The organism is Pseudomonas sp. FP2294 (assembly GCF_030687625.1).
GTDB classification, from domain to species: Bacteria; Pseudomonadota; Gammaproteobacteria; order Pseudomonadales; family Pseudomonadaceae; genus Aquipseudomonas; species Aquipseudomonas shahriarae.
The window spans coordinates 1,657,136-1,713,655 of the sequence record NZ_CP117441.1 but is presented as its reverse complement, the minus strand read 5'-3'; the positions used below and the strand labels follow the sequence as shown (position 1 = coordinate 1,713,655).

General features: G+C 60.1%; 56 protein-coding genes (2 of these 56 only partly in view). 17 read left to right on the top strand and 39 right to left on the bottom strand.

The annotated features are described in order from the left end of the window. The 9 genes from sucD to sdhC all read right to left on the bottom strand — a co-directional run. Positions 1-652: the 5' portion of a succinate--CoA ligase subunit alpha gene (gene sucD / locus PSH73_RS07685; RefSeq protein ID WP_057438865.1), read on the bottom strand. 230 nt of this gene lie to the left of the window's left edge; 652 of the gene's 882 nt are visible here — the first part of the coding sequence; its start codon is at positions 650-652; the stop codon falls past the left edge of the window. After that, the gene (sucC, locus tag PSH73_RS07680) at positions 652-1,818 is read right to left on the bottom strand and encodes an ADP-forming succinate--CoA ligase subunit beta (RefSeq protein ID WP_003233235.1); all 1,167 of its coding nucleotides are present in this window, start codon (positions 1,816-1,818) and stop codon (positions 652-654) included. The genes sucD and sucC overlap by 1 nt, the downstream gene beginning before the upstream one ends. A gap of 202 nt (positions 1,819-2,020) precedes the next feature. Continuing rightward, positions 2,021-3,457, bottom strand: a complete 1,437-nt coding sequence (gene lpdA / locus PSH73_RS07675; RefSeq protein WP_057958985.1) for a dihydrolipoyl dehydrogenase — start codon at positions 3,455-3,457, stop codon at positions 2,021-2,023. Positions 3,458-3,558: 101 nt separating this feature from the next. Continuing rightward, positions 3,559-4,782, bottom strand: a complete 1,224-nt coding sequence (odhB, locus tag PSH73_RS07670) for a 2-oxoglutarate dehydrogenase complex dihydrolipoyllysine-residue succinyltransferase (RefSeq protein WP_057958984.1) — start codon at positions 4,780-4,782, stop codon at positions 3,559-3,561. Between the two features lie 44 nt (positions 4,783-4,826). Next, positions 4,827-7,658 (bottom strand): 2-oxoglutarate dehydrogenase E1 component, encoded by a 2,832-nt coding sequence (locus PSH73_RS07665; RefSeq protein ID WP_057958983.1) that lies wholly within the window; start codon positions 7,656-7,658, stop codon positions 4,827-4,829. A 260-nt stretch (positions 7,659-7,918) separates the two neighbouring features. Beyond that, a complete protein-coding gene (locus tag PSH73_RS07660) occupies positions 7,919-8,623 on the bottom strand; it encodes a succinate dehydrogenase iron-sulfur subunit (protein ID WP_057438860.1) in 705 nt (234 codons plus the stop codon). Between the two features lie 11 nt (positions 8,624-8,634). Continuing rightward, positions 8,635-10,407 (bottom strand): succinate dehydrogenase flavoprotein subunit, encoded by a 1,773-nt coding sequence (gene sdhA, locus PSH73_RS07655; RefSeq protein WP_029292672.1) that lies wholly within the window; start codon positions 10,405-10,407, stop codon positions 8,635-8,637. 3 nt (positions 10,408-10,410) lie between these two features. Then, positions 10,411-10,779 carry a succinate dehydrogenase, hydrophobic membrane anchor protein gene (gene sdhD, locus PSH73_RS07650; RefSeq protein WP_029292670.1) on the bottom strand — a complete coding sequence of 123 codons (369 nt, stop codon included), beginning with the start codon at positions 10,777-10,779 and terminating at the stop codon, positions 10,411-10,413. After that, positions 10,773-11,147 (bottom strand): succinate dehydrogenase, cytochrome b556 subunit, encoded by a 375-nt coding sequence (sdhC, locus tag PSH73_RS07645; protein ID WP_003172804.1) that lies wholly within the window; start codon positions 11,145-11,147, stop codon positions 10,773-10,775. Before sdhC ends, sdhD begins: the two co-directional genes overlap by 7 nt. Before the next feature lie 364 nt (positions 11,148-11,511). On the opposite strand from sdhC, the gene gltA reads away from it, so the two are divergent. Next, the gene (gene gltA / locus PSH73_RS07640; protein ID WP_003222994.1) at positions 11,512-12,801 is read left to right on the top strand and encodes a citrate synthase; all 1,290 of its coding nucleotides are present in this window, start codon (positions 11,512-11,514) and stop codon (positions 12,799-12,801) included. 510 nt (positions 12,802-13,311) lie between these two features. Here gltA and PSH73_RS07635 read toward each other — a convergent pair. From PSH73_RS07635 to PSH73_RS07625, 3 genes are all read right to left on the bottom strand, one after another. Beyond that, on the bottom strand, positions 13,312-14,970 hold the full coding sequence (locus PSH73_RS07635; protein ID WP_057958982.1) for a cation acetate symporter: 1,659 nt from the start codon (positions 14,968-14,970) through the stop codon (positions 13,312-13,314). Next, the gene (locus PSH73_RS07630) at positions 14,967-15,278 is read right to left on the bottom strand and encodes a DUF485 domain-containing protein (RefSeq protein WP_057958981.1); all 312 of its coding nucleotides are present in this window, start codon (positions 15,276-15,278) and stop codon (positions 14,967-14,969) included. Before PSH73_RS07630 ends, PSH73_RS07635 begins: the two co-directional genes overlap by 4 nt. Positions 15,279-15,542: 264 nt before the next feature. Further along, positions 15,543-16,394, bottom strand: a complete 852-nt coding sequence (locus PSH73_RS07625; RefSeq protein ID WP_057438857.1) for a glycine betaine ABC transporter substrate-binding protein — start codon at positions 16,392-16,394, stop codon at positions 15,543-15,545. 273 nt (positions 16,395-16,667) lie between these two features. Here PSH73_RS07625 and PSH73_RS07620 point away from each other — a divergent pair, with 273 nt between their 5' ends. Continuing rightward, positions 16,668-18,221 (top strand): hypothetical protein, encoded by a 1,554-nt coding sequence (locus PSH73_RS07620; RefSeq protein WP_057959006.1) that lies wholly within the window; start codon positions 16,668-16,670, stop codon positions 18,219-18,221. 299 nt (positions 18,222-18,520) lie between these two features. Continuing rightward, positions 18,521-19,696, top strand: coding sequence for an integrase core domain-containing protein (locus tag PSH73_RS07615; RefSeq protein ID WP_047229189.1), 1,176 nt, complete (start codon positions 18,521-18,523; stop codon positions 19,694-19,696). A 520-nt stretch (positions 19,697-20,216) separates the two neighbouring features. Here the strand turns inward: PSH73_RS07615 and PSH73_RS07610 are convergent. Continuing rightward, entirely contained in the window at positions 20,217-20,585 is a 369-nt protein-coding gene (locus tag PSH73_RS07610) for a hypothetical protein (protein ID WP_057958979.1), read from the bottom strand. Between the two features lie 235 nt (positions 20,586-20,820). Between PSH73_RS07610 and PSH73_RS07605 the strand changes: the two genes are divergently transcribed. From PSH73_RS07605 to PSH73_RS07595, 3 genes are all read left to right on the top strand, one after another. After that, positions 20,821-22,119 (top strand): serine/threonine protein kinase, encoded by a 1,299-nt coding sequence (locus PSH73_RS07605; RefSeq protein ID WP_057438855.1) that lies wholly within the window; start codon positions 20,821-20,823, stop codon positions 22,117-22,119. Then, positions 22,112-22,900 carry a VacJ family lipoprotein gene (locus PSH73_RS07600; protein WP_057958978.1) on the top strand — a complete coding sequence of 263 codons (789 nt, stop codon included), beginning with the start codon at positions 22,112-22,114 and terminating at the stop codon, positions 22,898-22,900. Before PSH73_RS07605 ends, PSH73_RS07600 begins: the two co-directional genes overlap by 8 nt. A 117-nt stretch (positions 22,901-23,017) precedes the next feature. Beyond that, the gene (locus PSH73_RS07595) at positions 23,018-23,560 is read left to right on the top strand and encodes a hypothetical protein (protein ID WP_305462185.1); all 543 of its coding nucleotides are present in this window, start codon (positions 23,018-23,020) and stop codon (positions 23,558-23,560) included. 3 nt (positions 23,561-23,563) lie between these two features. Here the strand turns inward: PSH73_RS07595 and PSH73_RS07590 are convergent, their stop codons facing one another. Next, entirely contained in the window at positions 23,564-24,478 is a 915-nt protein-coding gene (locus PSH73_RS07590) for a DUF808 domain-containing protein (RefSeq protein ID WP_057958976.1), read from the bottom strand. Positions 24,479-24,612: 134 nt separating this feature from the next. On the opposite strand from PSH73_RS07590, the gene PSH73_RS07585 reads away from it, so the two are divergent. Together PSH73_RS07585 and PSH73_RS07580 are read left to right on the top strand one after the other, a co-directional pair. Further along, complete coding sequence (locus PSH73_RS07585) at positions 24,613-25,218, top strand: TetR/AcrR family transcriptional regulator (RefSeq protein ID WP_057438851.1); 606 nt, start codon at positions 24,613-24,615, stop codon at positions 25,216-25,218. Between the two features lie 204 nt (positions 25,219-25,422). Then, complete coding sequence (locus tag PSH73_RS07580; RefSeq protein ID WP_305462183.1) at positions 25,423-25,881, top strand: transposase; 459 nt, start codon at positions 25,423-25,425, stop codon at positions 25,879-25,881. A gap of 136 nt (positions 25,882-26,017) precedes the next feature. On the opposite strand, the gene PSH73_RS07575 is transcribed toward PSH73_RS07580, so the two are convergent. Continuing rightward, complete coding sequence (locus PSH73_RS07575) at positions 26,018-26,458, bottom strand: heme-binding protein (RefSeq protein ID WP_057438850.1); 441 nt, start codon at positions 26,456-26,458, stop codon at positions 26,018-26,020. Between the two features lie 268 nt (positions 26,459-26,726). Here PSH73_RS07575 and gcl point away from each other — a divergent pair, with 268 nt between their 5' ends. The 9 genes from gcl (at position 26,727) to PSH73_RS07530 (ending at position 37,413) form a co-directional block, all read left to right on the top strand. Next, positions 26,727-28,502, top strand: coding sequence for a glyoxylate carboligase (gene gcl / locus PSH73_RS07570; RefSeq protein ID WP_057438849.1), 1,776 nt, complete (start codon positions 26,727-26,729; stop codon positions 28,500-28,502). Between the two features lie 10 nt (positions 28,503-28,512). Further along, positions 28,513-29,295 carry a hydroxypyruvate isomerase gene (hyi, locus tag PSH73_RS07565; RefSeq protein WP_057438848.1) on the top strand — a complete coding sequence of 261 codons (783 nt, stop codon included), beginning with the start codon at positions 28,513-28,515 and terminating at the stop codon, positions 29,293-29,295. A 57-nt stretch (positions 29,296-29,352) separates the two neighbouring features. Next, a complete protein-coding gene (locus PSH73_RS07560; protein ID WP_057958974.1) occupies positions 29,353-30,243 on the top strand; it encodes a 2-hydroxy-3-oxopropionate reductase in 891 nt (296 codons plus the stop codon). Between the two features lie 107 nt (positions 30,244-30,350). Then, positions 30,351-31,631, top strand: coding sequence for a glycerate kinase (locus PSH73_RS07555; RefSeq protein WP_198830571.1), 1,281 nt, complete (start codon positions 30,351-30,353; stop codon positions 31,629-31,631). Beyond that, positions 31,621-33,036, top strand: coding sequence for a pyruvate kinase (pyk, locus tag PSH73_RS07550; protein ID WP_057958973.1), 1,416 nt, complete (start codon positions 31,621-31,623; stop codon positions 33,034-33,036). The genes PSH73_RS07555 and pyk overlap by 11 nt, the downstream gene beginning before the upstream one ends. A 120-nt stretch (positions 33,037-33,156) precedes the next feature. After that, entirely contained in the window at positions 33,157-34,032 is an 876-nt protein-coding gene (locus tag PSH73_RS07545) for an urea transporter (protein ID WP_169990455.1), read from the top strand. Positions 34,033-34,063: 31 nt separating this feature from the next. Next, on the top strand, positions 34,064-34,888 hold the full coding sequence (locus tag PSH73_RS07540; RefSeq protein WP_057958971.1) for an ion transporter: 825 nt from the start codon (positions 34,064-34,066) through the stop codon (positions 34,886-34,888). A 93-nt stretch (positions 34,889-34,981) separates the two neighbouring features. After that, complete coding sequence (locus PSH73_RS07535) at positions 34,982-35,986, top strand: sulfate ABC transporter substrate-binding protein (protein WP_057438843.1); 1,005 nt, start codon at positions 34,982-34,984, stop codon at positions 35,984-35,986. 230 nt (positions 35,987-36,216) lie between these two features. Then, complete coding sequence (locus PSH73_RS07530; protein WP_057438842.1) at positions 36,217-37,413, top strand: MFS transporter; 1,197 nt, start codon at positions 36,217-36,219, stop codon at positions 37,411-37,413. A gap of 23 nt (positions 37,414-37,436) precedes the next feature. Here PSH73_RS07530 and PSH73_RS07525 read toward each other — a convergent pair whose 3' ends face one another. From PSH73_RS07525 to PSH73_RS07415, 24 genes are all read right to left on the bottom strand, one after another. Further along, positions 37,437-39,038, bottom strand: a complete 1,602-nt coding sequence (locus PSH73_RS07525) for a M10 family metallopeptidase C-terminal domain-containing protein (RefSeq protein ID WP_305462181.1) — start codon at positions 39,036-39,038, stop codon at positions 37,437-37,439. A gap of 271 nt (positions 39,039-39,309) precedes the next feature. Further along, positions 39,310-39,714, bottom strand: coding sequence for a type II toxin-antitoxin system HicB family antitoxin (locus PSH73_RS07520; RefSeq protein WP_057958970.1), 405 nt, complete (start codon positions 39,712-39,714; stop codon positions 39,310-39,312). Positions 39,715-39,738: 24 nt separating this feature from the next. Continuing rightward, the gene (locus PSH73_RS07515; protein WP_057438840.1) at positions 39,739-39,927 is read right to left on the bottom strand and encodes a type II toxin-antitoxin system HicA family toxin; all 189 of its coding nucleotides are present in this window, start codon (positions 39,925-39,927) and stop codon (positions 39,739-39,741) included. A 121-nt stretch (positions 39,928-40,048) separates the two neighbouring features. Continuing rightward, positions 40,049-40,798, bottom strand: a complete 750-nt coding sequence (gene phnP / locus PSH73_RS07510) for a phosphonate metabolism protein PhnP (RefSeq protein WP_057958969.1) — start codon at positions 40,796-40,798, stop codon at positions 40,049-40,051. Further along, entirely contained in the window at positions 40,789-41,355 is a 567-nt protein-coding gene (gene phnN / locus PSH73_RS07505; RefSeq protein ID WP_057444570.1) for a phosphonate metabolism protein/1,5-bisphosphokinase (PRPP-forming) PhnN, read from the bottom strand. Before phnN ends, phnP begins: the two co-directional genes overlap by 10 nt. After that, positions 41,355-42,500: an alpha-D-ribose 1-methylphosphonate 5-triphosphate diphosphatase gene (locus PSH73_RS07500; protein ID WP_057438838.1), complete on the bottom strand. Its 1,146-nt coding sequence runs from the start codon at positions 42,498-42,500 to the stop codon at positions 41,355-41,357. The genes phnN and PSH73_RS07500 overlap by 1 nt, the downstream gene beginning before the upstream one ends. Next, positions 42,490-43,212: a phosphonate C-P lyase system protein PhnL gene (phnL, locus tag PSH73_RS07495; RefSeq protein WP_305462179.1), complete on the bottom strand. Its 723-nt coding sequence runs from the start codon at positions 43,210-43,212 to the stop codon at positions 42,490-42,492. Before phnL ends, PSH73_RS07500 begins: the two co-directional genes overlap by 11 nt. Next, on the bottom strand, positions 43,209-44,018 hold the full coding sequence (phnK, locus tag PSH73_RS07490) for a phosphonate C-P lyase system protein PhnK (protein WP_305462691.1): 810 nt from the start codon (positions 44,016-44,018) through the stop codon (positions 43,209-43,211). The genes phnL and phnK overlap by 4 nt, the downstream gene beginning before the upstream one ends. Next, on the bottom strand, positions 43,979-44,821 hold the full coding sequence (locus PSH73_RS07485; RefSeq protein WP_057438836.1) for an alpha-D-ribose 1-methylphosphonate 5-phosphate C-P-lyase PhnJ: 843 nt from the start codon (positions 44,819-44,821) through the stop codon (positions 43,979-43,981). Before PSH73_RS07485 ends, phnK begins: the two co-directional genes overlap by 40 nt. Next, positions 44,814-45,890 (bottom strand): carbon-phosphorus lyase complex subunit PhnI, encoded by a 1,077-nt coding sequence (locus tag PSH73_RS07480; RefSeq protein WP_115127681.1) that lies wholly within the window; start codon positions 45,888-45,890, stop codon positions 44,814-44,816. The genes PSH73_RS07485 and PSH73_RS07480 overlap by 8 nt, the downstream gene beginning before the upstream one ends. Next, the gene (phnH, locus tag PSH73_RS07475; protein ID WP_198792850.1) at positions 45,890-46,480 is read right to left on the bottom strand and encodes a phosphonate C-P lyase system protein PhnH; all 591 of its coding nucleotides are present in this window, start codon (positions 46,478-46,480) and stop codon (positions 45,890-45,892) included. Before phnH ends, PSH73_RS07480 begins: the two co-directional genes overlap by 1 nt. Then, positions 46,480-46,917: a phosphonate C-P lyase system protein PhnG gene (phnG, locus tag PSH73_RS07470; protein ID WP_057438833.1), complete on the bottom strand. Its 438-nt coding sequence runs from the start codon at positions 46,915-46,917 to the stop codon at positions 46,480-46,482. Before phnG ends, phnH begins: the two co-directional genes overlap by 1 nt. Positions 46,918-46,928: 11 nt before the next feature. Then, positions 46,929-47,633 (bottom strand): phosphonate metabolism transcriptional regulator PhnF, encoded by a 705-nt coding sequence (gene phnF, locus PSH73_RS07465; RefSeq protein WP_057438832.1) that lies wholly within the window; start codon positions 47,631-47,633, stop codon positions 46,929-46,931. Positions 47,634-47,669: 36 nt separating this feature from the next. Continuing rightward, positions 47,670-48,452, bottom strand: a complete 783-nt coding sequence (phnE, locus tag PSH73_RS07460) for a phosphonate ABC transporter, permease protein PhnE (protein ID WP_032859104.1) — start codon at positions 48,450-48,452, stop codon at positions 47,670-47,672. 249 nt (positions 48,453-48,701) lie between these two features. Continuing rightward, entirely contained in the window at positions 48,702-49,703 is a 1,002-nt protein-coding gene (gene phnD / locus PSH73_RS07455; protein ID WP_057958965.1) for a phosphonate ABC transporter substrate-binding protein, read from the bottom strand. Positions 49,704-49,735: 32 nt separating this feature from the next. After that, positions 49,736-50,569 carry a phosphonate ABC transporter ATP-binding protein gene (phnC, locus tag PSH73_RS07450; protein ID WP_057438830.1) on the bottom strand — a complete coding sequence of 278 codons (834 nt, stop codon included), beginning with the start codon at positions 50,567-50,569 and terminating at the stop codon, positions 49,736-49,738. A gap of 435 nt (positions 50,570-51,004) precedes the next feature. Continuing rightward, on the bottom strand, positions 51,005-51,598 hold the full coding sequence (locus PSH73_RS07445) for a LysE family translocator (protein WP_057958964.1): 594 nt from the start codon (positions 51,596-51,598) through the stop codon (positions 51,005-51,007). After that, positions 51,599-51,766 (bottom strand): rubredoxin, encoded by a 168-nt coding sequence (locus PSH73_RS26965; RefSeq protein ID WP_081044206.1) that lies wholly within the window; start codon positions 51,764-51,766, stop codon positions 51,599-51,601. A gap of 25 nt (positions 51,767-51,791) precedes the next feature. Continuing rightward, complete coding sequence (locus PSH73_RS07440) at positions 51,792-52,610, bottom strand: iron-containing redox enzyme family protein (protein ID WP_198792852.1); 819 nt, start codon at positions 52,608-52,610, stop codon at positions 51,792-51,794. Positions 52,611-52,975: 365 nt separating this feature from the next. Continuing rightward, positions 52,976-53,371, bottom strand: a complete 396-nt coding sequence (locus tag PSH73_RS07435; protein WP_057958962.1) for a hypothetical protein — start codon at positions 53,369-53,371, stop codon at positions 52,976-52,978. A gap of 16 nt (positions 53,372-53,387) precedes the next feature. Then, positions 53,388-54,581 carry a c-type cytochrome biogenesis protein CcmI gene (ccmI, locus tag PSH73_RS07430; RefSeq protein ID WP_057958961.1) on the bottom strand — a complete coding sequence of 398 codons (1,194 nt, stop codon included), beginning with the start codon at positions 54,579-54,581 and terminating at the stop codon, positions 53,388-53,390. Further along, positions 54,574-55,047 (bottom strand): cytochrome c-type biogenesis protein, encoded by a 474-nt coding sequence (locus PSH73_RS07425; RefSeq protein WP_057438827.1) that lies wholly within the window; start codon positions 55,045-55,047, stop codon positions 54,574-54,576. Before PSH73_RS07425 ends, ccmI begins: the two co-directional genes overlap by 8 nt. After that, positions 55,044-55,580, bottom strand: a complete 537-nt coding sequence (locus PSH73_RS07420) for a DsbE family thiol:disulfide interchange protein (protein WP_029292599.1) — start codon at positions 55,578-55,580, stop codon at positions 55,044-55,046. Before PSH73_RS07420 ends, PSH73_RS07425 begins: the two co-directional genes overlap by 4 nt. Beyond that, positions 55,577-56,520, bottom strand: the 3' end of a protein-coding gene (locus PSH73_RS07415; protein ID WP_120732256.1) for a heme lyase CcmF/NrfE family subunit. Its footprint extends 1,045 nt past the window's final position; 944 of the gene's 1,989 nt are visible here — the last part of the coding sequence; the start codon falls outside the window, past its right edge; its stop codon occupies positions 55,577-55,579. The genes PSH73_RS07420 and PSH73_RS07415 overlap by 4 nt, the downstream gene beginning before the upstream one ends.

Sequence of the window (56,520 nt, the reverse complement as noted above, 5' to 3'; positions counted from 1 at the left end):
CTTCTTCTTCAGCCGAACCGCCGATCTCACCGATCATCACGATCGCTTCGGTCTTCGGGTCTTCCTGGAACAGTTTCAGGATGTCGATGAAGTTCGAGCCTGGGATCGGGTCACCGCCGATGCCGACGCAAGTCGACTGACCGAAACCGGCGTCAGTGGTCTGCTTCACAGCTTCGTAGGTCAGGGTGCCGGAACGGGAAACGATACCGACTTTGCCTGGCAAGTGAATGTGACCTGGCATGATGCCGATCTTGCATTCGCCTGGAGTGATCACGCCTGGGCAGTTAGGGCCGATCAGGGTAACACCCAGCTCGTCGCACTTAACTTTAGCGTCCAGCATGTCCAGGGTAGGAATGCCTTCGGTGATGCAAACGATCAGCTTGATGCCGCCGAATGCCGCTTCCAGGATGGAGTCTTTGCAGAAAGGAGCTGGAACGTAGATCACGCTGGCGGTGGCGCCAGTTTGAGCTACAGCTTCTTTCACGGTGTTGAACACTGGCAGGCCCAGGTGCTCGGTGCCGCCTTTGCCCGGAGTTACGCCACCAACCATCTTGGTGCCGTATTCGAGGGCTTGCTGGGTGTGGAAGCTACCTTGCGAACCGGTAATACCCTGGCAGATAACTTTGGTGTCTTTATTGATCAGGACGCTCATTATTTGCCCTCCGCAGCTTTGACAACTTGTTGAGCAGCGTCGGTCAGGCTGGTTGCAGCGATGATGTTCAAACCGCTTTCTGCCAGTACTTTAGCGCCCAGTTCAGCGTTGTTACCTTCAAGGCGTACAACAACCGGGATTTTCACGCCGACTTCTTTCACTGCACCGATGATGCCTTCGGCAATCATGTCGCAACGAACGATGCCGCCGAAGATGTTGACCAGTACTGCAGCGACGTTGGAGTCGGACAGGATGATCTTGAATGCTTCGGTAACGCGTTCTTTGGTAGCACCGCCGCCTACGTCGAGGAAGTTGGCTGGTTTGCCGCCATGCAGGTTGACGATGTCCATGGTACCCATGGCCAGGCCAGCACCGTTGACCATGCAACCGATGTTACCTTCCAGGGCTACGTAGTTCAGTTCGAACTTGGCAGCGTGCGCTTCGCGCGGATCGTCTTGCGACGGATCGTGGAAAGTCTTCAGCTTAGGCTGACGGTACATGGCGTTGGCGTCGATGTTGATCTTGGCGTCGAGGCAATGCAGATCGCCGTCAGCCTTGATCACCAGCGGGTTCACTTCCAGCAGGGCCAGATCGTGATCCTGGAACAGTTTGGCCAGACCTACGAAGATCTTGGCGAACTGGGCAACTTGCTTGCCTTCCAGACCCAGCTGGAAAGCCAGCTCGCGACCCTGGAATGGCTGAGCGCCAACCAGTGGATCGATAGTGGCTTTCAGAATTTTTTCTGGGGTTTCGTGAGCGATCTTCTCAATGTCCACGCCACCTTCGGTGGAGGCCATGAACACGATGCGACGGCTCGAACGGTCAACGACAGCGCCCAGGTACAGCTCTTTAGCGATATCAGTGCACGATTCAACCAGGATCTTGGTGACTGGCTGGCCATTGGCGTCAGTCTGGTAAGTCACCAGACGCTTGCCCAGCCACTGCTGTGCGAAGGCCTTGGCGTCTTCTTTGCTGCGAACCAGCTTAACGCCGCCCGCTTTACCGCGACCACCAGCGTGGACCTGGGCTTTGACAACCCATTCAGTACCGCCGATTTTGTCGCAAGCTTCTGCTGCTGCTTCCGGGGTGTCTACTGCGTAGCCCTTGGAAACTGGCAGGCCGTACTCAGCGAACAGCTGCTTACCCTGATACTCGTGAAGATTCATGCTTTTTACCGTCTTCGTTAGGTACTGCGCATTCGGCGCTGCGCTCATTATGAGTGCCGCGCCACCTGTGACTGCTGCTTGCCCAGCTCCACCGCCCTAAGGCCGGCAAAGCTGCGCAAGACTGCGTCCAGCGGATATTCCGCGGTGAGTCTTGCGCGCAAGGCTCACGACGGGCAACCGCCGTGGTTTCTTATTATCTCGCTTAGCGCTTCTTCTTGTTGGCAATGTGGATGGCATGGCCATTCACTGCCAACGCGGCTTCGTGCAGCGCTTCAGACAGGGTCGGATGGGAGAAAACCATCATGCCGATGTCTTCGGCGCTGGTGCCGAATTCCATACCGATAGCGCCCTGCTGAACCAGCTCTGCTGCGCCTGGGCCAATCACGTGGACACCCAGTACGCGGTCAGTCTTGGCATCAGCGATGACTTTGACAAAGCCGCCAGTGTCGTTCGCTGCCATGGCACGGCCAGAAGCGGCAAACGGGAAGGTGCCGACGTTAACTTCAACGCCTTCAGCTTTCAACTGCTGTTCGTTCTTACCAACCCATGCAATTTCCGGGTGGGTGTAGATGACCGAAGGGATCAGGTCGTAGTTCATCTGGGTCTTGTGACCCTTGATGCGCTCAACCACCATGATGCCTTCTTCAGAAGCCTTGTGCGCGAGCATCATGCCGCGAACCACGTCGCCGATGGCGTAGACGCCAGGTACGGTGGTAGCGCAGTGATCGTCAACATGGACAAAGCCACGCTCGTCGATGGTCACGCCGCTGTCAGCTGCCAGCAGATCAGTGGTCACTGGACGGCGACCAACGGCAACGATCAGCTTGTCGAAAGTGATGGTCTGTTCGCCATCCTTGTCGGTGTAGGTCACGACAACTTCTTCGCCGTTGACTTTCGAACCGGTCACGCGAGCGCCCAGCTTGATGTCCAGACCTTGTTTGGTCAGGGTTTTCAGCGCTTCTTTGGACACTGCGGTGTCGGCAGCCAGCAGGAACGTGTCCAGGGCTTCCAGCACGGTCACTTGCGAACCCAGACGGGACCACACCGAACCCAGTTCCAGGCCGATCACGCCAGCGCCGATCACACCCAGGCGTTTTGGTACTGCTTGGAATTCCAGGGCGCCGGTCGAATCGACGATCACGTTCTGATCAACAGGAGCAGGCGGAATGTCGATTGGACGCGAACCTGGAGCCAGGATCACGTTTTCGGCTTCGATGATTTCAGTCGAACCGTCTGGCTTGGTGATTTCAACTTTCTTGCCGGCCAGCAGTTTGCCGTGACCTTGCAGGGAAGTGACGCCATTGGCCTTGAACAGGGTAGCAACGCCAGAGGTCAGGCCTTTGACGATGTTGGCCTTGCGGCCGACCATTGCTGGCACGTCCATGGTCACGCCAGCGTGGTTGATGCCGTGGATGGCAAAACCGTCCTGGGCTTCGTGGAATTTCCAGGAGCTGTCCAGCAGCGCCTTGGAAGGAATGCAACCGACGTTCAGGCAGGTACCGCCCAGGGCCAGTTTGCCTTCCTTGTCGGTGTATTTTTCGATGCAAGCAGTCGAGAGGCCCAGTTGAGCGGCCTTGATGGCGGCCACGTAGCCGCCAGGGCCCGCACCAATCACTACAACGTCAAATTTCTGAGACATGAAAATAGATCCTCTATTTTAGCGACAAGCTTCAAGCCTCAAGTTGCGAGCCAAGCTGCTCATTCCGGCAGCTTGCAGCTCGCAACCCGAAGCTGCTTCTATCAGATATCCAGGAGCAAGCGAGCCGGGTCTTCCAGCAGATTCTTGATGGTCACCAGGAACGTCACGGCTTCTTTACCGTCGATCAGGCGGTGATCGTAGGACAGTGCCAGGTACATCATCGGACGGATCACGACCTGGCCGTTGATGGCCATCGGACGCTGGATGATGTTGTGCATGCCCAGGATCGCAGCTTGTGGCGGGTTGACGATCGGGGTCGACATCATCGAACCGAAGGTACCACCGTTGGTGATGGTGAAGGTACCGCCGGTCATCTCGTCGATGGTCAGCTTGCCGTCACGGGCTTTCTTGCCGAAGCCGGCGATGCCGCCTTCGATTTCAGCCAGGCTCATCAGCTCGGCGTTACGCAGGACCGGTACCACCAGGCCACGGTCGCTGGACACGGCAACGCCGATGTCAGCATAGCCGTGGTAGACGATGTCGCCGCCGTCGATGGAAGCGTTGACTGCCGGGAAGCGTTTCAGGGCTTCGGTGGCCGCTTTCACGAAGAACGACATGAAGCCCAGGCGCACGCCATTGTGGGACTTCTCGAACAGGTCCTTGTACTTCGAACGCAGGGCCATGACTTCAGTCATGTCGACTTCGTTGAACGTGGTCAGCATGGCCATGTTCGACTGTGCTTCAACCAGGCGCTTGGCCACGGTGGCACGTACGCGAGTCATCGGTACGCGCTTCTCGGTGCGGTCGCCAGCAGCGAATACAGGCGCAGCGGCAGCTGGAGCAGCAGCCTTGGCAGGTGCGGCAGCCGGAGCGTTTTTCTTGGCTTCGACAGCAGCAACCACATCTTCCTTGGTCACACGGCCGTCTTTGCCGGTGCCTTTGATGGAAGCCAGGTTGATGCCGTTTTCTTCAGCCAGCTGACGCGCAGCCGGTGCAGCGATTGGATCTTCACTACCCGCAGCCGGAGCGGCAGCAGCAGGTGCGGCAGCCGGAGCAGCAGCGGCGGCTGGAGCAGCGGCAGCAGCACTGCCCTCTTCGATCGAACCCAGTACCTGGTTGGACAGGACGGTAGCGCCTTCTTCGGCAACGATGGCGCCCAGGACGCCGTCGGCTTCGGCCAACACTTCCAGAACAACCTTGTCGGTCTCGATGTCGACGATCAGGTCGTCACGCTTGACGGCTTCGCCTGGTTTCTTGTGCCAGGTGGCAACGGTGCCATCGGCAACCGATTCCGGGAATGACGGGGCTTTGATTTCGATAGCCATTATCTGTGGGTCCTTAAAATTCGGTTTCAGTCAGCGCGAAGGCGTTAAACAGTGAAAGCATCTTGCAGCAGTTTTTCCTGCTGCTCGGCGTGCATCGACGCATAACCACACGCAGGTGCAGCAGAAGCATCACGGCCGGCATACTCCAGGCTCAGGGCCTTGTTGTGGTTACCGATGCTGCGACGCAGATGATGCTGGCTGCTGTACCACGCGCCCTGGTTCATCGGTTCTTCCTGACACCACACCACGTGGGTGAGGTTGGTGTAAGGCGCGATGGCCTCCATCAGGTCGTCTTCCGGGAACGGGTAAAGCTGCTCGATACGCACGATGGCGATGTCTTCGCGGCCTTCGGCACGACGTTTTTCCAGCAAGTCGTAGTAAACCTTGCCGCTGCACAGGATCAGGCGAGTGACCTTGGCTGCGTCCAGGGTGTCGATTTCCGAAATAACGGTCTGGAACGAACCGTCGGCGAGATCTTCCAGGGTCGAGATGGCCAATTTGTGACGCAACAGCGATTTCGGAGTCAGCACGACCAACGGCTTACGCAGCGGGCGGATCACCTGGCGACGCAGCAAGTGGTAGATCTGGGCCGGGGTAGTCGGCACGCACACCTGGATGTTGTGCTCAGCGCACAATTGCAGGTAACGCTCCAGACGGGCCGAGGAGTGCTCCGGACCCTGACCTTCATAACCGTGTGGCAGCAACATGGTCAGACCGCACAGACGGCCCCACTTGTGCTCGCCGCTGGTGATGAACTGGTCGATCACCACCTGGGCACCGTTGGCGAAGTCGCCGAACTGGGCTTCCCAGATCACCAGCGCGTTTGGCATGGTGGTCGAGTAACCGTATTCGAACGCCAGAACCGCTTCCTCGGACAGGAACGAATCGTACAGATCGAAACGTGGCTGGCCTTCATACAGGTTCCGCAACGGGATGTAGGTGCCCGCGTCTTTCTGGTTGTGCAATACCGCGTGACGGTGCGAGAACGTACCGCGGCCGATGTCCTGGCCAGTCATGCGGATCGGGTGACCTTCGAACGCCAGGGTCGCGTACGCCATGGTTTCAGCGTAACCCCAGTTGATCGGCAGGCCGCCGGCTTGCATCTTCTGACGGTCTTCGTAGATCTTCGCAACCTGGCGCTGTACGACGAAGCCTTCTGGAATTTCCAGCAGCTTGGCGGACAGTTCCTGCAGGGTTTTCAGATCGAACGAGGTGTCATGACGTGCAGTCCAGGCGTGGCCCAGATACGGACGCCAGTCAACGAACAGCTCTTTGTTCGGCTCTTTGACCAGGCTTTTTACTACATGCAGACCATTGTCCAGGGCGTTGCGGTATTCATCGATCTTCGCCTGAACACGCGCGTCATCCAATACACCGGCCTTGGTCAGGCTTTCGGCGTACAGCTCACGGGTGGTGCGCTGCTTGGTGATCTGCTGGTACATCAACGGTTGGGTGCCGCTAGGCTCATCCGCTTCGTTGTGACCGCGACGGCGGTAGCAAACCAGGTCGATGACCACGTCACGCTTGAACTGCATGCGGTAGTCAATGGCCAGTTGGGTCACGAACAATACGGCTTCCGGATCATCCCCATTCACATGGAGGATCGGCGCCTGGATCATCTTGGCAACGTCGGTCGCGTACTCGGTAGAGCGTGCGTCCAGCGGATTGCTGATGGTGAAACCAACCTGGTTGTTGATAACGATGTGAACCGTGCCGCCGGTCTTGAAGCCGCGAGTCTGCGACATCTGGAACGTTTCCAGGACCACGCCTTGACCGGCGAAAGCCGCGTCACCGTGGATGGAAATCGGCAGAACCTTCTCACCGGTGGAGTCGTTGCGACGATCCTGACGAGCACGCACCGAACCCTCGACCACTGGAGAAACGATTTCCAGGTGGGACGGGTTGAACGCCATGGCCAGGTGAACTTCACCGCCGGTGGTCATCACGTTGGACGAGAAGCCCTGGTGGTATTTAACGTCACCAGAACCCAGCTCGACCTTCTTCTTGCCTTCGAACTCGTCGAACAGCTCGCGCGGGTTCTTGCCGAAGGTGTTGACCAACACGTTCAGGCGACCACGGTGAGCCATGCCGATCACGATTTCCTTGGTGCCGTAGGAACCGGAACGCTGGATCATCTCGTCAAGCATCGGAATCAGGCTCTCGCCGCCTTCCAGGCCGAAACGCTTGGTGCCTGGGTATTTGGTGCCCAGGTACTTTTCAAGGCCTTCGGCAGCGGTGACGCGCTCAAGCAGGTGGCTGCGCACATCGGCGGACAGCACCGGACGGCCACGCACGCCTTCCAGGCGATGCTGGAACCAGTGGCGCTGCTCGGAATCGGTGATGTGCGTAAATTCAGCGCCGATGGTGCGGCAATATGTCTGCTGCAACGCTTCGTGAATTTCGCGTAGGCTCGCTTCCTCTTTGCCGATGAACAGGTCGCCGGCACGGAAGGTCGTATCAAGATCGGCATTGGTCAAGCCGTAGTGATTGATCGACAGGTCCGCAGGTGCAGGACGCTGCCACAGCCCCAGCGGATCAAGCTGGGCTGCCTGGTGGCCACGCATACGGTAGGCCTGGATCAGTCGCAGTACTTCAACTTGCTTCTTCTCGTGCTCACTGCTCACGCTTCCGGCGGAAACCGGCTGGGCGCGGCGCTGGTTCTTTGCCAGCAGCACAAATTGATCGCGAATTGTTGCATGCGATACATCGGTGGCAGCGTTGCCGTCTGAAGACAACGTCTGAAATTTGGTGCGCCATTCTTCTGGCACAGCGTTAGGGTCGTGCAGGTAGAGCTCATAAAGCTCTTCCACATAGGCAGCGTTACCACCTGAAAGATAGCCGCTGTTCCACATGCGCTGCATCACGCTTTCTTGCATGCTTGGTCACCCTCGATTTGGGGACACCACCGGCGAAAACACCGAGTTTGCTTGCAAAAGGCCAAGTGCAGCGACCAAAACAAGCCACTTAGGATCACGCTGATAGTTCGGGTACCAACCCGAATGCCCCTGCTTGTCTCATTTCTTCAAAATAAGAGCCGCGGCTTTGTAAGTCGCTGCTCAAGTTAAAACTACGGCGCCGGTTGAAGCCTGCGCCGTAGCATTTACGGGCACAACGGTCCTGCTTTTACTACAACGTCTTACACGCCGCTTTGCAGCAGCATGTTACGGATGTGACCAATGGCCTTAGTCGGGTTCAGGCCTTTGGGACATACGTTGACGCAGTTCATGATCCCGCGGCAGCGGAATACGCTGAACGGGTCATCCAGTGAAGCCAGACGCTCGGCCGTCTTGGTGTCACGGCTGTCTGCCAGGAAGCGATAGGCTTGCAGCAGTGCAGCTGGACCCAGGAACTTGTCCGGGTTCCACCAGAAGGACGGGCAAGAGGTCGAGCAGCAAGCGCACAGGATGCACTCGTACAGACCGTCGAGCTTTTCGCGCTCTTCCGGGGACTGCAGACGCTCGATGGCCGGAGCCGGCGTGTCGTTCTGCAGGAATGGCTTAACCTTTTCGTATTGCTTGTAGAAGATGCTCATATCGACGACCAGGTCACGGATAACCGGCAAACCTGGCAGTGGACGTACAACAAGCTTGTTCTTCTTGACCACGGCCGACAGCGGCGTGACGCAAGCCAGGCCGTTTTTGCCGTTGATGTTCATGCCGTCGGAGCCGCAGACACCTTCACGGCAAGAGCGACGATAGGAGAAACCCTCGTCCTGCTCTTTGATCAGGGCCAGCACATCCAGCACCATCAGGTCTTTACCACCGGTATCGACCTCAAATTCCTGCATGAACGGCGCAGCGTCCTGATCAGGGTTGTAGCGATAAACACTGACTTTCAACATGGCAGCCACCCTTAGTAAGTCCGAATCTTCGGTTCAAACGTCGGAACCGTCTTCGGCGAGAAGTTCACGGCACGCTTGGTTACGCGCTTGTCACCCGGGAAGTACAGGGTGTGGCACAACCAGTTTTCGTCATCGCGATCTTCAAAGTCTTCACGAGCGTGAGCACCACGGGATTCTTTACGAACCTCGGCGGCAATCGCAGTCGCTTCAGCCACTTCCAGCAGGTTTTGCAGTTCAAGGGCCTCGATACGAGCGGTGTTGAACGCCTGGCTCTTATCGTTGATCTTGACGTTGGCAATCCGCTTGCGCAGGTCTGCCAGCTGGGTAATACCCTTCTGCATGTATTCGCCAGTACGGAATACACCGAAGTAGTTCTGCATGCAGCTTTGCAGCTCGCGACGCAGGGTTGCTACGTCTTCGCCATCAGTACGCTCGTTCAGAGCATTCAGGCGTGCCAGGGCAGCCTCGATGTTGGCGTCGGTCGCGTCATCGTATTCGATGCCGTCGGTCAGGGCTTTTTCCAGGTGCAGGCCGGCAGCGCGGCCGAATACCACCAGGTCGAGCAGCGAGTTGCCGCCCAGACGGTTGGCACCGTGAACCGATACGCAAGCCACTTCGCCTACCGCGAACAGACCATGAATGATCTCGTCCACGCCTTCGGCGTTCTGGGTGATCGCCTGGCCATGAATGTTGGTCGGCACGCCGCCCATCATATAGTGGCAAGTTGGAACTACTGGTACTGGAGCAACCACCGGGTCGACGTGTGCGAAGGTCTTGGACAGTTCGCAGATACCTGGCAGGCGGCTGTGCAGCACCTCTTCGCCCAGGTGATCGAGCTTCAGCATCACGTGGTCGCCGTTCGGGCCGCAACCGTTGCCGGCGATGATTTCTTTAACCATCGAACGGGCAACCACGTCACGACCGGCAAGGTCCTTGGCGTTCGGAGCATAACGCTCCATGAAACGCTCGCCGTGCTTGTTGATCAGGTAACCGCCTTCACCACGGCAACCTTCTGTAACCAGTACACCGGCGCCGGCGATGCCGGTTGGGTGGAACTGCCACATTTCGATGTCTTGTACCGGCACGCCTGCACGCAGGGCCATGCCAACGCCGTCACCGGTGTTGATCAGGGCGTTGGTGGTCGAAGCGTAGATACGACCTGCACCGCCCGTCGCCAGCACGGTAGCCTTGGCGCGGATGTAGGTGGTTTCACCGGTTTCGATGCAGATAGCGATCACGCCGACGAATGCGCCGTCCTGGTTCTTCACCAGGTCAACCGCGTAGTACTCGTTCAGGAACGTGGTGCCGGCTTTCAGGTTGCCCTGATAAAGAGTGTGCAGCAGCGCGTGACCGGTACGGTCGGATGCCGCGCAGGTACGGGCAGCCTGGCCGCCTTTACCGTAATCCTTCGACTGGCCGCCGAATGGACGCTGGTAGATACGACCCTGTTCGGTACGGGAGAACGGCAGACCCATGTGGTCCAGCTCGAACACCGCAGCAGGGCCTTCCTGACACATGTACTCGATAGCGTCCTGGTCGCCGATATAGTCGGAACCCTTGACGGTATCGTACATGTGCCAGCGCCAGTCATCGTTCGGATCCGCAGAAGCGATGGCGCAGGTGATGCCACCCTGGGCCGATACGGTGTGGGAACGGGTCGGGAACACCTTGGTGATCACGGCAGTCTTGTGACCACCCTGGGCCAGCTGCAGTGCAGCGCGCATGCCGGCGCCGCCGCCACCAATAATGATGGCGTCAAAAGAAATCGTTGGAATGTTAGCCATGAATCAGATACCCCAGAGAATCTGCACACCCCAGACGAAGTAAGCGAACATCGCGACGCCGCATACTGCCTGGAAAAGGAAACGTACTGCAGTCGCGGACTTGCCCAGCGCCATCGGCGTCAGGTAGTCGGTCGCGATGGTCCACATGCCGACCCAGGCGTGAGCACCCAGGGCCACAAGGGCGAGCAGACTGAAGATACGCATCCCGTTGTGGGAGAACAGACCGTGCCATTGGGCGTAGCCAATGCCAGGGTTTGCAACGAGGTACCCGATCAGGAAAATGAAATAAGCCGCGAGAACGACCGCAGACACACGCTGCGCCATCCAGTCATAGAGGCCTGAACGCGATAGGTTCGTAACGCTGGTTACCATATCCAAACTCCTGCCAGAACGATCAGCACCACGGAAATGGCGATGATGATTTTCGAGCCCAGGCGGCCGCCTTCCAGCGTCTCACCGATGCCCATATCCATGATCAAGTGGCGCACACCGGCTACCAGGTGATACAGCAGAGCGGACAGGAGGCCCCATGCTACGAACTTGGCCAGCGGGCTGGTCAAGCATGCCTTCACCTCGGCGTATCCTTCCTCGGAACCCAGGGATTTGCTCAATGCATAAAGCATGATGCCCAAGCCCAGGAACAGGATGATGCCGGAAACACGGTGCAGGAACGACGTAACGCCGGTGATGGGGAGTTTGATGGTCCTTAGGTCTAGGTTTACAGGTCGTTGGCTATTCACGGCTTTTTTTCACACTGAAGAGCCCCTAACAATCAGGGCAAAGTTGTTGGGGAGTGCACTGGTCAGGTAAGCACCACCCAGGGAGTGCGACCCCCAATGAAAGCAAGCCCAAAAGCCCTTGGCGGTCGGTGGCCGAGTATAGACAGTTAGGCTACTAATGACAACGCGCACTCCTCACCCTAATAGCTGATTGCGCTGACGGGATAAAAGGCGTAAACGGCAGGCAATTTCGAGGAAAAAGTACGGTTAAAGCCTTCTGGAGCAAGACTTTAGGCAAATTGACATCTGGATTTATATCAATATAGTGGTGCGGGCCCTGCGTGGGGGGTCTGTCTGATGATTTGAAGCATAAATAGGAGGCCACATGGCTGACAAAAAAGCGCAGTTGATCATCGAGGGCGCAGCCCCCGTCGAGCTGCCCATTTTAACCGGCACCGTTGGTCCCGATGTTATCGACGTACGGGGCCTGACGGCCACGGGCCGTTTCACTTTCGACCCAGGCTTCATGTCGACCGCTTCTTGCGAGTCGAAGATTACCTATATCGACGGCGACAATGGCATTCTGCTACATCGCGGCTACCCGATCGAACAACTGGCCGAGAAATCGGACTACCTGGAAACCTGCTACCTGCTGCTAAATGGCGAATTGCCAACAGCCGAGCAAAAGGCCCAGTTTGTCAGCACCGTGAAGAACCACACCATGGTTCACGAGCAGTTGAAGACCTTCTTCAACGGCTTCCGTCGCGACGCGCACCCAATGGCCGTCATGTGCGGTGTAGTCGGCGCCCTGTCGGCCTTCTATCACGACTCCCTGGACATCAATAACCCGCAGCATCGCGAAATCTCCGCGATCCGCCTGGTTGCCAAGATGCCCACCCTGGCCGCAATGGTTTACAAGTACTCCATGGGCCAGCCCATGATGTACCCGCGCAACGACCTGACGTACGCGGAAAACTTCCTGCACATGATGTTCAACACCCCGTGCGAGATCAAACCGATCAGCCCGGTACTGGCTAAGGCCATGGACCGGATCTTCATCCTCCATGCCGACCACGAACAGAACGCCTCGACGTCCACCGTGCGCCTGGCGGGCTCCTCGGGTGCCAATCCGTTCGCCTGTATCGCCGCGGGCATCGCTGCACTGTGGGGCCCTGCCCACGGCGGTGCAAACGAAGCCGTATTGACCATGCTCGATGAAATCGGCGATGTGTCCAACATCGACAAGTTCATCGCCAAGGCCAAGGACAAGAACGATCCGTTCAAGCTGATGGGCTTCGGTCACCGGGTCTACAAGAACCGCGACCCGCGCGCCACCGTCATGAAGCAGACCTGCGACGAAGTGTTGAAGGAACTGGGCATCAACAACGATCCGCAACTCGAACTGGCCATGCGCCTGGAAGAGATCGCGCTGACCGACCCGTACTTCATCGAACGCTCGCTGTACCCGAACGTCGACTTCTACTCGGGGATCATCCTCAAGGCGATCGGCATTCCAACCAGTATGTTCACCGTGATCTTCGCCCTGGCGCGGACCGTGGGCTGGATCTCCCACTGGAAAGAAATGCTCTCCAGCCCGTACAAGATTGGCCGCCCGCGCCAGCTGTACACCGGCTACGAGTCGCGTGACATTACCAAGCTGGAAGACCGCAAGTAAGCATTCAACTGCTTAGCTGCATTGAGAACGGCCTCCCTTAGTGGAGGCCGTTTTGTTTGTGCTGCCTGACATACCGCTTTCGCGAGCAAGCCCACAGTTGACCGCATTTCAAAGGATGAACGCGGTCAACTGTGGGCTTGCTCGCGAAGGCAATAGCGCAGGCAACACAGAACCCCAGGCAAAAAAAACCGGCCTTTCGACCAGGGCATTTCTTACTGAGCTACAACCTAAGTGGTTGACCGCCCCGCTCGCCCCAGGCCAGTCTGCGAACGCACAAACTGCGGGAAGCGCTTTCACTGCCGCCACCGACTTATCGGTGATGGAGAAGAGCCAGTGATCATCCAGAACAGCGCCGGGTACTCCCATAGCTGACCGCATCGCCCGGGCGAACATCATTCAACTGTGGGAGCCAGGCTTGCCCGCGATGAGGCCGACCCAAACACTACAAATCATCCAGCCAAAAAAATGCCCCGGCCTTTCGACCGGGGCATTTCTTATTGAGCTACAACCTTAGTGGTTGACCGCCCCGCTCGCCCCCAGGCCAGTCTGCGAACGCACAAACTGCGGGAAGTACAGCGCCCGTTCTTTCACTGCCGCCGCCGACTTGTCGGTGATGGAGAAGAACCAGATACCCACGAACGCGATGATCATCGAGAACAGCGCCGGGTACTCGTACGGGAAGATCGCTTTTTCATGGTGCAGGATCGAGACCCAGATGGTCGGGCCCAGGACCATCAGGCCAACCGCACTGACCAGACCCAGCCAGCCACCAATCATCGCGCCACGGGTGGTGAGGTTTTTCCAGTACATGGAAAGCAGCAGCACCGGGAAGTTACAGCTGGCGGCAATGGAGAACGCCAGGCCGACCATGAACGCGATGTTCTGGCTTTCAAACAGGATACCCAGACCAATCGCCAGCACTGCCAGGGCGATGGTGGTGATCTTCGACACGCGAATCTCATCCTTCTCGTTGGCCTTGCCTTTCTTGATCACGCTGGCATACAGGTCATGGGACACCGCCGAAGCACCGGCCAGGGTCAAACCGGCAACCACCGCGAGGATGGTGGCAAACGCCACGGCCGAGATGAAGCCCAGGAAGATACTGCCGCCCACCGCGTTGGCCAGGTGCACCGCCGCCATGTTGTTACCACCCAACAGAGCGCCTGCTGCATCCTTGAACGCCGGGTTGGTGCTGACCAGCAGAATCGCGCCGAAGCCGATGATAAAGGTCAGGATGTAGAAGTAGCCGATAAAGCCAGTGGCATACAGCACGCTCTTGCGGGCTTCTTTAGCGTCACTCACGGTGAAGAAGCGCATCAGGATGTGTGGCAGGCCAGCTGTACCGAACATCAGGGCCAGGCCCAGGGAGAACGCCGAGATCGGGTCTTTTACCAGGCCGCCAGGGCTCATGATCGCCTCACCTTTAGGGTGAACCTTGATCGCCTCGGAGAACAGCAGGTTGAAGTCGAAGTTGACGTGCTTCATCACCATCAGTGCCATGAACGAAGCACCGGACAGCAGCAGCACTGCCTTGATGATCTGTACCCAGGTGGTCGCCAGCATGCCGCCGAACAACACATAGAGGCACATCAGGATACCCACCAGGATCACCGCAACATGGTAATCAAGGCCGAACAGCAGCTGGATCAGCTTGCCGGCGCCGACCATCTGCGCAATCAGGTAGAACGCCACCACCACCAGCGAACCACAAGCCGACAGGCTGCGGATCTGGGTTTGCCCGAGGCGATAGGACGCTACGTCGGCAAACGTGTACTTGCCCAGGTTACGCAGGCGCTCGGCGATCAGGAACAGAATGATCGGCCAGCCCACCAGGAAGCCGATCGAGTAGATCAGGCCATCGTAGCCAGAGGTGAACACCAGTGCGGAAATCCCCAGGAAGGACGCCGCCGACATGTAGTCGCCGGCAATCGCCAGACCGTTCTGGAAACCGGTGATCTTGCCGCCAGCGGCATAGTAGTCAGCCGCCGAATTGTTACGCTTGGACGCCCAGTAGGTGATGCACAATGTTGCGCCGACAAAGGCGACAAACATCAGGATCGCCGCAACGTTCAACGGTTGCTTGTGCACTTCACCGGTCAATGCGTCCGCCGCCCAAACGGCAGGAGCAAAAAGCGAAGCGCCGAATACAGCCAATAGACGACGGATCATTGCGCAGCCTCCTTGAGAATCGCATTGTTCAGGTCGTCGAATTCGCCATTGGCGCGTCGCACGTAGATGCCTGTGAGCACAAAGGCCGAGACAATCAGCCCAACCCCCATCGGGATCCCCCAGGTGATGGACGACTCAGGGCTGATCTTGGCCCCCAAGACTTGTGGCCCATAAGCAATCAACAGGATGAATCCGGAATACAGCCCGAGCATGATCGCCGAGAGAATCCAGGCGAACCTTTCCCTTTTTCTGACCAGCTCCTTGAAGCGCGGGCTGTTTTGAATCGAGAGGTAAATGCTGTCGTTCATTGTTTTTATCCTCGCAGCACAGCTTTTTATTATTGGGACATATCCACTGTATGCGGCTGCGGGAGAGGTTCCAGACGACCTTAGTCTTAGAACCAGTGTAACGAGGGTTTGGGAGGTGACAGAAACAATTGCGGGAGGGAGCTTATGGGAGAGCTGGCTTGCCCGCGATGGCGGTGAATCAGTCAGGTATCCATCAACTGATCCACCGCCATCGCGGGCAGGCCAGCTCTCACACAAGGCCCATCACCAATACTTTTCAGGGGGTCAAGGAGCGGTCCACTCAGCCACACGCTCAGGGTGCTTGGCCACCCAATCCTTGGCCGCCGCATCTGGCTTGGCACCTTCCTGGATAGCGAGCATTACTTCGCCGATTTCATCCTTGGAGGCCCACTGGAATTTCTTCAGGAATGCCGCGACTTCCGGGGCTTTCTTTTCCAGGCCCTTGCTGCCGATGCTATTGACCGTCTCGGCGGCGCCATAGATGCCTTTTGGATCGTCAAGGAAACGCAGCTTCCACTTGGCGAACATCCAGTGTGGCACCCAGCCGGTCACCGCAATGGAATCCTGCTTGTCTTCGGCACGGGTCAACTCAGCGATCATTGCCGCCCCGGAACTGGCCTGCAGCTTATAGTCCAGGCCATATTGCTTGATGGCTTCGTCAGTCTTGAGCATCACGCCTGAACCGGCATCAATGCCAACGATCTTGTTCTTGAAGGTGGTGTCGGTCTTCAAGTCCTCGATGGACTTGGCCTTGACGTACTCCGGCACGATCAAACCGATCTTCGCATCCTTGAAGTTGGGGCCGTAGTCGACCACTTTGTCCTTGTTCTTGGTCCAATACTCGCCGTGGGTGACCGGCAGCCAGGCCGAAAGCATGGCGTCAAGTTTGCCGGTGGCCACGCCCTGCCACATGATCCCGGTGGCAACCGCCTGCAGTTTCACGTCATAGCCCAGTTTTTGCTTGATCACTTCAGCCGCCACGTGGGTGGTGGCGACACTGTCCGACCAGCCGTCCACATAACCGAGGCTCAGGGTCTTGCTGTCGGCGCTGGCCAGTGTGGAACTCATCGCAACTACCAAGGTGGCAGCTGCGCCCAAGAGTCGTCGCATCTTCATAGTGCTTCCCCGAAAGTGCTGCGCCCGACGGATGCCGAGCGACGTCAACCTGTTGTCATGTGGTGCCGTTCGATCATCAACCTGCTGAACCTGTGGACCTGCTCTGACTACGACCTCAGCGGAGCAAGAAACGACATCACAACGCCAGCAGGAAAATTCCTAGGACGCAGCGTCAAAATCCCGCCCGAACTTTGCATGTCAAAATTATGCGGTCCCCCTGAAAACCGGCAAATACAGGTAAGATGCGCGGCTTTGTTCCCACACGGCCTGACCATGACCGCGACTGCCCGCTTCCCCTTCATGCCTTATGTATTTGCCTTGCTGCTCGGCCTGTTCGCGCTGGGCGGCTACTGGTATGGCCTCGGCCAGCCAGTAGTGCTGCCGGACGTCGCCAGCGCCAGCCACAAGTTGCAATGCGCGTCCTACACGCCCTTCGACAAGGACCAGTCACCGTTCGACCAGCCGTTCAAACTGCGCCCCGAGCGCATGGACGCCGACCTGGCATTGCTGGCCACGCGCTTTGAGTGCATCCGCACCTACTCCATGACCGGCCTCGAAGCCCTGCCGGACCTGGCGCGCAAACACGGCCTGAAGTTGATGATCGGTGCCTGGATCAACAGCAACCCGGTGGACAACGCCAAGGAGGTCGACCTGCTGATCGCCTCGGCCAACGCCAACCCTGACGTGGTCACGTCGGTGATCGTCGGCAACGAAGCCCTGTTGCGCAAGGAAATCACCGCCACGCAGTTGGTGAAGCTGATCGAAAAGGTGAAAAGCCAGATCCAGCAGCCGGTCACCTATGCCGATGTCTGGGAGTTCTGGCTGCAACACCCGGAAATTGCCCCGGCGGTGGATTTCCTGACCATTCACTTGTTGCCGTATTGGGAAGATGACCCGGCGGGGATCGACCAGGCCCTGCGCCATGTCGGCGATATTCGCCAGACCTTCGGCAACCGCTTCGCCCCCAAGGACGTGATGATTGGCGAAACCGGCTGGCCCAGCGAAGGCCGCCAGCGGGAAACCGCAGTGCCGAGCCGGGTCAACGAAGCCAAGTTCATTCGCGGTTTTGTCGCCATGGCCGAAGCCAATGGCTGGCATTACAACCTGATCGAAGCCTTTGACCAGCCGTGGAAACGCGCCAGCGAAGGGGCGGTCGGCGGTTACTGGGGGCTGTTTGATGCCGAACGCCAGGACAAGGGCATCCTGGCCGGCCCGGTCACCAATGTGCCGTACTGGCCGCTGTGGCTGGGCGTTGGCGGGCTGATCCTACTGGGCACCCTGGTGCTCGGCGGGCGTGTGCGCAGTACCCGCGCCGCGTTGTTGCTGCCGTTGCTGGGCGCGGTGGCGGCGGGCTCGATTGGCAGTTGGGCCGAACTGACCCGAGTGACCGCGCGCTTCACTGATGAATGGATCTGGGCTGGGCTGTTGCTGGCCCTGAACCTGTTGGTGCTGGCCCATGGGGCCCTGGCCTTGAGCGCTCGCCAGGGTTGGCGCGCACGGGCCTACGCCTGGCTGGAGCAGCGCGCTGGCTGGTTGATTGCATTCGCAGGGTTCGCCACGGCGGTAATGATGCTGGCACTGGTGTTCGACCCACGCTACCGCAGCTTCCCCACTGCCGCCCTGCTGCTGCCGGCGCTGGTCTACCTGCTGCGCCCGGTCAGGGGGCCACGCCGGGAAATAGCCCTGCTGACCTTCATCATCGGCGCCGGCATTGCACCGCAGCTGTACCGCGAAGGCTTGATGAACCAGCAGGCCCTGGGTTGGGCGCTGGTCAGTGTGTTGATGGTTGCAGCCTTGTGGCGCTGCCTGCGGGTGCGCAATCCCTGAGATCGCTATCGCACCGCTCCCACATTTTGATTTGTGAATACATTCAAATGTGGGAGCGGGTTTGCCTGCGATGAGCATCGGTATCTACACAACTCTTTAGCTTATTGGGTTTGTGTACATATCCGTTGCTGCGGTCACGGCCACTTAGGGTTCCGCCCTGACGGCGGCTCACTTTGGAGAAGCGCCAAAGTAAGCAAAACGCTCTTGCCGGTATGACTCACCCACATGGGTTACAAATCAGTTCACGCACATAGGTAACAGTTATTAACTGGCAGGGTCGATTTTGTGAGGATCTGACCATGCCCTGGGAAGAGCTGAAACCTATGGACCTCAAAGTGATGTTCATCGCCGCCTATTTGGCTGAAAGAGATACCTTTAGCCAGCTGTGCCGCGACTACCAGGTCAGTCGAAAGACTGGCTACAAATGGGTCGAACGGTACGAGGCTGAAGGACCCAGAGGGCTCGAAGAACGTAGCCGGTGCCGGCACAATCAAACCTATGTTGTGCCTCTTGCTATCAGGCAAGCAATTATCGAGCTTCGTTCTATCGGGGAGACTATTCCCGGGCCGAAGAAGATTCAGAACGACTTGCGCCAGCGTTTTCCCGGGCAGGATCCACCCTCGAAAACCACCATTTACAACATCCTCAAGGCCGCTGATCTGATTGCACCTCGACGTGTGCGTCAGCGCGTGGCTGTCTATCCAAAGCCCCTGTGCAAGGCAGAGACCCCAAATCAGCTCTTTAGCGCTGACTACAAGGGGCAGTTTCTGACAGGGGCCGGAGTGTGGTGTTATCCGCTGACGATCATGGACCATGCCAGCCGCTTTCTACTGGCCTGCCAGGGCATGCGCAATACCAACTTCAAAGAAACCCAACAAACCTTCGAGCGTGTTTTTCGCGAGTATGGCTTGCCTGAACGTATTCGGACCGACAACGGCATACCGTTTGCCAGCACGGGCCGTGCAGGGTTATCACAGCTGTCGATCTGGTGGCTGCGGTTGGGGATTATCCCTGAGCGAATTGAGCCCGGCCGCCCAGATCAGAATGGGCGCCATGAAAGGATGCACCGAACCCTGAAAAGCACTTTGCCCCAACCAGCGGCGATTGCTTGGGAAGCTCAGCAGAAACACTTTGATCGCTTTATGCAGCACTATAATCATGAGCGAGGGCACGAGGCGCTTGGCCAGAAAACACCAGCCTCATGTTATTTGCCCTCACCCCGCGCTTACCCGGAAAAGCTGCCTGAAATGGGGTATGCGAGCCACGTGGAGTGTTACCTGGCTGATAGTAATGGAATCATCAATCGAGCAGGTCTTAGGATCTACATAGGCAATCTGCTCAAGCATCAGACCATTGGAATGGAGCTAATTCGAGATGATGTCTGGGAGGTGATCTTCGGGCCTGTGATCCTAGGCCGTGTCGATGCTAGAGACGCAAAGAACGGGTATGTTTCAATCAAAGTGTCACCTATGTGAATGCACTTTTTTGTAACCTATGTGGTTGTCCCGTACATGCCCCACCACTCGGTGCCTCGCCTAGGCTCGGCATGCCCGCAGTCAGGCATTGCTCCGTGGGCCCGCCGCGATCGGCCATCCATGGCCGTGTCGCGGCTACCCCGGCATCCATGCCGGGGTGCCCACTGCGCAATACCTGCCTGCGGCCAGCGTGGTTTAACGGGGCGCCTAAGATCAAAAGCCAGATCAAAAGTAGAGCAACAACAAAGCCAGAGCGCGAAGCTGCATTCCCTGTGGGAGCTGGCTTGCCTGCGATGACGGTGTCTCAGCCAATACATTTATCGACTGATACAGCGCCATCGCAGCGATGCGGCGACCCGACAAGCCAGCTCCTACAGGGAGACCGCGCGGGCCGTCGGCTTCTCCAAAGTGACCCGCCGTAAGGGCGGAACCAATAGCCGCCGTGACCCCAGCATCGGATATGTACACAAACCCAATAAGCTAAAGAGTTGTGTAGATACCTATGCTGCGATTGGCCCTATCAGGCAGCCCGAGGCGCCCTGACCAACCGCAACCCGGCAATCACCAAGGCAAACACCGCAAAATTGGTGTTGTACAACGCCAATGCCGGAATCCCGAACGCCAGCCCCAACACCGCCAAACCCCAACCGGCACGGCCTGGCAGTACAAACGCCAGCACCGAGGTGACCAGCGCCGCCCAGCCCATGACCTTGAAGTGGATCATCAAACCCAGGTTCGCCCGTAACTGGCACTCCCAGCGGCTGGCATCGTCAACGCAGATGCCCACCCACTGCCCGTCCTCCATAAACCCATAACGGGCGCCATAACTGGCAGCCAGCCATAACGGCAAGGCCAACAGCAGCAGGATCAGCGGCAAACGACGGGACATAAGGGCACTCCGATAGACGAAAACGGCGCCCAGCTTAATCTCCCCAGGGCCATTGGCAAGGGTTGCGCACAGATAACTATTCATCAAAGCGTGCCAAAGTGTATCGTCTGCATACTATTACCTCGATTCCTATGTTTTTTCCGATATTAAGTGCCGATGGCTGGCACTTCGGCGATAACGCGGTGGTCATAGCCTGCGAACTTCATTAAGCACGTTTCCTCTTAGGGATTTAGTCATGCTCCGTTCCTTGCGCTGCGCTGCCCTGTTGGGTGGCCTTTTTTTGAGTGCGTCAGCACTGGCGGTCGACGTCGACCCGGCCAGCTATGGCTATCCTTTGACCAACCCGTTCGAAGCGACCATCGCCACAACGCCACCGGACTTGCGGCCGGATTTGCCATCCATTGATGACATCAACCAATCCGACTACAACCTGAACATGCGCCCGGAGCGTGAATTCAGCCTGCCCGACAACTTCTGGGCGGTGAAGAAGCTCACCTACCGCATTGCCAAACAGGATCGCGCCGCGCCACTGATCTTCCTGATCGCCGGCACCGGCGCGCGTTTTGACAGCTCTCTCAACGAATACCTGAAAAAGCTGTACTACAAGGCCGGCTACCATGTCGTCCAACTGTCGTCGCCCACCAGCTTCGACTTCATCAGCGCCGCCTCGCGCTTTGCCACACCCGGCATCACCCAGGAAGACGCCGAAGACATGTACCGCGTGATGCAGGCCGTGCGCGCACAAAACGCCACGCTGCCGGTCACCGACTTCTACCTCACCGGCTACAGCCTGGGGGCGCTGGACGCGGCGTTCGTCGCCAAACTGGACGAGACACGACGCAGCTTCAACTTCAAGAAAGTGCTGCTGCTGAACCCGCCGGTCAACCTCTATACCTCCATCACCAACCTCGACAAGCTGGTGCAGACCGAGGTCAAGGGCATCAACAACAGCACCACCTTCTATGAGCTGGTGTTGAACAAGCTGACCCGCTACTTCCAGCAAAAGGGCTATATCGACATGAACGATGCCCTGCTCTACGACTTCCAGAACTCCAAGGAGCACCTGACCAACGAGCAGATGGCGATGCTGATCGGCACCTCGTTCCGCTTCTCGGCGGCCGATATCGCCTTTACCTCGGACCTGATCAACCGTCGCGGCCTGATCATCCCGCCCAAATACCCAATCACCGAAAGCACCAGCCTCACGCCGTTCCTCAAGCGTGCGCTGCAGTGTGATTTCGACTGCTACCTGACCGAACAAGTGATCCCGATGTGGCGCGCCCGCTCCGACGGCGGCAGCCTGCTGCAACTGATCGACCAGGTGAGCCTGTACGCCCTCGAGGATTACCTGCGTGACAGCCCGAAAATCGCCGTGATGCACAACGCCGACGACGTGATCCTCGGCCCTGGCGACCTGGGCTTCTTGCGCAAGACCTTCGGCGATCGCTTGACCGTCTACCCGCTGGGCGGCCACTGCGGCAACCTCAATTACCGCGTCAACGCCGACGCCATGCTGGAGTTTTTCCGTGGCTAAACATCTCCTGCTTCTTGCCGCCTTACTCTGTGCAGGCGTTGCCAACGCGGACAACAGCAAGGCTCATGCACCGACCGTGATCGACCAGGATGGCTTCAAGGAGCCCTTGAGCAAGCTCAAGTTCAACCCTGGCCTGGATCAGCGCGAGTTCGAGCGCTCGACCCTCAACGCCCTCAACGTCTATGACCCGCTGGAGTCGTGGAACCGTCGGGTGTACCACTTCAACTACCGCTTCGACCAATGGGTATTCCTGCCCGTGGTCGACGGCTATCGCTACGTCACCCCCAGCTTCCTGCGCACCGGGGTGAGCAACTTTTTCAACAACCTGGGCGATGTGCCCAACCTGATGAACAGCCTGCTGCAACTCAAGGGCCACCGCTCCCTGGAAACCACCGGCCGCCTGTTGGTCAACACCACTATCGGCATCGCCGGGCTGTGGGACCCGGCTACCGCCATGGGCCTGCCGCGCCAGAGCGAAGACTTCGGCCAGACCCTGGGCTTCTACGGCGTACCGGGCGGCGCCTACCTGATCCTGCCGATCCTCGGCCCATCGAACCTGCGCGACACCGGTGGCCTGCTCGTCGACTACACCGCCGAATCGCAGATCAACTACCTCAACGTGTCCGAGGTCAGCTCCAACCACCCGGAAATCTGGGCCCTGCGCGCAGTAGACAAGCGCTACCAGACCAGCTTTCGCTACGGCCAGATGAACTCGCCGTTCGAGTATGAAAAAGTGCGGTATGTATATACCGAGTCGCGCAAGTTGCAGATTGCCGAATAACTTTACCCAGCGTGCAAAAAGGCCATCGAAACGTTCGATGGCCTTTTTTTTCGGCTGTCAGCAGCCCACCCCTCGGAACCAGTTCGTACGCCCCTGCCACTTAAAGTCCAGGCCCCCATGCTGATAAGCCCGACACAAAACAGGCTGACCGCACTCTGCCCACCTCGAACTTTCCAGTGGAACTTCAACATGACGATATCGGTTTCCCAACCCACCCTCACGGCACCCACCCTCGCCGCGCCCCCGACGGCTGAATCCCAAGCCTCAACAAAACCTCATCTGGACGCCCCCAGAGGCGCCTATGGCCGACCGCGCGGCGATAATCGCAGCGCAGGGCAAATCTTCAAAGACACCCCGATCCTCAAGGACATCCTCAAACAAGATGGTCCTTTTGCAAGCAACTTCATCAATCAGCTTAAGCAGCAAACCGGCGATTGGAGCGCAGCCAATCGCGACCCCGAATCACGTGCCAATGCCGCCTATAACCTGGCCAAAGTGGCAACCTATATTGATGGCCGCGAGGACTTGGAGCGTCAGGGCCCAGCCCAGCAAAACGATCAGCACGTACAGGGTTTTGGCCAGTTCGGCAGTGTTTCCGCAGGCTCGGAAGCGCAGCTGTTCAAGGCGTTCAGCGAAAAAGGCTACAGCGCGCTGCGGTAACGCCTAGCCCCTCAAGGCGCGCCACGCCTTGCTCGCTACAGACACCAGCGCCAGCACCACCGCCCCGGCGATGATCCCCGCGACGGCATTGAGCAGGGTCGGCACCAGCCAGGAGATGCCACCGATACTCTGGCTCACGCTTTCAATCCAGTGATGCACCGCGGGCACGCCGTGGGTGAGGATGCCGCCACCGACCATGAACATTGCCGCCGTGCCGATCACCGACAGGCCTTTCATCATGTACGGTGCGGTTCGCAGAAGTCCGTTGCCGATATCACGTACCCACTGGCCGGGCTTTTGCGACATCCACAGGCCCAGGTCATCGAGCTTGACGATACCGGCCACCAGGCCGTACACGCCGATGGTCATGACCAGGGCGATGCCCGACAGCACGATCACTTGCTGCATCAACGGCGCATCCGCCACGGTGCCCAGGGTGATCGCGATGATTTCGGCCGAGAGGATAAAGTCGGTGCGGATGGCGCCCTTGATCTTGTCCTTTTCGAAGGCCACCAGGTCCGTTGCCGGATCGGCCACGGCTGCGACCAACTGGGCATGTTCGGCCTGATCTTCGGCCTTGCTGTGGAGGAATTTATGAGCGAGCTTTTCAAAGCCCTCGAAACACAGATAGGCGCCGCCGAGCATCAACAGTGGGGTGACCGCCCAGGGCGCGAAGGCGCTGATCAACAGCGCGGTGGGCACCAGGATCAGCTTGTTGATAAACGAGCCCTTGGCAACCGCCCACACCACCGGGATTTCCCGCTCGGCGCGCACGCCGGAAACTTGCTGGGCATTGAGCGCCAAGTCATCCCCCAGCACCCCGGCGGTTTTCTTGGCGGCCATTTTTGTCATCAGGGCCACGTCGTCGAGGACGGCGGCGATGTCATCAATCAATACCAACAAGCTGCTTCCTGCCATGAATCGGACGTCCTTAATGTGGGATATTTCGCAGCATAGCGTGGTACAAAGCGTCGCGGGCAGATTCTTGAGGCCCGCGGATCGCCGGTGCTACCATGCGCAACCGCCTGTCCTGGCAAGGAATCATCTGGTCTATGAGCACCATTCGCGAGCGCAACAAAGAACTGATCCTGCGGGCAGCCAGCGAGGAGTTTGCCGACAAGGGCTTCGCCGCGACCAAAACCAGCGACATCGCCGCCAAGGCCGGGCTACCCAAACCCAACGTCTATTACTACTTCAAGTCCAAGGACAACCTCTACCGCGAGGTGCTCGAAAGCATCATCGAGCCGATCCTGGCCGCCTCCACCCCCTTCAACCCGGACGGTGACCCCAAGCAAGTGCTGAGCAGCTATATTCGCTCGAAGATCAGCATCTCCCGCGATCTGCCCTTTGCCTCGAAAGTGTTCGCCAGCGAAATCATGCACGGCGCGCCACACCTGAGCCCCGAGCAGGTGCAGCAGCTCAACGCCCAGGCCAAGCACAACATCGACTGCATCCAGAGCTGGGTCGATCGCGGCCTGATCGCCGCCATCGACCCCAACCACCTGATGTTCAGCATCTGGGCAGCGACCCAGACCTATGCCGACTTCGACTGGCAGATCTCAGCGGTGACCGGCAAGGCCAAGCTGGATGAGGCCGATTATGAAGCGGCGGCGCAGACGATTATTCGGCTGGTGTTGAAGGGGTGTGAGCCGGACTGAGGGACCGTGGTGTGGCTATCGCAGGCAAGCCAGCTCCCACAGGTCCCGTGCCAGACACAAAATGTATGAACACCAAAAGTCCACTGTGGGAGCGGGCTTGCCCGCGATAGCAATCGCTCAGACACATCCTGCCAAAAGCCTGCCCACCAAACCCAGCCTCCCGAATCTAGCCTCTCAGAACACCTTCTGGAGAGAGGCAATGGAATGCCTGACCTACCTGCATCAAACCGCCAGCGCATCGGGCGCTACAACGAACCTAATCGAATCTATCACCTCACCACCAATACACTGGATCGCACCCCGATATTCGAGGATTTCAAATTAGGTCGATTGGTGGTTCAACAATTTAGAAACGCTCAAAGCCAAGGGCTAGTGACCTCGCTGGCCTGGGTAGTCATGCCTGATCACTTCCATTGGCTGATCTCACTGGATAAGGGCTCTCTGGCCGATTTGATGCGCCAGGTGAAATCCAAAAGCACCCGGGTGGTCAATGCGGTAGCTGGTCGACAGGGACGCCTATGGCAACCCGGCTTTCATGATCATGCCGTGCGCCAGGAAGAAAACCTTGAAGGCATCGCTCGATACATCGTTGCCAACCCTCTGAGGGCCGGCCTTGTAAAGACGTGCGGCGACTATCCGCTGTGGGATGCGATCTGGTTATGAGCGCATACCGAGTCGCCAGCATCGCAGGCAAGCCAGCTCCCACAGGGATTAGCATAAGTCGGACAATGTGCGCCCGGTACACATCAGGTGTGGGAGCTGACCTGCCTGCGATGGCTATCGCCCAGTCACCTCAACATCAAGCACTCACCCCCGCATCCGCCAACAACCCCACCCCTTCAATCGCGCTGATCGCGCACTGCTCATCAATATCCGACGTATCCCCACTGATCCCGATCGCCCCCAGCACCACCCCCGCCGGGTCCCGGATCAACACGCCGCCCGGCGCCGGCACCACGCCGCCCTGCCCCAGGCTGTTCAGCGCGGCGATAAATGCCGGGCGTTGCTGGGCATCCAGGGCCAGCAGGCGCGAGCCCTTGCCCAGGGCAATCGCGCCCCAGGCCTTGCCGATAGCGATTTGCGGGCGCAGCAGGCTGGCGCCGTCTTCGCGTTGCAGGGTGATCAGGTGCCCGCCGCTGTCGAGCACCGCGATGGTCAGCGGTGCAGCGGCAATGGTGCGGCCAGCGGTGATGGCCTGGCTGACCAGGTTGACTGCGACTTTCAAGGTTAGAGCGCTCATGGGTGCCGTCCTTATCTTGTTATTGAGAAAGCCTTTGGGCTCTGAATGATCAGAAGCCGGATGCAACAAATAGAACACAATAGATTAATTTTTTGTATACAATATTTCGAAACATACGCACCATACGTCGAAATAATCCCGCTAAAAAGCCTTCCGACGAATGCACAGGCGTGAGAATAAAATGGATTGACCTGCGCCGCTCGCCGTGAATACACTTTGAAGCAACACCACTTGTATACAATTACAAAACGCAAGAGACACCAAAACCATGAGCAAAATGAGAGCAATCGAAGCCGCCGTTCTGGTGATGCGCCGTGAGGGTGTAGACACCGCCTTCGGTATCCCAGGCGCCGCGATCAACCCGTTGTATTCGGCCCTGCAAAAGGTCGGCGGCATCGATCACGTCCTCGCTCGCCACGTGGAAGGCGCTTCGCACATGGCCGAGGGGTATACCCGCACCAAGGCCGGCAATATCGGCGTGTGCATCGGCACTTCTGGCCCGGCGGGCACTGACATGGTCACCGGCCTGTACAGCGCCTCGGCCGACTCGATCCCGATCCTGTGCATCACCGGGCAAGCGCCCCGTGCCCGCATGCACAAGGAAGACTTCCAGGCCGTGGACATCACCAGCATCGTCAAGCCAGTGACCAAGTGGGCGACCACCGTGCTCGAACCTGGCCAAGTGCCGTATGCGTTCCAGAAAGCCTTCTATGAAATGCGCTCCGGGCGCCCCGGCCCGGTGCTGATCGACTTGCCGTTCGACGTGCAGATGGCCGAGATCGAGTTCGACATCGACGCCTACCAGCCACTGCCGTTGGCCAAGCCACTGGCCACACGCATCCAGGTCGAGAAAGCCCTGGCCATGCTCGACCAGGCTGAACGCCCGCTGCTGGTCAGCGGCGGCGGCGTGATCAATGCCGACGCCAGCGAGCTGTTGGTGGAATTTGCCGAACTGACCGGTATCCCAGTGATCCCGACGCTGATGGGCTGGGGCACCATCCCCGACGATCACCCGCTGATGGTGGGCATGGTCGGCCTGCAAACCTCACACCGTTATGGCAACGCTACGATGCTCAAGTCCGACGTGGTATTGGGCGTCGGCAACCGCTGGGCCAACCGTCACACCGGCTCGGTGGAGGTGTATACCGAAGGTCGCAAGTTCATTCACGTTGACATCGAGCCGACGCAAATCGGCCGTGTGTTCACCCCGGACCTGGGCATCGTGTCCGACGCCGGTGCCGCGCTGACGATGTTTATCGAAGTGGCCCGCGAGTGGAAAGCCGCCGGCAAGCTCAAGGACCGCAGCGCCTGGCTGCATGATTGCCAGCAGCGCAAAGCCACCCTGCACCGCAAGACCCACTTCGACAACGTCCCGGTCAAGCCGCAACGGGTGTACGAAGAGATGAACCAGGTGTTCGGCAAAGACACCTGCTACGTCAGCACCATCGGCCTGTCGCAGATTGCCGGTGCGCAGTTCCTGCACGTCTACAAGCCGCGCCACTGGATCAACTGCGGCCAGGCCGGCCCATTGGGCTGGACCATTCCGGCGGCACTGGGCGTGGTCAAGGCCGACCCGAGCCGCAAGGTGGTGGCGCTGTCCGGCGACTATGACTTCCAGTTCATGATCGAAGAGCTGGCCGTGGGTGCGCAGTTCAAACTGCCGTACATCCACGTGGTGGTAAACAACTCCTACCTGGGACTGATCCGCCAGGCCCAGCGCGGGTTTGAAATGGACTACTGTGTGCAGTTGTCTTTCGACAACCTCAACGCCCCGGAACTTAACGGTTATGGCGTCGACCACGTTGCCGTCGCCGAAGGCCTGGGTTGCAAGGCCCTGCGTGTGTTCGAGCCGGGCCAGATCCAGCCCGCGCTGCGCAAGGCCCAGGAAATGATCGAAGAGTTCAAGGTGCCGGTGATTGTCGAGATTATTCTGGAGCGCGTGACCAATATTTCCATGGGCACCGAGATCAACGCCGTCAACGAATTCGAAGATCTGGCACTGGTGGGCAACGACGCACCGACTGCCATTTCATTGCTCGATTAAGGAGAACCCCATGCCGCGTTTTGCCGCCAACCTGTCCATGCTGTTTACCGAACAGGACTTTCTCGCCCGCTTCAAAGCCGCCGCCGATGCCGGCTTCAGTGGGGTGGAATACCTGTTCCCCTACGAGTTCAGCTCCGCCGAAATCAAGGCACAACTCGACGCCCACGGCTTGACCCAAGTGCTGTTCAACCTGCCGGCCGGTGACTGGGCCAACGGCGAGCGCGGCCTGGCTTGCCACCCGGACCGGGTCGAAGAGTTCCGCGCCGGGGTCAACCTGGCCATCGCCTACGCCCAGGTGCTGGGCAATACCCAGATCAACTGTCTGGCGGGGATTCGCCCCGCCGGTGTGGATGACGCCACCCTGGAAAAAACCTTCGTCGCCAACCTCAAGTACGCAGCCGACAAGCTGCAGGCGGTGGGGATCAAGCTGGTGATGGAAGCGATCAACACCCGCGACATTCCAGGCTTCTACCTGAACAACACCGCGCAGGCCCTGGCGATTCGCGAACAGGTGGGCAGTGCCAACCTGTTCCTGCAGTACGACATCTATCACATGCAAATCATGGAAGGCGACCTGGCGCGCACCATGGCCACGCACCTGGATCAGATCAACCATATCCAGCTGGCGGACAACCCGGGACGCAACGAGCCGGGCACCGGGGAGATCAACTACCGGTTCCTGTTCGAACATCTGGATCGCATTGGCTATCAGGGGTGGGTCGGCTGTGAGTACAAGCCGTTGACCACTACCGAGGCTGGCCTGGGTTGGCTCAAGAGCCATAACGCCATCTGAGCAACCCCACAGGGGGCAGTGCCAGACCTGCACAACTAATAAAAAGAGGATTTCATCATGGCTAAAATCGGCTTTATCGGCACCGGCATCATGGGCCAACCCATGGCCGCGAACCTGCAGAAAGCAGGTCACCAACTGTTCCTCTCCGAGCACCACGGCAAGGCGCCCGCCGAGTTGATCGCCGCCGGTGCCGTGGCCCTGGCCAACCCGCAGCAAGTGGCCCAGGAAGCGGAATTCATCATCGTCATGGTGCCCGATACCCCCCAGGTCGATGACGTGCTGTTCCGCGCCGACGGTGTTGCCGCAGGCCTGTCGCCGAACAAAGTGGTGATCGACATGAGTTCGATCTCACCCACCGCCACCAAGGCCTTTGCCGCGAAGATCAACGCCACCGGCGCGCAGTACCTCGACGCCCCAGTGTCGGGCGGTGAAGTCGGCGCCAAGGCCGCGACCCTGAGCATCATGGTCGGCGGCGAGCCGCAAACGTTCGAACGCGCCCTGGCGCTGTTCCAGAGCATGGGCAAGAACATCACCCTGGTGGGCGGCAATGGCGATGGCCAGACCGCCAAGGTGGCAAACCAAATCATCGTGGCGCTGAACATCCAGGCGGTGGCCGAAGCGCTGCTGTTCGCCGCAAAGAACGGTGCAGATCCGGCCAAGGTGCGCGAAGCGCTGATGGGTGGCTTCGCCTCGTCGAAGATCCTCGAAGTGCATGGCGAACGGATGATCAAGGGCACCTTCGATCCGGGTTTCCGTATCAACCTGCACCAGAAGGATCTGAACCTGGCCCTGGCCGGCGCCAAGGAGCTGGGGATCAACCTGCCCAACACCGCCGGTACCCAGCAAGTGTTCAGTACCTGCACCGCGATTGGCGGCGGCAACTGGGACCATTCGGCGCTGATCAAGGGGCTGGAGCATATGGCGAATTTCTCGATTCGCGATAAGTAACCCCCCCTTTCGGAATGCAATCCCTGGTGGGAGCTGGTTTGCCTGCTCCCACATTTGGCCCTCATTCCACGCTTCAAACCCAATAACAAGAATCCGGGAGCCCGCTTATGTCGGTCGATCCGCAACACCTGCTTCGCGAGCTGTTTGCCACAGCCATCGACGCTGCCCACCCCCGGCAAGTCCTCGAACCTTATCTGCCCGCCGACCGCAGCGGCCGGGTGATCGTGATCGGCGCAGGCAAAGCCGCAGCCGCCATGGCCCTGGTCGTGGAAAACAGCTGGCAGGGCGAGGTTTCGGGCCTGGTGGTCACACGCTACGGCCACGGCGCACCCTGCCAGAAAATCGAAGTGGTCGAAGCAGCGCACCCCGTGCCGGATGCCGCCGGCCAGGCCGTGGCCAAGCGTGTGCTGGCGCTGATCAGCAACCTGGGCGAAGACGACCGGGTGATCTTCCTGCTGTCTGGCGGCGGTTCGGCCCTGTTGGCGTTGCCGGCAGCGGGTATCAGCCTGGCCGACAAACAAGCCATCAACAAAGCCCTGCTCAAATCCGGCGCGACCATCGGCGAGATGAATTGCGTGCGCAAGCACCTCTCGGCGATCAAAGGTGGGCGCCTGGCCAAGGCCGCCTGGCCGGCCACGGTCTACACCTACGCGATTTCCGATGTGCCGGGCGACCAGGCCACGGTGATCGCCTCCGGCCCGACCGTAGGCGACCCGAGCACCTCGCAACAGGCGCTGGCGATTCTCAAGCGTTACCAGATCGAAGTGCCGGCCTCGATGCGCAGCTGGTTGCAGAACCCGGAATCAGAGACGGTCAAACCCGGCGACCCGTGCCTGGCGCGCAGCCATTTCCAATTGATCGCACGGCCGCAGCAATCCCTCGAAGCGGTGGCGGTGAAAGTGCGTCAGGCCGGTTTCAGCCCGCTGATCCTCGGCGACCTGGAAGGCGAAGCGCGGGACGTGGCCAAGGTCCACGCCGGCATTGCCCGGCAGATCGTGCAGCACGGCCAGCCACTGGCGGCGCCCTGCGTGATCCTGTCCGGCGGCGAAACCACCGTGACCGTGCGCGGCAATGGCCGTGGCGGACGCAACGCCGAATTCCTGCTGAGCCTGACCGACAGCCTCAAGGGCCTGCCCGGCGTCTACGCCCTGGCCGGTGACACCGACGGCATCGACGGCTCCGAAGACAACGCCGGGGCAATCATGACCCCCACCAGCTACGCCCGCGCCGAGGCCCTGGGCCTGTCGGCCAGCGATGAGCTGGACAACAACAATGGCTACGGCTATTTCGCGGCACTCGACGCGTTGATCGTCACCGAGCCGACCCGTACCAACGTCAACGACTTCCGCGCCATTTTGATACTTGAGACTGCTGCCCATGACGCCTGACAAGAAGGTCAAAATCCTCGCCACCCTGGGGCCGGCCACCGACGGTATTGATGACATCCGCGAGCTGGTGGAAGCCGGGGTGAACATCTTTCGCCTGAACTTCAGCCATGGCGAGCACGCCGACCATGCCCAGCGCTACCAATGGATCCGCCAGGTAGAACGCCAGCTCAATTACCCCCTGGGGATCCTGATGGACCTGCAAGGGCCCAAGCTGCGGGTCGGGCGTTTCGCCGAAGGCAAGGTGCAACTGGTACGTGGCCAGGCCTTGCGCCTGGACCTCGACCCGACACCGGGCGATCAGCGCCGGGTCAACCTGCCCCACCCGGAAATCATCAAGGCCCTGGAGCCGGGCATGGACCTGTTGCTCGATGACGGCAAGTTGCGCCTGCGGGTGATTACCAAGCATGCCGACGCGATCGACACCACAGTGTTGAATGGCGGCGAACTGTCCGACCGTAAAGGGGTGAACGTCCCACAAGCCTTGTTGGAACTCAGCCCACTGACCGCCAAGGACCGCCGCGACCTGAGCTTCGGCCTGGAGCTGGGCGTGGACTGGGTGGCGCTGTCGTTTGTGCAACGCCCCGAAGATATCCGCGAAGCCCGCGAGTTGATCGGTGACAAGGCGTTCTTGATGGCGAAGATCGAAAAACCCTCGGCGGTGCGCTACCTGCAGGAAATCGCCGAGCTGAGCGATGCGATCATGGTCGCCAGAGGGGACCTGGGCGTGGAAGTGCCGGCCGAAAGCGTGCCGCAAATCCAGAAAGACATCATCAGCACCTGCCGCCAGCTGGGCAAACCGGTGGTGGTGGCCACACAGATGCTCGAGTCCATGCGCTTCTCGCCGGCCCCCACCCGCGCTGAAGTCACCGACGTGGCCAATGCCGTGGCCGAAGGCGCCGATGCGGTGATGCTGTCGGCCGAAACCGCGTCCGGCGAATACCCGTTGGAAGCGGTGCAGATGATGAGCAAGATCATCCGCCAGGTGGAGAACGGCCCGGACTACCAGACCCAACTGGATGTAAGCCGACCCAAGGCCGATGCCACGGTGTCCGACGCCATCAGCTGCGCGATCCGTCGGATCAGCAGCATCCTGCCGGTGGCGGTGCTGGTGAACTACAGCGAGTCGGGCAGCTCCAGCCTGCGTGCAGCAAGGGAGCGCCCGGCGGTGCCGATCCTCAACCTCACGCCCAACCTGTCCACTGCGCGCCGCTTGAGCGTGGCCTGGGGTGTGCATTCGGTGGTCAATGACCGCTTGAGGCAGGTGGACGAGGTGTGTTCCACCGCGCTGGAAATCGCCCAGGCCCAAGGCATGGCACAGCGTGGGGATACCTTGTTGATCACGGCGGGGGTGCCGTTTGGGCAACCGGGGTCGACCAACTCGCTGCGCATTGAGACGTTGATCTAGCGTCTGTTCGGGCCTCATCACGGGCAAGCCAGCTTCCACATTTGATTGGGTTCGCCAATCAAAATAGGGGAGCGGGCTTGCCTGCGATAAGGGCAACTCGGTCTCCCTGACTCCCTCACCATGCCCAACCCAACCTGCCCCGACTGGGCCGAAGCCCTGCTCAACGGCTTCAGCCAGATATTCCTGCAACGCCACCCGCTGTGTGGCCTGCTCTGCCTGCTGGCGATCCTCACCTGCGCCCCGGCCCTGCTCGGCGGTGCGCTGCTGGGCGGGGTCGCCGGCCTGCTCACGGCCCAGCGCCGCGACTATCCCAAGGCCGAGCGCCAGGCCGGGCTCTATAGCTACAACGGCGTGTTGCTGGGATTACTGATCAGCCAGCATTTCGCCTGGTCGGCCTTGCTGCCGCCGCTGATCCTGGCCTGCGGCGGCCTGAGTGCGATCCTGACCCGGCAATGGGTCAAGCGCACGGGCCATGGCGATGACTTGCCTGCCTATACCGTGCCCTTCGTCGGGTTAGGCTGGCTGTTGCTCGGCACGGTCGCACCTGCCGCGCTGCCTATCACTACGCCGGACACCCTGGACTGGCTAAGCGCTCCGCTGATCGGCCTGGGGCAGATCGTGCTGCTGGATCAACCACTGGCCGGCGTGCTGATCGCCCTTGGCCTGCTGCTGGCCAGCCCTCGCGCAGCGCTGTGGGCCGTGGTGGGCGCCTGCAGCGGCATGGCACTCGGCCTGCTGCTCGACGACCGCGCTGGCGCCCTGCTCGGCCTGCACAGCTATAACCCGGCGCTTGCCGCCCTGGCCCTCAGCCAGTACCGACGCCAACCCTGGCTGCCCCTGCTCGGCATCCTCCTGGCATGCCTGCTTGCCCCAGGCTTCGCCGGCCTGCACCTGGCACCGCTGACTGCGCCGTTTATCCTCGCCTGCTGGCTGGTGCGCGCCACCCTGCGTCTGCGGCACCGGTCCAACATGGACAGCCCGTTCGAATCCCCCTAGGCTTCGCAGATCTTCGATTCAGGCGGACTTCATGGACAGTAACAACGACTGGCGCCAGCGGCTCTACGTCATGGTTTTCCAGAGCGACACGGCGGCCGGGCGGCGCTTCGACGGCATCCTGTTGCTGATCATCCTCGCCAGCCTGGTGATCGTGATGCTCGACAGCATCGACGTCGTGCACCAGAACTACGCCGATGTGCTGGCCTATATCGAGTGGGGCTTCACGCTGATCTTCGCCATCGAGTACGGCCTGCGCCTGTATTGCTCGCCCAAGCCATTGCGCTATGCCTTCAGTTTCTACGGGTTGGTGGACTTACTGGCCATCGTCCCCGGCATCCTCGCCCTGTACTACAGCGACGCCCAGTACCTGCTGATTATCCGCATCATCCGCATGTTGCGGATCTTCCGGGTGCTCAAGCTCAGCCCGTACCTCAAGCAAGCCAACTACCTGATGTCGGCGCTGCGCGGCAGCAAGCAAAAGATCGTGGTGTTCCTGGTCAGCGTCTGCACCCTGGTGACGGTGTTCGGCACCCTGATGTACGTGATCGAGGGCCCGGAGCATGGCTTTACCAGCATACCCAAGGGCATCTACTGGGCCATCGTGACCCTGACCACCGTGGGCTTTGGCGACATCGTGCCCAAGACCCCGCTGGGCCAGGTGATCTCGTCGCTGGTGATGATCACCGGCTACTCGATCATCGCCGTGCCCACCGGGATCTTTACCGCCGAACTGGCCAACGCCATGCGCGGCGAGCAATTGCAACACGACTGCCCGGTGTGCAAGAAAAGCAGCCACGAACCCAACGCGGCCTTCTGTTCGCGCTGCGGCAACGGGCTCTATAAAAAAGTGGAATAAGCAAAGTTCTTTTTAATCTTTAAGCGTCTATGCCACCGCGGCTATAGTCGTGGGCTATAAGCCACCACCTTCGCGAACAACAAGGAATGAGCAGTGAAAAAACTCGTTAGCGCTTCGCTCCTGGCCGCCGGCCTTGCACTGTCCATCGGCGCCCAGGCCGCCTCGACCACCCTGCTCAACGTCTCGTATGACGTGATGCGTGACTTCTACAAGGACTACAACGCGGCGTTCCAGAAGCACTGGCAAGCCGAACACCCGAACGACAAGCTGACCTTGCAGATGTCCTTCGGCGGTTCCAGCAAACAGGCGCGCTCGGTCATCGACGGCCTGCCGGCTGACGTGATCACCATGAACATGGCCACCGACATCAACGCCCTGGCGGACAACGGCAAACTGGTGCCCGACAACTGGGTCACCCGCCTGCCGAACAACAGCGCGCCATTCACTTCCGCCACCGTATTTATCGTACGCAAGGGCAACCCCAAGGCCCTGAAAGACTGGCCGGACCTGCTCAAGGATGGCGTACAGGTGATCGTGCCCAACCCCAAGACTTCCGGTAACGGGCGCTACACCTACCTGTCGGCCTGGGGCTATGTGCTGAAGAACGGCGGCGATGAAAACAAGGCCAAGGACTTTGTCGGCAAGCTGTTCAAGCAGGCACCGGTGCTCGATACCGGTGGCCGTGCCGCGACCACCACGTTCATGACCAACCAGATCGGCGACGTGCTGGTGACCTTTGAAAACGAAGCGGAAATGATTGCCCGTGAGTTCGGCCGCGATCAGTTCGAAGTGGTTTACCCAAGCGTTTCCGCTGAAGCCGAGCCGCCGGTGTCGGTGGTCGACAAAGTGGTCGAGAAGAAAGGCACCCGTGCGGTGGCCGATGACTACCTGAAATACCTGTGGTCGGCCGAAGGCCAGGAAATTGCCGCCAACAACTACCTGCGTCCACGTGACCCAGCGGTGCTGGCCAAATACACCGACCGTTTCCCGAAAGTTGACTTCCTCTCGGTAGAGAAGACTTTTGGCGACTGGCGCACCGTGCAGAAAACCCACTTCAATGATGGCGGGGTCTTCGACCAGATCTACAACGGTCAATAACTGACAAACCTCGTTCAAAAAATGTGGGAGCGGGCTTGCCCGCGATAGCGGTGTATCAGCCAGGTATTTCTAACCTGACACGCCGCCATCGCGGGCACGCCCGCTCCCACATTAGGTTCTGCGCAAGGCATTAATGCCAGGCATGACTGAAATCATCAGTAACACTTTACCCCCTCCCTCGCCTACCCTTTAACCTTCACGCCATCCTTCCCCGTTTTAACGAGAACACCATGACCGCTACCTCACCCGCGACCGCCACCATGACCCGTGGCATGGTGCTGCTGTTTGCGTTCTGCTGCGGCGCCATCGTCGCCAACATCTACTACGCACAACCGATCATTGAGTTGATTGCCCCGGACATCGGCCTGACACCCGCCATGGCCAGCCTGATCGTGTCCCTGACCCAGATTGGCTATGCCCTGGGCCTGTTCTTCCTGGTGCCGCTGGGCGACCTGCTGGAAAACCGTCGGCTGATGATCATCACCACCGTGGTCGCCATCGCCAGCCTGTTGGGTGCAGCTTTCACCAAAGAACCGAACCTGTTCCTGTTGGTGTCGTTGCTGATTGGCTTCAGCTCGGTGTCAGTGCAGATCCTGATTCCCCTGGCCGCGCACTTGGCACCTGCCGAGTCCCGTGGCCGGGTGGTGGGTAGCATCATGGGTGGCCTGTTGCTGGGCATCCTGCTGGCACGGCCGGTGTCCAGCCTGGTGGCGGACCACTTCGGCTGGCGGGCGATGTTCATGGCCGCAGCCGCGATGATGGCCATTATCAGCGTGGTGCTGTTGTTGACCGTGCCCAAACGCCAGCCGGACCACAGTGCCAGCTATGGCCAGTTGTTGCGCTCGTTGGCCACCCTGCTGCGCGAGCAACCGTTGCTGCGCCAACGGGCGTTCTACCAGGGTTGCCTGTTCGCTGCCTTCAGCCTGTTCTGGACCGCCGTGCCCCTGGAACTCTCACGCAACCACGGCTTGAGCCAGAGCCAGATCGCCCTGTTTGCCCTGGTCGGTGCCCTCGGCGCCATCGCAGCACCGATCAGTGGGCGCCTGGCAGACGCCGGCCACACCCACCGCGCTTCGTTGCTGGCCATGTTGCTGGCGGCCCTGAGTTTTCTACCGGCGCTGGTACATCCGGCCTACAGCGTCATCGGCTTGATGGTCACGGGCGTGGTCCTGGACTTCTGCGTGCAGATGAATATGGTCCTCGGCCAGCGCACCATCTATGCCCTCGACGCCCACAGCCGCAGCCGCTTGAACGCGCTGTACATGACCAGCATCTTCATCGGTGGCGCCTTTGGCTCGGCGATTGCCAGCAGTGTGTATGAACACGGCGGCTGGCTTGGGGTGATCCTGGTGGGTAGCGCGTTCCCGTTGGTGGCCTTGCTGCGCTTCTTGAGTGTGTCCAGGGGCGCGTCGACCGTAAGAGCCTGAACCCATCAGGTGCCAACCCTCACCTACCGATGCCCTTGCCCTGCCTGGCCCTTCTCAAATAACCGAATGAGCCCCTGCAACAGCATGAGGGTACTCTGGAGCACACTCGTCAAGATCGCGAGTAGGGATTCAGCGGGAGCGGGTGCCGGCATAGGCGGTGGGGTCGGAGTCGGGGGCGGCACAGGGGTTGGCGCCGGGGTGGGTAAGGGGGCGGGCCCGGGGGTTGGCGTCGGTCCTCCCGTCACGATATCGGTGGCTTGGATTTTACCGGCAGTGGTCAACAGCAAGTCAGGTTTGCCGCTACCGTTCATATCAATCGCCAGACTGCCACGCCCCGTACGCGCGTCATAACCCAGCACGGCATTGCCTGGCTGCCCATTGAATTGACTGGAGAAGTTGAGGTGTTTGATACCGGCTTCTCTCAAGGCGCCAGAAACATCGACTTTGTCGGTGCCGCTGGTGAAATCCTCGATCAGGTCGGGGTTCTGCGGCGTGGATTCACTGGCCTTGTCGTAGACGAAGATGTCCGCCCCGCCGCCTCCGCGCAGCTTGTCTGCCCCCCTGCCCCCCTTGAGGCGATTGTCTGCATCATTGCCGGTCAGCACATCATTGCCTGCACCGCCGACGGCATTTTCCAGGGTCACGCCCTTGGCGATGGAAACATTACCTTTCATTCCCCCGACGTCCGAGAACGATTGCACATTGAGGTTGATGTTTTGGTCCTGGGAATAGCCGGAGAAATCCAGGGTGTCGTTACCGCCGCCGTCCCAGACACAAAAAACCGCTGAATCCGCAGCGCTCTTGATGCTCAGTACGTCACGCCCGGTATTGGAGTTGAACCCATAGGTCGTGTCTGTGTTGCGGGTAGTGTGGTTGGCACCATAAAGACGCTGAACCGCCGCGATGTCATACATCATGGGTGCCGAGGGCATCCGCCCCTTGAAGTCATGACCCGCGTTCTTGTGCTCTGCCCAATAACTCATGACCGTACCGGCCCGGGTGTCCTGCGCAAACTTCGCATCCCGCTCGTACGATCCGCCACCGTTGTAGTCACCGGGATGCGCCAGCCCCAGGCAATGGCCTATCTCGTGAACCATCGTAGTGTGGAAGTAACTCCCCTCCTTGGGCGCATGTGAGGCACGCCGTGTACCGATCGTGGCTTTCGCCGCGGGATTGTGCCGTGTCGGCCCCCATGCCACGCCACTTTCCATGCGATGGGAGCCGGACACCTCTATAGATCCATCCGTCTTGCGGGCGTTCTCATGAAAACTGATGTTGGCCACGTCTTGCCAAGCCTCCATGGCCCGGCGAGCACAGGTTTTCTGCTGCTCGGTGAAACCCTGGAGCTTGTAGGAAACCTGCGTCTTGCCGTCCCCGTCCCGATCGTTAAAACGCGTACCGCTGCGCGTAAGATGCCCGGCAACCTGATCAGTACTGAGGGAGCGTTTCCCACGGGCAGACATGGGTTCCCTGGACGGCCCGTGCATACCTTCAGGACAGCAGCCAGGATGAGCAGCAGTGTTGTTGATTTGACTCATGGCGATCTCCGATTCGATTAAAAACTGGGATATCAGGGTCCAACTGCGCCGCCTTTCATCGCAGAAAGCCGTCTCGGTCCCCGTCATCCGTGCCTAATCTTTCATGCAGGAAATCACCCCGCCACCGGGGCTTTGAGTCTTATTGAAACGCTTTGGCCGCTTGTTCGGTTTACTGACAAAACACATGGATCCTTACAATCCCCAAGGGTTATGCCGTCTTGAAAAAGCCCATTCAACTTGCTGATGGCCCTTGGAAAACGCAAAAAAGACACACGTTTCTTAATCCAAATCCTCGCCGTCCCACGAAATATCCGCTCTACATTTTAGCTTCGACGCCCCACCACCGAACTCACCGATTTCAAGAACGCACCAACTTCTCCAGCGCCGCATCCGCCAGGAATGACGAGCGACTTTTGACCTTGTGCTCGCGCACATAACGGTCAATACGCTGGATCACATACCCCGGCAACGTGACATTGACCTTCTCGGTCTTGCCCAGGTAAGGCGAGATATCGAGCTCGAGCATCCCCCAGCCCATCCCGGCGTACTCCTCATTGCCGTGGTGCGTCGCCACCGAGGTCGGCATGGGAATCGCGTGGCCTTCGCCAGCCAGCTCCTGCAACAGGATGTGAGCCACTTCGACGGCGGCGTTGTAAGCCTCTTCAAAACTGTCCCCGGCCGTCACCGCGCCTGGAATATCAGGGATCTGGATACCGGTGGCGGTAAAGTCATCGCCCCATTCGATACAGATTGGGTATTGCATGAATATTCTCCTGAAAAAACCGACCTAGAACGAAAACAACCCGGCACGCTGCCGGATACTTCGCACGGTGCCCAAGGGCAGATCCTTCTTGGGATGGGGCACCGGTATCGTGGACGGGTTATAGCGATGGGTGAAAATGTGATGGCTGCCCATGACCCGATCCAACACCCAGCCCGCCTCTTGCAGTTCCTTGATCAATAGCCTGCTTTGCACCACAGCCTCCTTGCTCCGGCCCGAATAAAAATAACTCCAGAGTTACCTTTACTCAAGCACAGATTTTTCAGAGCAGACTGACGGTTGTTTTGCCGGATATTGAAAAGCCCCAGGCATGGAGCTAAAGCACCCGCCCATCCCAGCCCACCGTCACATGCGGTGGCAGTTCACCGCGATGCTGCAACAGCCAGGCATCCAGGGTGTGCCCGACGTGGGTCAGCACGCCAAGCTCGGCGCCGCACGCGTCGATGCATTGCAGGGCCAGGGTCAGGTCATTGTGATTGCGCGGCGCCTGGGGTTGCGGTGGCATGGAGCAGTCGATGACCAGTACGTCCAGAGGCTCGCGCCGCAACCAGTCGAGGGTCGCCGGGGGCAGGCCCGTGGTGTCGGTCAGGTAGGCCAGGCGCCGCCCCTGCCCTTGCAGCAGGTAGCCCAAGGTCGGCTTGGAGTGCTGCAGGGGCAACGCGGTGACCGTCAGTTCGCCAAACTGGCGGGTCTCGAACTCGGCGAAGGGCTGGCTGAAATCGAGGATGCCGGGATGCTTGTAGAGGTCCGACAGGCCCTCGGGGTCTGCCGGGCCATGCACCGGGATGATCAGGCCCTGGCCCCAGCGCAGGTGCAGCAGGCCCTGGGCGTGATCGGCATGGTAGTGGGTCTGCAGAATGCCGTTGAAGCTGCGTGGCGGGAAACGCTCGGTGAGGTCCGTCAGCCCGCTGTCGATCAACCAGCGTTGCTCACCGCACTCGATCAGCGCGCTGCACTCGCGGCGGCGCAGGCGTTCATCGCTGCGCGCCAGGGTGCAGGCCGCGCATTCGCAGCCATACACCGGGACTTGGCGGGCGTCGCCGGTGCCCAGCAGGGTCAGGCGCATGCCGAGTGCCCCTCCTCCAGGCAATCGAGCAACCGGGCGACGGTATGCACCAACGGCCCGGAGTTATCCAGTAGGAACACCCCAGGCGCAGCCTGCAGGCTGTCGCTGAACTGCGCATTGCGTGCCAGGCGCGCGTCGATGTCTGCCACCGACTCACGGCCCCGCGCCAGCAAACGCTGGCGCAACACCGCCTGGTCCACCGTCAGCAGCACCACCAACAGCGTCGGATAACGTGCGCGGGTCTGCGCCAGGTGGCCACGGGAGCCATTGACCAGCACATCGTCGCCGGCCGCCAGCCAGTCGTCGATCTGCCGTGGAATGCCATAAGACAGGCCATTGGCATGCCAACTGAGGGCAAAGCCGCCCTCGGCTTGCAGCGCGGCGAATTGCGCGGGGCTCACACCCTGGGCGGCCTCGCCCACCGCTTCCGCCGAACGGGTGATGACCCGTCGCACGATGCGGCAACCGCGCTCGGCCAATGGCCCGCGCGCGGCTTCCAACAGGCTGTCCTTGCCCGAACCCGATGGCCCGATGAGATAGATCAACCTGCCCACCATCAAAACACCCTCTTGGCTTGTCGCCAGACTTGTTGGACTACCGGCAGCCCGCCCTGGGCCCTGGCTTGCACCAGGTCCGCACGCAGGCCGACGGCAATTTCCCCGCGATCCTTGATGCCCGCCGCCTGTGCAGGGGCCAGGCTGATCATCTTGATCGCCTGGGGCAGATCGCAGTCATTGTCCTGGGCCGCCAGGGCAAAGGCCGCTGGCAACAGGCTGGCCGGGTAGTAGTCACTGGAAAGTATATCCAGCAATCCTTCAGCAGCCAGGCCGGCGGCGGCCACATTACCCGAGTGGGAACCGCCGCGCACCACGTTCGGCGCGCCCATCAGCACTTTCATCCCCAGTTGCCGGCAACCGCGCGCCGCTTCCAGGGTGGTGGGGAACTCGGCGATGTTCATGCCATAGCGCGCCGACTCCTCGACATGGGCCAGGGTCGCGTCGTCATGGCTGGCCACCGACAGGCCACGCGCCAGGCAATGCTCGACGATCGCGGCGCGGTAGCGGTCGCTGTAGGCCTTGGAGTTGGCCATTTGCAACAGCACGAACGCGTCCATGGTTTCATCATTCAAATGGTATTTGCCCATGTAGTACTCGCGGTACTTGGACTCCAGCACAAACTGGCGCTGGCCCGGCGAGTGGTCCATCACCGACACCAGTTGCACCAGCGGGTTTTCCACCAGATCGCGGAACACACTCAAGGTGTCCGGGTGGCACAGCTCGCAACGCAGGTGCAGGCGGTGTTCGGCGCGGGTCAGGCCGGCTTCCTGCGTCGAGGCAATGGCATTGAGCATCGCCGGCAGCTTCTGCATGCGATTGCCCTTGGGGTTCACGTCGCCGATGGACACCGCATCGAACACCGTGGTGATACCGGCCGCGATGATCTGCGCATCATGGCTGAGCACAGCCGAGGTCGATGGCCAGTCCACGCCGGGGCGCGGGGTCATGTGTTTTTCCAGGTTGTCGGTGTGCAACTCCACCAGCCCCGGCAGCAGGAAATCACCGCCCAGGTCCTGGGCGTGGGGTAACTGGCTGCGGCCTTCGGCGAGGTCAACGATCACCCCGTCACGCAGCAGCACACTGCCGAGAAATACACGATCAGCAGTGACCAGTTGGGCATTGCTGAGGATCTGTTCAGCGGGCATCGGCGTAGTCCTCGTCGGTAATCACAGCGGGCGTCATGTCCAAATGGCGGTCAGCCACCGCCTCACGGGCGGCACGGTCATGGAAGATGCCAATCAGTGCGGCACCGCCGGCCTTGGCTTCGTTGATCAGTTCCAGGACAACCTGACGGTTGCGGTCATCCAGGGAGGCCGTCGGCTCGTCGAGCAACATCACCGGCCAGGCCACCATGAAGCCGCGCGCGATATTGACCCGCTGCTGCTCGCCCCCGGAGAAGGTGCCCGGCGCCAGTTGCCACAGGCGCCGGGGGATATTCAGGCGCGCCAGCAAATGCTCGGCACGGGCCTGGGCGTCAGCCTTCGTCCAGCCACGGGCCAGCGCGGGCTCCATCACCACATCCAGGCAGGCGACCCGTGGGATCACCCGCAAAAACTGGCTGACATAGCCCAGGGTCTGCTGGCGTACCTCGAGAACCTCCCGGGGGGCAGCGCCCACCAGCTCCAGCCACTGACCGGCATGGCGCACGCGGATGCTGCCCCCGGCCGGCAGGTAGTTGCCATACAAGGTGCGCAGCAAGGTGCTTTTACCCGCACCGGACTGGCCGTGCAGCACCAGGCATTCACCGCCCTGCACGCTGAACGCCACCCCGCGCAGCACGTTGAGCACCACGCCGTTCTGCTGGTGCAAGGTGAAGGTTTTCGAGAGGCCACGGACCTCGATCAAGGCATTCGTCATGGCTGCAATACCGAAGACACCAGCAGTTGAGAGTAAGGGTGCTGTGGATCGTCGAGGATCTGATCCGTCAGCCCGGTTTCCACCACCCGCGAGCGGCGCATCACGATCAGGCGATCGGCCAGCAGGCGCGCCACCGCCAGGTCATGGGTGACGATCACCACCGCCAGGTCCAGCTCACGTACCAGGCCGCGCAGCAGGTCGAGCAGGCGCGCCTGCACCGACACGTCCAGGCCACCGGTGGGCTCATCCATAAACACCAGGCGCGGGCTGGAAACGAGGTTGCGGGCGATTTGCAGGCGCTGCTGCATGCCGCCAGAGAAGGTGCGCGGCAGGTCGTCGATGCGCTGCGGGTCGATCTCCACCTGGCCCAGCCAGTCCAGGCCGGCGCCACGCAGTTGCTGGTAATTGCGCACGCCCTGGGCCATCAGGCGCTCGCCAATGTTGGCGCCGGCCGACACGCCCATGCGCAGGCCGTCGCGGGGGTTCTGTTCAACGAAGCCCCATTCGGTGCGCAGCAAAGTGCGGCGTTCGGCTTCGCTGGCGCTGTAGAGGTCCAGCCATTCGCCGTCCTTGCTGCGATAGCCGACGCTGCCGGCCTGGGGCGGCAAGCGCCCGCTCAGCAGCGAGAGCAAGGTGGATTTACCCGAACCGGACTCGCCGACAATCCCCAGCACCTCACCGGGGTACAGATCAAAAGTCACGTCCTGACAGCCCTTCTCCAGGCCGTACAGCAGGGACAGGTCGCGCACTTGCAATAAGGGCTGGCTCACTGGTTGTTCTCCTTGACCCGTTGGGCGCAGTACCAGGTGTCGGAACACACAAAACTCTGGGTGCCGGCGTCGTCGAGGATCAGTTCATCGAGGAACGAGTCATGGCTACCGCAGATGGCGCAGTGGTGGTCCCACGTCTGCACTTCAAAGGGGTGATCCTCGAAGTCCAGGCTGCTGACCTGGGTGTACGGCGGCACCGCGTACAGGCGCTTTTCGCGGCCGGCACCGAACAGCATCAGCGCCGGGCTCATGTCGAGTTTCGGGTTGTCGAATTTGGGGATCGGCGAAGGGTCCATCACATAGCGCTCGTCGACCATCACCGGGTAGGCATAAGCGGTGGCGATATGGCCGAAGGTGGCGATGTCTTCGTAGAGTTTTACGTGCATCACCCCATAGTCGTTGAGGGCGTGCATGGTGCGGGTCTCGGTTTCCGAGGGCTCGATAAAGCGCAGCGGCTCGGGGATCGGCACTTGGTAGACCATGATCTGCCCGGCCTGCAGCGGGGTTTCCGGGATGCGGTGGCGGGTCTGGATCACTGTGGCGTCGGGGGTGGCTTCGGTGGTGGCGATACCGGCGGTGCGCGCAAAAAAGCGCCGGATGGACACGGCGTTGGTGGTGTCGTCGGCGCCCTGGTCGATGACCTTGAGCACGTCGTCGGCACCGAGGATCGCCGCCGTCAATTGCATGCCGCCGGTGCCCCAACCATAGGGCAGCGGCATCTCGCGACCACCGAACGGCACTTGGTAACCGGGAATCGCCACGGCCTTGAGCAAGGCGCGACGGATCATGCGTTTGGTCTGTTCGTCGAGGTAGGCGAAGTTGTAGGCGGCGTCATTCATGGCGGGTGCCCTCGGCCGGTTGGCGCAGTTTGCGGATCAGTTCCAGTTCGGCCTGGAAGTCCACGTAGTGAGGCAATTTGAGGTGCGAGACAAAACCGGCGGCCTCAACGTTGTCGCAGTGGGCCAGCACGAATTCTTCGCGCTGGGCCGGCGAGACAATCTCTTCGCTGTACTCCTCGGCACGCAGCGAGCGGTCCACCAGAGCCATGCCCATGGCCTTGCGCTCGGCATGCCCGAACGCCAGGCCATAGCCGCGGGTGAACTGCGCCAACTCGGTGGCCGAGCCGACAAACTGGTTGACCATCTCGCACTCGGTGACTTCGATGCTACCCAGGCAGATGGCAAAGCCCAGTTCTTCAGGATCGACCCATACCTCGACTTCACCGATGCGAATCTCCCCGGCAAACGGGTGATTGCGCCCATAGCCACGCTGGGTCGAATAGCCCAGCGCCAACAAAAACCCTTCATCGCCGCGAGCCAGGGCCTGCAGGCGCTCGGCACGGCTGGCGGGGAACTCCAGCGGGTCGCGGGTGATGTCAGCGACGCTGGCGTGGTCGTCGGCTTCGTGCTTGATCAAGCCCTCTTTGGCCAGCAACCCCAGCACCCGTGGACACGGTTCGAGGCGCGCATCCGCCGTGGTCTGCGGGCCTGGATACTCACCTTCGGCCAGCAGCGCGAAATCCAGCAGGCGATGGGTGTAATCGAAGGTCGGGCCGAGCAACTGGCCGCCGGGCACGTCCTTGAAGGTGGCTGACAACCGTCGGCTCAACGACATCTGCGCGGTATCGATCGGCAGGCTCGGGCTGAAGCGCGGCAATGTGGTGCGGTAGGCGCGCAGCAGGAAGATCGCTTCTACCAGGTCCCCCGCCGCCTGCTTGATCGCCAATGCCGCCAGTTCTTCGTCGTACAGCGAGCCTTCACTCATCACCCGCGCCACAGCCAGGGGCAGTTGCTGGCGGATCTGCTCGACACTCAGTTCGGGAACCGCCGTATCGCCCCGGCGTTTTTTCGCCAGCAGGCGGTGGGCATTGTCGATGGCCTGTTCGCCACCCTTGACGGCTACGTACATCAGGCGTGCTCCTGTGTGATGCGGCTGCTGCGCGGCAGGCCGAGCAGGTGATGGCCGGCGCTGAACAACACGTCCAGGCCACGGGGAAAGGCCTCGCGGCGCTGGCGCTCCAACCAGAAAGCCGACGGCACCGGCACCTGCACCCGGCGCTGGGCCTGGATGCCCGGGCCGCGCCAGAGCAAGGCGCGCCCGGCCTCCAGGTCGCTAAGCTGGACCAGCAAGGTGCAGGACTGGTCGGGGTAGCGATCATTGCCGTGATCGAAGCCGCTGAGGTCGAGCAGGTCCGCCTCGCCGAGCAAGGCAAACGCGGCCTCCTCCCGACGCGCAACCAACGGGCAGCCGCAGTGGAAGGCCAGGTTGGCGCGGATCAGTGGCGTGTCGAACGCCGGTGCCAGCCATAGCGGCGTGTCGACATCCAGCAGCGCCAGGCACAAGGCATAGGTGGCGGGCGCCAGGCCATCGAGGTGCGGGGCAGCCGGCAGGTGCTGGATCAAACCCGGTTCGGCCAAGGCCTTGAGCGCCGCGCGAAAGCTGCGCTGGGCATCCAGCACCGGGTCGACAAACGCCGGCTGCAATAATTGAGCGTGCATCAGTTTTCTCCTCGCACCAGGGTGAAGAACTCGACCTTGGTCGCCGCAGTGTCGGCTTCTTTTTGCGCGCGGCGCCGGGCTTGGGCCTGGGCCAGTGCGCTGATCAAATCGCTGAGCCACGGGCTCGGTTGCGCGTTTTGCAAATGGGCATCGGCCAGGGCCGCCAGTTCGGCGTGGACCTTGTCGCGCCCGGCCAGGTAGCTGTAGCCGGTGCGGCCATCGGCCAGGCGCACCACACAGCGGGTCACCGTCATTTCACCGACGTTGAACGGCGCGCCATTGCCGCCCATGCGCCCGCGCACCAGGGTCATGCCGATTTCCGGGGCGCGGATCAGTTGGTACTCGGCGTCCTTCAATGCCGCTTCGTGGGGTTGCAGTTCATTGAGCTGGGCGCGGGCAAGTACGCCAATCCAATGCTGACGCGGGGACAGATTCATCGGGGTCTCCATCAAGTCACCACCTGGTACTGGAAGCGATCCGAACGGCTGGTGGACTGCGCCAGCTCCACCGGGCGGCCATCGCGATCGCGGGAAAGGGTGAATACCGTGAGTGCAGGCAGATGCCGGGGCATCATCAGCAGCGCGGCTTCGTCGCGGTTGGGCAAGCGCGCACCGATCAGGCTCTGGGTGCGGGTCAACGGCAGGTCGCGCTCGCGCAGGTACTGACGCAGGGAGCCGCCGTTGTAATCCGCCAGCAACGGCGCGTGGCTGGCGCAGTAGCGATGACGGATCAGGCTGACGGGCTGCTGGTCGAGCTTGCGCAGGGTTTGCAGCTCAATCATCGGCGCCATTTCGGCGATGCCCAGGTGCTGCGCTTCTTCGCGGCTGGCGTAGCAGTAGCGGCGCTTGAGCAGCAGCGCCTGCACGCCATGGCCCTGGGCCGACAGCGATTGGCTGTAGGCGGTGTCGGCGCCCATCGGGTAAATCAGCGGCCGGTCCAGCACCTGCGTGCCTTTGCCCTGCTGGCGCAGCAGACTGCCTTCGAACACCAGCTCATCAATGGCGCGGCGCAGGGTGTGGCGGTTGACGCCAAAGCGTTCGGCCAACTGCACTTCGCCCGGCAGGAACTCCCCGGCCTGGTAGCCGCTGAGTTCACGGCGCAGGATATCGGCGAGTTCGCGGTACACCGGCTCATCTTGTCTAGACAACTGCATGCTTTAAAAAAAGCGCCCGCAGGCACCCCTCCAAGGTCAGATAAACCGCTTGCGCAGGCGTTGGGACAGCACGTCGATCAGGCTCACCACCACGATGATCACCAGCAGCACCGCGCAGGTCTGTACGAACTGGAAGGCGCGGATGTTCTCCCACAGGATCACGCCGATGCCGCCAGCGCCGACCATGCCCACCACCGTCGCCGAGCGTACATTGGCCTCGAAGCGGTACAGCGCGTAGCTCACCCACAGCGGCATGACTTGCGGGATCACGCCGTAGATCACCTCTTGCAAGGCGCTGGCACCGGTGGCGCGTACACCTTCCACGGGGCCGGGATCGATGGCCTCGACGGCTTCGGCAAACAGCTTGGCGAGTACCCCGGTGGTGCTGATCCACAGGGCCAGTACCCCGGCAAACGGACCAAGGCCGACCGCCACCACGAACAACATGGCGAACACCATTTCGTTGATCGAGCGAAAGGCATCCATCACCCGGCGCAGGGGTTGGTGAATCCACCAGGGCGTAATGTTGTCGGCGCAGAGGATGCCCAGGGGCACCGAGCAGACAATCGCCAGCACCGTGCCCCAGAGGGCGATTTGCACGGTGACGATCATTTCCTTGAGGTAGGAGCGCCACTCGTGGAAGTCCGGCGGGAAGAAGTCAGCGGCGAAGGTCGCCATGTTTCCCGAATCGCGGTACAGCGCCAGCGGGTTCATTTCCGCGCCTTTCCAGGCCCAGGCCAGCAGCACCAGGAACAGGCCCCAGCCGAGGTATTGCGGCCAGGTTCTTTTACCCACGGCTTCAGCGTGCAAGGTCGTCATGGATCACTCTCGATAATTACTGGAGCGGGGGCCTATGGGGGAACCCGCTTGTGTGGGAGCTATGTGTGTGTGGGAGCGGGCTTGCTCGCGAAAGCGGTGGGTCAGTCAACATCAATGCTTGCTGGGCCGACGTCTTCGCGAGCAAGCCCGCTCCCACATTTGATCTTCGTTGCTTTGAGCATTGCGTTCGCTTAACTGACCGGCATCAGGGCAAGCCCGCTCCCACATAGGCCCAGCTCCAACAGGGGGTTAGCCGTTGGCGTCGGGTTTCTTGTCCAGCTCGCTCAGGCGCTGTTGCAGCGTGGCCAGGTCGGCGTCGATCTGCGCCAGCTTCTTGGCTTTATCCGCCTCGGCCAACTTGCTGTCGGCGCTAACGGTGGTGCGCTGCTTGAACAGCTCCAACTGGCGGATCGGCAGCAACTGGTCGTCGTTGGACGCGAGGAACTTGCCCAACTGCATGTTCTTCAACACCGCTTTCTCTGCCTCGGTGTCACCGTAGTTGGCAAAGAAATCGCGGATCTTGGTCTTCTCACTGTCAGTCAGGGCCTTGCTCCACACCATCGGGTCGGCAGGAATCAGCGGCGACTTCCAGATCACCTTGAGTTGCGCGGCCTTGTCCGGCTGGGTCACTTCCAGGCGGTCCCAGCTTTCGGTGTTGAAGGTAGCCACGTCCAACTGCCCCTTGGCCACGCTCAGTGCGTTGACTTCATGACTGGAGTTGAGGGTGCGCTTGAAGGCGGTGCCGGCATCCACGTTGTTCTTGGCGAACACGTAGTAGCCCGGCACCAGGTAGCCGGAGGTGGAGTTTGGGTCGCCATTGCCGAAGGTCAGGTTCTTGGCGTTCTTGAGCATGTCTTCGACGGAGTTGAGCGGGCTGTCCTTGCGCACGATCAGCAGGCTCCAGTAGCCGGCGGCGCCATTGGCGGCAGCGGTCTGGGCGAAGATCTCGCCGTTGGAGCGGTCCACCGCCTCCATCGCTGCCTTGTTGCCGAGCCAGGCCACATCGACCTTGTTGAAGCGCATGCCCTGGATCAGGCCAGCGTAGTCGGAGGCGAAGGTGGCGTTGATGGTCAGGCCGGTCTTCTTGTGCATGTCATCGAGGAACGGCTGCCAGATGCTCTTGAGGTTCTGCGAAGACTCGGTGGACATGATGCCGAAGTTGATGGCCTTGTCAGCGGCCTGGGCATTGCCCAAGGCGACGCTGGCCAACAACACGGCAGACAGGAAAACATGACCGATACGGTTCAACATACAGGCGACTCCTAGGGATCGTGAATGGAGGTTCAAGCGCGGGCCAGGGCCAGGCGCTGGGGAAGTTCGGAACGGCGCGGCGGCTCGGAAAACATCAGGCTGGTGTCGACGTCGGCACCGTACAGATCGTTGAGGAACTGGCTGCTCATCTCGCGGCCCTGCCCGTCGAAATGAATGCGCCCGCCCTTGAGCGCCACGGCCCGTGGGCAATAACGCATGGCGTAATCGACTTGATGCAGGGTCACGACTACGGTCTTGCCGTCGCGGCGGTTGATATCGGCGAGGATCTCCATGACCTTGCGCGCCGACTCCGGGTCCAGGGAGGCAATCGGCTCGTCGGCCAGGATCACTTCGGCACGCTGGGTCAAGGCCCGGGCAATCGCCACGCGCTGCTGCTGGCCACCGGACAGGGTCGAGGCCCGCTGCTGGGCCAGGTCCGCCAGGCCAACCCGCGCCAGGGACTCCATGGCACATTGCTTTTCCTCGGCATTGAACAACCCGAGGTTGCCGCGCCAGCGCGGCATGCGGCCCAGGCAACCAAGCAGCACGTTGTCGATCACACTCAGGCGATTGACCAGGTTGAACTGCTGGAAGATATAGCCAATATCCGCGCGCAACCGCCGCACCTTGCCATTCAACCGCCCACTGGCCTGCACCTCTCGGCCCAGCACCTTGACGCTGCCGCCGTTGCCCTTGTCGCAACAGGCCAGCCCCGCAAGGTGGCGCAACAACGTGGACTTGCCGGAACCGGATGCACCGATCAGGGCGACCATCTCGCCGCTGGCGATGGTGAGTTCGAGGTCGACCAGCGCGGTTTTCTTCGCAAAGGTCTTGTTCAGGCGATCGACATGGATAGCGGGAGTCATGGGCTTCTCTGTCTGGTTTGAACAGCCTTGCGTGGCTGCGTTTGAGTTCAAACGACAGTAGGCGCGGGAGGTGTCAGGGCTATGACTTGCACATGACTGCAGGAGGGCGGTTTGATGAAAGTTTTATGAAAGGTTGGAACAACTGAAGGACAATTCCCATGCAGATGAGGATCGCTCCCATGCTCCATGTGGGAATGATCAAAACAGGACTTTCCCTACGGCTCATCATTTAACAGGCACACATCATGCTGGGCGAGCTGTACGCAGGAGGGCCCAGCCCTGCCAGGTCTCCATTCCTCGGTCGTCGCCCTTTTTCACGCAGCTATATGGCGGCTGTGCGCGGGGCACCTTCGGGTGCGCCGGGGTCCTGGAGTTCGGTCTTCCACATTTGGATTGGAGTTCAAGTCATAAAAAAGGCGACAGGAAAAGGTTCGGTCATCCAACCAAAATACGAACCCCCTGGTATACCGAAAACCCCATCAGGAGGCCCCCGCTGACCCGGTTGAACAAGCTTAGGTTCGGAGGGTCGGGCAAACGCTTTTTGATAAGCCCGCCCCCCACGGCATAAACCATCTGGCCTAGAAATGAACCAGCCAGAAAGCCGATTAAACACCAGTAAAGTCCATACCCTTGAAGGGTAATCCCACTGGCAATGGCGTAAGAAGAAATCGCAACGATGGTGAAAGGACTGGTCAACGTCAGCAAGAAAACAGGGATAAAACCCGCCGCGCTCTTCACCTGTTTTGGTGAGAGGTGTCTTTTGAAAGTCATCGCACCCAGGTAAAAAATATAAGCAATCGCCAACCACGTTAATAGGTGACTGTTTGCCAACCAAACCCCTTCGACTGTCTTCAAGCCTGTAAAGGCGACGGCTGCAAACACTGCATCTGCAACCGCCGCACCTGATGCTCCGGGTACTGCGCTACGTAGGCCATGGGTGATGGACTGCCTAAAAATAATGAAGGCTACGGGTCCAAAACTTAGCGATAAAATTGTGGCAAACGCCGCAGAACTCAGAATTTCTTGCACCTACTCCAAAGCCTCCCTGAACATTTTTTTATTTGCATGGCAATGCGGGCACTTAAAGTCCTCACCTATCTGCTCCCAAGTTGTCCCAGCCACTACATCAGCTAAGGGCTCCCCAGTAAGCTCCGAATAAACATAGTGACAAATTTGACACTCGTAAGATTTTGACATAGCGAAAACCCTTGAACTTATTAATTCAAACAATCGTCAGGCGTTGATTCAACGCAGCAAACATATGTTCAAATCCATCCATAAAGGCCATTGCCCCGCGCATCGCTTGCGGAGCAATACTTGGATTTTTTTCCAAATAAGAAATTATTATTTCTCGCCCTGTCGCTACATGCATAGGTTCGACTTCACAATGAATAGCAAAAAAGGCCAGGACCGGGTCATCTTCACCCCTTAAACCATAGGAGGCTGCGTACCTCTGAAACCCTTTGGGAAAATACTGAAACTCCCGCGACGACGTCATCTCCGATGCGAGATGAAAACCCAATGCCTCGCCTAAAAGTTCAGAGCGGTACGATCGATAGGTGTTATTTCCCATGGCGGTACCCTCCGGAAGAATGTAGTGAGGGTTGAATAATTCAGCATCAGATAAACCCAAGTGGGTCGTCAGCGCCTTGAACATCTGGTGATGGGTTGGCAGCATATGTTTGTTATGTTGATGTAACCCATACTCGTCCACAGATGCGTAGAGAATATGAGCAGCTTTCGCAGTTCCATTCCATCTATCTTCCTTGATCCACTCATCTGTAACCCGTGCAGCCAATGCCACGATACCGGCTGGGACATCTTTGAAAAACGCCCATAGGGTTCCAAAGAACGTGGCCAGTCCCTCATGGCTCAAGGGTTGGGCAGAAAGGATCTCACCAAACCTTTCAAGCTCTCGAAGTGCGCCGTGCCTGATGATTGCACTGGCAATTTCGTTATATCCAGCCTCACATACTCTATATATTTCGTTCTTGTCAGTTCTTTTGGCAGATCCAAACTCGGACGAAGACTCAAGATTCATACTTGACTCCCTCTGCACACCCTAAGTTTATAAATCCATTACCCCCTTACCTCCATATAAAAATTATTATCCACGTAGAAAAAATGTCAACCAAGCGAAGAAATATTTCTCATCCCGCTAAAACAGGCGAACCAGAGCCATTCTTTCCAAAACAAAAAAATCCAAGACTACAATTCCGTTTAATATATAAATCTACTCCCACAGACTATTCGCAGGACAAACAAAGAAAACTCCTATTTTAGCGAAGGGTAATTCCTACAACAAATTAAGCAACACCAAAAACAATCATAAAAAAGGCGACCGTTCAAAGGTCGCCTTTAGGAACTCATTCCCACGCAGCGTGGGAACGATCACTCACAGACAGTTCATTTTGCGTACTGCTTGCTCAACCCCGGCGGTACGCCCTGCACATTCGTCTCTTCCCATGGCCCATTCGGGCTGATGGAGCGGCTCCAGCCGTTGCTCCAGCGGTAGTAGGTGCGCTGGCGGTAGAAGGTGTCCGGTTGCTCGTCCAGCACGTACACCTGCATCTTGCCGTCCCAGTGGCTGGCAGCGCCGGGGGGTGGGGCGAAGGTTGGGGACTTGCTGGGCAAGGGCTTGGCGGGGGCGGTGACCGGGCCGGAAGGTTTGGTTGCCGGCTGGGTCGAGGGGCCCGACGGTGGAATGGTCGGGCCCGTAGGGGCTGGAGGTGGCCGATGGACCGCGCAAGCGCTCAAGCCCAAGACCAGGCTGAGCAGGGTGATACGAGCGATGGCGGTCATGGGGATTTCCTCGAAATTATTGATCCGGACTGTCGATGGTCAACTGCTGGGTCGCGGTGGTGCTGCTGGCCAGGGGTTGACTGCGGCCGATCCACTCGCCGGCAGTCGGTTGACCGGCCCGTGAGATGCGCGCAACCAGTTGGACTTCGGGAAAGTTGGACAGTTTCAACTGCGGCATCATCGCATCGGCATCGCCCAGTTCGACGGTCACCGGCAGGTCGGCCACGGTGACACGCTTGGCGGCCAATGGCGCTGGCGGGCCGGAAACGGCGCGGGCGAAGATGAATACGCTGTCAGTCGGCAGAGCGCGGGCTTTGACGTCGGCCGCCAGGTCCACGCGTACTTTCATCACGGCGGTCTTGGCAATTGGCGCGACGGCACCGCCGCCCTCTTTCAACTTCTCGGCCGCGCGGTCGATGCCGCCTTGCAGCGCTGAGCGGGAGTTGTCTTTCTCCGGCAACAAGGCCAACAGACGGTTCCAGTAGTCGATGGCTTCCTGGTAACGCTGCCCTTCAAAGGCGGCGATGCCCAACAGGCCAAGGCTGGTGACTTCCTTCGGGTCGAGTTTCAACGCTTCGTCAGTCAGGGCCTGAAGCTGCGGCGACCACTGCTTGTTGTTGGCAAAGTACTGCGCCTGGGCCCACTGCCCGAGCAACTCGGGCTGGCGACCGGCCAGGGCCACGGTGCGCTCGAAGACCTTGGCCGCGTCGGCCGAACGATCCTGGGCCATGTAGGCGCGACCCAGGAAGTACAAGCCTTCGGCCGAATCCGGTTGCGCCGCCGCAGCCCGTTCCAGGCGCTGGGTCATGTCGGCAAGGGAGACCGGCGGCTGGGCGAATTCGCGGGTCAGTTCAACCTTGTCGATGGCGCCGTAATGCAGGTACAGCCCCAGGCCCAACACCGGCACCAGCACGGCGGCCAGCAGTGGCAGCGGCTTGCCCAGGCGCGATTCGCGGGGCTTTTCCACGCCTTCGGTATCGGCCAGCAATTCACGGGCGGCTTCGGCGCGGCCGGTATCGAGTTGCGCCGCGTTGAGCACGCCTTCGCTTTGTTGGGTTTGCAATTCAGCAACACGTTCCTGATACAGCGCGACGTTCAACGCGGTGCGGTCTTCTTCACGCTGGGCGCGACGTACGCGCAACACCGGGATCAACAGGAAACTCAAGGCAACCAGGAGCAGCAGGCCAGCTGCGAGCCAGAAATCAATCATCAGTTTTTTTGTCCAGCAGTTGGTCGAGGCGTTGGCGCTCTTGGGCAGATAGCGCATCAGAACCATCGGTAGGCGCCGCACGGCGACGGCGGACGATCACGGCCATGACCACCAGGCCACCCAGCAACAGGGCGGCGGGGCCAAACCAGAGCAAGGCGGTCTTGCTGGTCAGCGCCGGCTTGTAGCGGACAAAATCACCATAGCGATCGACCATGAAGTCGATGATCTGCTGATTGTCCTTGCCTTCGCCCAGCATGCGGAAGATCTCTTTGCGCAGGTCGGCGGCAATCGGTGCGTTGGAGTCGGCGATGTCCTGGTTCTGGCACTTGGGGCAGCGCAGTTCCTTGGTCAGCTCGCGGAAACGCTCACGGTCGCCATCGCGGGCAAACTCGTAGGTGTCGATGGCGGCATGGGCCACGCCCACCAGGCCCAGGGCCAGTACTGCGGCGGTCAACCAACGCTTCATGGCTTGGCCTCATCCACCAGGGCCTGGTACTTGGCCGCCAGTTGTTCGCGCCAGACCACTTCGTCGATCACCCCCACGAACTTGTCGCGGATCACGCCCTTGGCGTCGATAAAGAAGGTTTCCGGGGCACCGTAGACGCCGAGGTTCAGGCCCAGGTTGCCGTCTTCATCGCGCACGTCCAATTGGTACGGGTTGTGGAATTCCGCCAGCCACTTCAAGGCCGCTGCATTGTCGTCCTTGTAGTTGATGCCGTAGATCACCACGCCCTTCTCCGCCAGCTTGTTCAGCACCGGGTGTTCCACGCGGCAAGAGATGCACCAGGTGGCCCACACGTTGACCAGAGCCGGCTTGCCGATCAGGTCTGCCTGGGTCAGGGTTTTATCGCCCTGCACCGTAGGCAACGAGAACGCCGGGAACGGCTTGCCGATCATCGCCGACGGCAGCTCGGCCGGGTCCAGGTACAGGCCGCGATACAAAAACACCGCGACCAGCAGAAACAACGCCAGTGGCAATACCATCAACCAACGCTTCATACCGCAGCTCCCTGCATGCCGAGGGCTTCACGCACCCGGCTCTTGACCTTGACCCGGTAACGCCGGTCCATCGCTGCCAGCAAACCACCGAAGCCGGTCAGCAGGCCGCCGAACCAGATCCAGCGCACAAACGGCTTGACGTGGACCCGCACGGCCCAGGCGCCCTCGCCCAGGGGTTCGCCCAAGGCGACATACAGGTCACGGGTGAACCCGGCGTCGATCCCGGCTTCGGTCATCATCGAGCTCTGTACGGTGTACAGGCGTTTTTCCGGGTGCAGCACGGCGATTTGCTTGCCGTTGCGCAGCACACGCACGGTGCCTTTGTCGGAGGTGAAGTTCGGCCCTTCGAAGTGCTTGGCGCCTTCAAAGACGAACTGGTAGCCGGCCAGGTCCATGGACTCGCCAGGGGCTAGGCGCAGGTCGCGCTCGGCGCTGTTCTGGCTGGACAGCACCACGCCCAGGGCGCACACGGCGATGCCAATGTGCGCGATCTGCATGCCCCAGTAGCTGCGCGTCAGGGTGGGCAGGCCTTTGATCAGGCCCTTGTGCCGGGTCTTGTCGAAGATATCGCGCACGCCGGCCAGCAACACCCAGGCCGCGAGCATAAAGGTGGCGAGCACTGCCCAGTTGAAGTCGCCGTAGGCAATCCCGGCAACCACCGACAGTGCAGCACTGCCCAGCAGCACGGGGATCAACATGCCCAGCAGCCATTTGACCGGGGTGTCTTTCCAGCGCACCAGCACGCCGATGGCCATTACCACCATCAGCAGGCCCATCAACGGGATGAACAATGCGTTGAAGTACGGCGGGCCGACCGACAGCTTGGCGCCGGTCAGGGCATCGAGCACCAGCGGATACAAAGTGCCCAGCAGGATCATCGAGGCCGCAACGATCAGCACCAGGTTATTACCCAGCAGCAGGGTTTCCCGCGACCACAGGT

What these genes read in the sequence shown, in the direction of transcription:
- PSH73_RS07560 (WP_057958974.1), top strand. Translation starts at nt 29,353, where the DNA reads ATGGCTAAAATCGGCTTTATCGGCACCGGCATCATGGGCCAACCCATG.
- sdhD (WP_029292670.1), bottom strand. Translation starts at nt 10,779, where the DNA reads ATGGTAACCAGCGTTACGAACCTATCGCGTTCAGGCCTCTATGACTGG.
- phnN (WP_057444570.1), bottom strand. Translation starts at nt 41,355, where the DNA reads ATGGTGGGCAGGTTGATCTATCTCATCGGGCCATCGGGTTCGGGCAAG.
- PSH73_RS07615 (WP_047229189.1), top strand. Translation starts at nt 18,521, where the DNA reads ATGCCCTGGGAAGAGCTGAAACCTATGGACCTCAAAGTGATGTTCATC.
- PSH73_RS07530 (WP_057438842.1), top strand. Translation starts at nt 36,217, where the DNA reads ATGACCGCTACCTCACCCGCGACCGCCACCATGACCCGTGGCATGGTG.
- PSH73_RS07665 (WP_057958983.1), bottom strand. Translation starts at nt 7,658, where the DNA reads ATGCAAGAAAGCGTGATGCAGCGCATGTGGAACAGCGGCTATCTTTCA.
- phnD (WP_057958965.1), bottom strand. Translation starts at nt 49,703, where the DNA reads ATGTTGAACCGTATCGGTCATGTTTTCCTGTCTGCCGTGTTGTTGGCC.
- PSH73_RS07500 (WP_057438838.1), bottom strand. Translation starts at nt 42,500, where the DNA reads ATGCCCGCTGAACAGATCCTCAGCAATGCCCAACTGGTCACTGCTGAT.
- odhB (WP_057958984.1), bottom strand. Translation starts at nt 4,782, where the DNA reads ATGGCTATCGAAATCAAAGCCCCGTCATTCCCGGAATCGGTTGCCGAT.
- PSH73_RS26965 (WP_081044206.1), bottom strand. Translation starts at nt 51,766, where the DNA reads ATGTCAAAATCTTACGAGTGTCAAATTTGTCACTATGTTTATTCGGAG.
- gcl (WP_057438849.1), top strand. Translation starts at nt 26,727, where the DNA reads ATGAGCAAAATGAGAGCAATCGAAGCCGCCGTTCTGGTGATGCGCCGT.
- lpdA (WP_057958985.1), bottom strand. Translation starts at nt 3,457, where the DNA reads ATGTCTCAGAAATTTGACGTTGTAGTGATTGGTGCGGGCCCTGGCGGC.
- PSH73_RS07540 (WP_057958971.1), top strand. Translation starts at nt 34,064, where the DNA reads ATGGACAGTAACAACGACTGGCGCCAGCGGCTCTACGTCATGGTTTTC.
- PSH73_RS07575 (WP_057438850.1), bottom strand. Translation starts at nt 26,458, where the DNA reads ATGAGCGCTCTAACCTTGAAAGTCGCAGTCAACCTGGTCAGCCAGGCC.
- PSH73_RS07580 (WP_305462183.1), top strand. Translation starts at nt 25,423, where the DNA reads ATGCCTGACCTACCTGCATCAAACCGCCAGCGCATCGGGCGCTACAAC.
- pyk (WP_057958973.1), top strand. Translation starts at nt 31,621, where the DNA reads ATGACGCCTGACAAGAAGGTCAAAATCCTCGCCACCCTGGGGCCGGCC.
- phnC (WP_057438830.1), bottom strand. Translation starts at nt 50,569, where the DNA reads ATGACTCCCGCTATCCATGTCGATCGCCTGAACAAGACCTTTGCGAAG.
- PSH73_RS07585 (WP_057438851.1), top strand. Translation starts at nt 24,613, where the DNA reads ATGAGCACCATTCGCGAGCGCAACAAAGAACTGATCCTGCGGGCAGCC.
- PSH73_RS07660 (WP_057438860.1), bottom strand. Translation starts at nt 8,623, where the DNA reads ATGTTGAAAGTCAGTGTTTATCGCTACAACCCTGATCAGGACGCTGCG.
- PSH73_RS07590 (WP_057958976.1), bottom strand. Translation starts at nt 24,478, where the DNA reads ATGGCAGGAAGCAGCTTGTTGGTATTGATTGATGACATCGCCGCCGTC.
- sdhA (WP_029292672.1), bottom strand. Translation starts at nt 10,407, where the DNA reads ATGGCTAACATTCCAACGATTTCTTTTGACGCCATCATTATTGGTGGC.
- PSH73_RS07435 (WP_057958962.1), bottom strand. Translation starts at nt 53,371, where the DNA reads ATGACCGCCATCGCTCGTATCACCCTGCTCAGCCTGGTCTTGGGCTTG.
- PSH73_RS07620 (WP_057959006.1), top strand. Translation starts at nt 16,668, where the DNA reads ATGACCGCGACTGCCCGCTTCCCCTTCATGCCTTATGTATTTGCCTTG.
- phnP (WP_057958969.1), bottom strand. Translation starts at nt 40,798, where the DNA reads ATGCGCCTGACCCTGCTGGGCACCGGCGACGCCCGCCAAGTCCCGGTG.
- gltA (WP_003222994.1), top strand. Translation starts at nt 11,512, where the DNA reads ATGGCTGACAAAAAAGCGCAGTTGATCATCGAGGGCGCAGCCCCCGTC.
- PSH73_RS07595 (WP_305462185.1), top strand. Translation starts at nt 23,018, where the DNA reads ATGCTGATAAGCCCGACACAAAACAGGCTGACCGCACTCTGCCCACCT.
- sucC (WP_003233235.1), bottom strand. Translation starts at nt 1,818, where the DNA reads ATGAATCTTCACGAGTATCAGGGTAAGCAGCTGTTCGCTGAGTACGGC.
- PSH73_RS07520 (WP_057958970.1), bottom strand. Translation starts at nt 39,714, where the DNA reads ATGCAATACCCAATCTGTATCGAATGGGGCGATGACTTTACCGCCACC.
- phnH (WP_198792850.1), bottom strand. Translation starts at nt 46,480, where the DNA reads ATGCACGCTCAATTATTGCAGCCGGCGTTTGTCGACCCGGTGCTGGAT.
- PSH73_RS07625 (WP_057438857.1), bottom strand. Translation starts at nt 16,394, where the DNA reads ATGAAGATGCGACGACTCTTGGGCGCAGCTGCCACCTTGGTAGTTGCG.
- phnE (WP_032859104.1), bottom strand. Translation starts at nt 48,452, where the DNA reads ATGACGACCTTGCACGCTGAAGCCGTGGGTAAAAGAACCTGGCCGCAA.
- PSH73_RS07480 (WP_115127681.1), bottom strand. Translation starts at nt 45,890, where the DNA reads ATGTACGTAGCCGTCAAGGGTGGCGAACAGGCCATCGACAATGCCCAC.
- PSH73_RS07605 (WP_057438855.1), top strand. Translation starts at nt 20,821, where the DNA reads ATGCTCCGTTCCTTGCGCTGCGCTGCCCTGTTGGGTGGCCTTTTTTTG.
- phnF (WP_057438832.1), bottom strand. Translation starts at nt 47,633, where the DNA reads ATGCAGTTGTCTAGACAAGATGAGCCGGTGTACCGCGAACTCGCCGAT.
- PSH73_RS07545 (WP_169990455.1), top strand. Translation starts at nt 33,157, where the DNA reads ATGCCCAACCCAACCTGCCCCGACTGGGCCGAAGCCCTGCTCAACGGC.
- PSH73_RS07630 (WP_057958981.1), bottom strand. Translation starts at nt 15,278, where the DNA reads ATGAACGACAGCATTTACCTCTCGATTCAAAACAGCCCGCGCTTCAAG.
- hyi (WP_057438848.1), top strand. Translation starts at nt 28,513, where the DNA reads ATGCCGCGTTTTGCCGCCAACCTGTCCATGCTGTTTACCGAACAGGAC.
- phnL (WP_305462179.1), bottom strand. Translation starts at nt 43,212, where the DNA reads ATGACGAATGCCTTGATCGAGGTCCGTGGCCTCTCGAAAACCTTCACC.
- PSH73_RS07420 (WP_029292599.1), bottom strand. Translation starts at nt 55,580, where the DNA reads ATGAAGCGTTGGTTGATGGTATTGCCACTGGCGTTGTTTCTGCTGGTC.
- PSH73_RS07635 (WP_057958982.1), bottom strand. Translation starts at nt 14,970, where the DNA reads ATGATCCGTCGTCTATTGGCTGTATTCGGCGCTTCGCTTTTTGCTCCT.
- PSH73_RS07525 (WP_305462181.1), bottom strand. Translation starts at nt 39,038, where the DNA reads ATGACGGGGACCGAGACGGCTTTCTGCGATGAAAGGCGGCGCAGTTGG.
- ccmI (WP_057958961.1), bottom strand. Translation starts at nt 54,581, where the DNA reads ATGATTGATTTCTGGCTCGCAGCTGGCCTGCTGCTCCTGGTTGCCTTG.
- PSH73_RS07555 (WP_198830571.1), top strand. Translation starts at nt 30,351, where the DNA reads ATGTCGGTCGATCCGCAACACCTGCTTCGCGAGCTGTTTGCCACAGCC.
- PSH73_RS07610 (WP_057958979.1), bottom strand. Translation starts at nt 20,585, where the DNA reads ATGTCCCGTCGTTTGCCGCTGATCCTGCTGCTGTTGGCCTTGCCGTTA.
- PSH73_RS07425 (WP_057438827.1), bottom strand. Translation starts at nt 55,047, where the DNA reads ATGAAGCGTTGGTTGACCGCCGCAGTACTGGCCCTGGGCCTGGTGGGC.
- PSH73_RS07440 (WP_198792852.1), bottom strand. Translation starts at nt 52,610, where the DNA reads ATGAATCTTGAGTCTTCGTCCGAGTTTGGATCTGCCAAAAGAACTGAC.
- phnG (WP_057438833.1), bottom strand. Translation starts at nt 46,917, where the DNA reads ATGAATCTGTCCCCGCGTCAGCATTGGATTGGCGTACTTGCCCGCGCC.
- PSH73_RS07485 (WP_057438836.1), bottom strand. Translation starts at nt 44,821, where the DNA reads ATGAATGACGCCGCCTACAACTTCGCCTACCTCGACGAACAGACCAAA.